The 55813-nt window shown below is 71.1% G+C and carries 50 protein-coding genes, 4 tRNA genes and 1 pseudogene (1 of these 55 cut by a window edge); 20 read left to right on the top strand and 35 right to left on the bottom strand.

Features of this window, described 5'->3' with window-relative positions; translation table 11 throughout:
• The 3 genes from murA to leuC form a co-directional block, all read right to left on the bottom strand.
• Positions 1-43 carry the start of a UDP-N-acetylglucosamine 1-carboxyvinyltransferase gene (murA, locus tag ACTIMO_RS15705; protein ID WP_055770578.1) on the bottom strand. Its footprint begins 1307 nt before the window's first position, so 43 of the gene's 1350 nt are visible here — the first part of the coding sequence; the start codon lies at positions 41-43; its stop codon lies off the left edge, out of view.
• A 256-nt stretch (positions 44-299) separates the two neighbouring features.
• Positions 300-899 carry a 3-isopropylmalate dehydratase small subunit gene (leuD, locus tag ACTIMO_RS15700; protein ID WP_055770574.1) on the bottom strand — a complete coding sequence of 200 codons (600 nt, stop codon included), beginning with the start codon at positions 897-899 and terminating at the stop codon, positions 300-302.
• 10 nt (positions 900-909) lie between these two features.
• Positions 910-2382 carry a 3-isopropylmalate dehydratase large subunit gene (gene leuC, locus ACTIMO_RS15695; RefSeq protein WP_422390021.1) on the bottom strand — a complete coding sequence of 491 codons (1473 nt, stop codon included), beginning with the start codon at positions 2380-2382 and terminating at the stop codon, positions 910-912.
• 158 nt (positions 2383-2540) lie between these two features.
• Here leuC and ACTIMO_RS15690 point away from each other — a divergent pair, with 158 nt between their 5' ends.
• From ACTIMO_RS15690 to ACTIMO_RS15680, 3 genes are all read left to right on the top strand, one after another.
• A complete protein-coding gene (locus ACTIMO_RS15690; RefSeq protein WP_448182987.1) occupies positions 2541-3260 on the top strand; it encodes an IclR family transcriptional regulator in 720 nt (239 codons plus the stop codon).
• Position 3261: 1 nt separating this feature from the next.
• Complete coding sequence (locus ACTIMO_RS15685) at positions 3262-3954, top strand: DUF1697 domain-containing protein (RefSeq protein ID WP_448182986.1); 693 nt, start codon at positions 3262-3264, stop codon at positions 3952-3954.
• Between the two features lie 142 nt (positions 3955-4096).
• On the top strand, positions 4097-4738 hold the full coding sequence (locus ACTIMO_RS15680) for an MBL fold metallo-hydrolase (protein ID WP_448182985.1): 642 nt from the start codon (positions 4097-4099) through the stop codon (positions 4736-4738).
• Between the two features lie 176 nt (positions 4739-4914).
• Here ACTIMO_RS15680 and ACTIMO_RS15675 read toward each other — a convergent pair whose 3' ends face one another.
• The 8 genes from ACTIMO_RS15675 to ACTIMO_RS15640 all read right to left on the bottom strand — a co-directional run bounded on the left by ACTIMO_RS15675 (position 4915) and on the right by ACTIMO_RS15640 (position 12571).
• Entirely contained in the window at positions 4915-6822 is a 1908-nt protein-coding gene (locus tag ACTIMO_RS15675) for a GTPase (protein WP_448182984.1), read from the bottom strand.
• Positions 6819-8615, bottom strand: a complete 1797-nt coding sequence (locus ACTIMO_RS15670) for a dynamin family protein (RefSeq protein ID WP_448182983.1) — start codon at positions 8613-8615, stop codon at positions 6819-6821. Before ACTIMO_RS15670 ends, ACTIMO_RS15675 begins: the two co-directional genes overlap by 4 nt.
• 162 nt (positions 8616-8777) lie before the next feature.
• Positions 8778-8850, bottom strand: a tRNA-Glu gene (locus tag ACTIMO_RS15665).
• Positions 8851-8917: 67 nt separating this feature from the next.
• Positions 8918-8989 (bottom strand) — tRNA-Gln (locus tag ACTIMO_RS15660).
• 69 nt (positions 8990-9058) lie between these two features.
• The gene (locus ACTIMO_RS15655; protein WP_422390027.1) at positions 9059-9832 is read right to left on the bottom strand and encodes an HAD family hydrolase; all 774 of its coding nucleotides are present in this window, start codon (positions 9830-9832) and stop codon (positions 9059-9061) included.
• Positions 9829-11343, bottom strand: a complete 1515-nt coding sequence (gene gltX, locus ACTIMO_RS15650; RefSeq protein ID WP_448182982.1) for a glutamate--tRNA ligase — start codon at positions 11341-11343, stop codon at positions 9829-9831. Before gltX ends, ACTIMO_RS15655 begins: the two co-directional genes overlap by 4 nt.
• 74 nt (positions 11344-11417) lie before the next feature.
• A complete protein-coding gene (locus tag ACTIMO_RS15645; RefSeq protein WP_055770550.1) occupies positions 11418-12191 on the bottom strand; it encodes a fumarylacetoacetate hydrolase family protein in 774 nt (257 codons plus the stop codon).
• A gap of 239 nt (positions 12192-12430) precedes the next feature.
• The gene (locus ACTIMO_RS15640; protein ID WP_157365851.1) at positions 12431-12571 is read right to left on the bottom strand and encodes a hypothetical protein; all 141 of its coding nucleotides are present in this window, start codon (positions 12569-12571) and stop codon (positions 12431-12433) included.
• A 239-nt stretch (positions 12572-12810) separates the two neighbouring features.
• Between ACTIMO_RS15640 and ACTIMO_RS15635 the strand changes: the two genes are divergently transcribed.
• Together ACTIMO_RS15635 and ACTIMO_RS15630 are read left to right on the top strand one after the other, a co-directional pair.
• Complete coding sequence (locus ACTIMO_RS15635) at positions 12811-13818, top strand: hypothetical protein (RefSeq protein WP_055770547.1); 1008 nt, start codon at positions 12811-12813, stop codon at positions 13816-13818.
• 524 nt (positions 13819-14342) lie between these two features.
• Positions 14343-15917: a putative bifunctional diguanylate cyclase/phosphodiesterase gene (locus ACTIMO_RS15630; protein ID WP_055770544.1), complete on the top strand. Its 1575-nt coding sequence runs from the start codon at positions 14343-14345 to the stop codon at positions 15915-15917.
• Between the two features lie 57 nt (positions 15918-15974).
• Here the strand turns inward: ACTIMO_RS15630 and ACTIMO_RS15625 are convergent, their stop codons facing one another.
• Positions 15975-17081, bottom strand: coding sequence for a branched-chain amino acid aminotransferase (locus ACTIMO_RS15625; RefSeq protein WP_448182981.1), 1107 nt, complete (start codon positions 17079-17081; stop codon positions 15975-15977).
• A gap of 95 nt (positions 17082-17176) precedes the next feature.
• The gene (locus tag ACTIMO_RS15620; RefSeq protein ID WP_055770538.1) at positions 17177-18229 is read right to left on the bottom strand and encodes a 3-isopropylmalate dehydrogenase; all 1053 of its coding nucleotides are present in this window, start codon (positions 18227-18229) and stop codon (positions 17177-17179) included.
• A 110-nt stretch (positions 18230-18339) separates the two neighbouring features.
• Here ACTIMO_RS15620 and ACTIMO_RS15615 point away from each other — a divergent pair, with 110 nt between their 5' ends.
• The 4 genes from ACTIMO_RS15615 to ACTIMO_RS15600 all read left to right on the top strand — a co-directional run bounded on the left by ACTIMO_RS15615 (position 18340) and on the right by ACTIMO_RS15600 (position 22958).
• Positions 18340-19545, top strand: coding sequence for a sensor histidine kinase (locus ACTIMO_RS15615; RefSeq protein ID WP_448182980.1), 1206 nt, complete (start codon positions 18340-18342; stop codon positions 19543-19545).
• Positions 19546-19580: 35 nt separating this feature from the next.
• Positions 19581-20318: a response regulator gene (locus ACTIMO_RS15610; RefSeq protein ID WP_448182979.1), complete on the top strand. Its 738-nt coding sequence runs from the start codon at positions 19581-19583 to the stop codon at positions 20316-20318.
• Positions 20319-20494: 176 nt separating this feature from the next.
• A complete protein-coding gene (locus ACTIMO_RS15605; RefSeq protein ID WP_448182978.1) occupies positions 20495-22390 on the top strand; it encodes an ATP-binding protein in 1896 nt (631 codons plus the stop codon).
• Between the two features lie 31 nt (positions 22391-22421).
• On the top strand, positions 22422-22958 hold the full coding sequence (locus ACTIMO_RS15600) for a hypothetical protein (RefSeq protein ID WP_448182977.1): 537 nt from the start codon (positions 22422-22424) through the stop codon (positions 22956-22958).
• Positions 22959-22978: 20 nt separating this feature from the next.
• On the opposite strand, the gene metG is transcribed toward ACTIMO_RS15600, so the two are convergent.
• From metG to ilvD, 7 genes are all read right to left on the bottom strand, one after another.
• Complete coding sequence (metG, locus tag ACTIMO_RS15595; RefSeq protein WP_055770528.1) at positions 22979-24553, bottom strand: methionine--tRNA ligase; 1575 nt, start codon at positions 24551-24553, stop codon at positions 22979-22981.
• 46 nt (positions 24554-24599) lie between these two features.
• A complete protein-coding gene (locus ACTIMO_RS15590; protein ID WP_448182976.1) occupies positions 24600-25529 on the bottom strand; it encodes an acetamidase/formamidase family protein in 930 nt (309 codons plus the stop codon).
• Positions 25530-25588: 59 nt separating this feature from the next.
• The gene (gene serA / locus ACTIMO_RS15585; protein ID WP_414826623.1) at positions 25589-27181 is read right to left on the bottom strand and encodes a phosphoglycerate dehydrogenase; all 1593 of its coding nucleotides are present in this window, start codon (positions 27179-27181) and stop codon (positions 25589-25591) included.
• A gap of 108 nt (positions 27182-27289) precedes the next feature.
• Positions 27290-28315, bottom strand: coding sequence for a ketol-acid reductoisomerase (gene ilvC, locus ACTIMO_RS15580; protein ID WP_055770519.1), 1026 nt, complete (start codon positions 28313-28315; stop codon positions 27290-27292).
• A gap of 69 nt (positions 28316-28384) precedes the next feature.
• Positions 28385-28897, bottom strand: a complete 513-nt coding sequence (gene ilvN, locus ACTIMO_RS15575) for an acetolactate synthase small subunit (RefSeq protein WP_055770516.1) — start codon at positions 28895-28897, stop codon at positions 28385-28387.
• Positions 28898-28899: 2 nt separating this feature from the next.
• Positions 28900-30780, bottom strand: coding sequence for an acetolactate synthase large subunit (locus ACTIMO_RS15570; RefSeq protein WP_448182975.1), 1881 nt, complete (start codon positions 30778-30780; stop codon positions 28900-28902).
• 346 nt (positions 30781-31126) lie between these two features.
• Positions 31127-32854 carry a dihydroxy-acid dehydratase gene (gene ilvD / locus ACTIMO_RS15565; RefSeq protein WP_055770510.1) on the bottom strand — a complete coding sequence of 576 codons (1728 nt, stop codon included), beginning with the start codon at positions 32852-32854 and terminating at the stop codon, positions 31127-31129.
• Between the two features lie 236 nt (positions 32855-33090).
• On the opposite strand from ilvD, the gene ACTIMO_RS15560 reads away from it, so the two are divergent.
• Positions 33091-33585 (top strand): hypothetical protein, encoded by a 495-nt coding sequence (locus ACTIMO_RS15560; RefSeq protein WP_448182974.1) that lies wholly within the window; start codon positions 33091-33093, stop codon positions 33583-33585.
• Between the two features lie 37 nt (positions 33586-33622).
• Here the strand turns inward: ACTIMO_RS15560 and ACTIMO_RS15555 are convergent, their stop codons facing one another.
• On the bottom strand, positions 33623-34612 hold the full coding sequence (locus ACTIMO_RS15555) for a 2-hydroxyacid dehydrogenase (protein WP_448182973.1): 990 nt from the start codon (positions 34610-34612) through the stop codon (positions 33623-33625).
• A 95-nt stretch (positions 34613-34707) separates the two neighbouring features.
• On the opposite strand from ACTIMO_RS15555, the gene ACTIMO_RS15550 reads away from it, so the two are divergent.
• The 5 genes from ACTIMO_RS15550 (at position 34708) to ACTIMO_RS15530 (ending at position 37787) form a co-directional block, all read left to right on the top strand.
• Positions 34708-35820, top strand: a complete 1113-nt coding sequence (locus tag ACTIMO_RS15550) for a PQQ-dependent sugar dehydrogenase (RefSeq protein WP_448182972.1) — start codon at positions 34708-34710, stop codon at positions 35818-35820.
• Positions 35821-35913: 93 nt separating this feature from the next.
• A tRNA-Lys gene (locus ACTIMO_RS15545) sits at positions 35914-35986 on the top strand.
• 200 nt (positions 35987-36186) lie between these two features.
• Complete coding sequence (locus tag ACTIMO_RS15540) at positions 36187-36429, top strand: hypothetical protein (RefSeq protein WP_448182971.1); 243 nt, start codon at positions 36187-36189, stop codon at positions 36427-36429.
• Positions 36430-36515: 86 nt separating this feature from the next.
• Positions 36516-37238 carry a hypothetical protein gene (locus ACTIMO_RS15535; RefSeq protein ID WP_082471442.1) on the top strand — a complete coding sequence of 241 codons (723 nt, stop codon included), beginning with the start codon at positions 36516-36518 and terminating at the stop codon, positions 37236-37238.
• A gap of 90 nt (positions 37239-37328) precedes the next feature.
• Positions 37329-37787 carry a VOC family protein gene (locus ACTIMO_RS15530; protein WP_448182970.1) on the top strand — a complete coding sequence of 153 codons (459 nt, stop codon included), beginning with the start codon at positions 37329-37331 and terminating at the stop codon, positions 37785-37787.
• 89 nt (positions 37788-37876) lie between these two features.
• On the opposite strand, the gene ACTIMO_RS15525 is transcribed toward ACTIMO_RS15530, so the two are convergent.
• The 5 genes from ACTIMO_RS15525 to ACTIMO_RS15505 all read right to left on the bottom strand — a co-directional run bounded on the left by ACTIMO_RS15525 (position 37877) and on the right by ACTIMO_RS15505 (position 43012).
• Positions 37877-38890, bottom strand: coding sequence for a cation diffusion facilitator family transporter (locus ACTIMO_RS15525; RefSeq protein WP_448182969.1), 1014 nt, complete (start codon positions 38888-38890; stop codon positions 37877-37879).
• Positions 38891-38957: 67 nt separating this feature from the next.
• The gene (locus ACTIMO_RS15520; protein ID WP_422390037.1) at positions 38958-39146 is read right to left on the bottom strand and encodes a DUF2795 domain-containing protein; all 189 of its coding nucleotides are present in this window, start codon (positions 39144-39146) and stop codon (positions 38958-38960) included.
• A gap of 58 nt (positions 39147-39204) precedes the next feature.
• Positions 39205-40068, bottom strand: coding sequence for a glycosyltransferase family 2 protein (locus ACTIMO_RS15515; RefSeq protein WP_448182968.1), 864 nt, complete (start codon positions 40066-40068; stop codon positions 39205-39207).
• On the bottom strand, positions 40065-41600 hold the full coding sequence (locus tag ACTIMO_RS15510; protein WP_448182967.1) for a PfkB family carbohydrate kinase: 1536 nt from the start codon (positions 41598-41600) through the stop codon (positions 40065-40067). Before ACTIMO_RS15510 ends, ACTIMO_RS15515 begins: the two co-directional genes overlap by 4 nt.
• Positions 41600-43012, bottom strand: coding sequence for an aldehyde dehydrogenase family protein (locus ACTIMO_RS15505; RefSeq protein WP_448182966.1), 1413 nt, complete (start codon positions 43010-43012; stop codon positions 41600-41602). The genes ACTIMO_RS15510 and ACTIMO_RS15505 overlap by 1 nt, the downstream gene beginning before the upstream one ends.
• Positions 43013-43412: 400 nt before the next feature.
• Between ACTIMO_RS15505 and ACTIMO_RS15500 the strand changes: the two genes are divergently transcribed.
• Entirely contained in the window at positions 43413-44630 is a 1218-nt protein-coding gene (locus ACTIMO_RS15500; RefSeq protein WP_448182965.1) for a glycosyltransferase family 9 protein, read from the top strand.
• On the opposite strand, the gene ACTIMO_RS15495 is transcribed toward ACTIMO_RS15500, so the two are convergent.
• From ACTIMO_RS15495 to ACTIMO_RS15465, 7 genes are all read right to left on the bottom strand, one after another.
• The gene (locus tag ACTIMO_RS15495; RefSeq protein WP_448183010.1) at positions 44596-45321 is read right to left on the bottom strand and encodes an SDR family oxidoreductase; all 726 of its coding nucleotides are present in this window, start codon (positions 45319-45321) and stop codon (positions 44596-44598) included. The two genes, ACTIMO_RS15500 and ACTIMO_RS15495, sit on opposite strands and share 35 nt — an antisense overlap.
• A gap of 75 nt (positions 45322-45396) precedes the next feature.
• Positions 45397-46764, bottom strand: coding sequence for a PfkB family carbohydrate kinase (locus ACTIMO_RS15490; RefSeq protein WP_448182964.1), 1368 nt, complete (start codon positions 46762-46764; stop codon positions 45397-45399).
• Positions 46761-47330: a D-sedoheptulose-7-phosphate isomerase gene (locus ACTIMO_RS15485; protein WP_055770859.1), complete on the bottom strand. Its 570-nt coding sequence runs from the start codon at positions 47328-47330 to the stop codon at positions 46761-46763. Before ACTIMO_RS15485 ends, ACTIMO_RS15490 begins: the two co-directional genes overlap by 4 nt.
• 140 nt (positions 47331-47470) lie before the next feature.
• Positions 47471-48763, bottom strand: coding sequence for a glycosyltransferase (locus ACTIMO_RS15480; RefSeq protein ID WP_055770476.1), 1293 nt, complete (start codon positions 48761-48763; stop codon positions 47471-47473).
• A complete protein-coding gene (locus ACTIMO_RS15475; RefSeq protein WP_055770473.1) occupies positions 48760-49761 on the bottom strand; it encodes a glycosyltransferase in 1002 nt (333 codons plus the stop codon). The genes ACTIMO_RS15480 and ACTIMO_RS15475 overlap by 4 nt, the downstream gene beginning before the upstream one ends.
• The gene (locus ACTIMO_RS15470) at positions 49758-50858 is read right to left on the bottom strand and encodes a glycosyltransferase family 9 protein (protein ID WP_055770471.1); all 1101 of its coding nucleotides are present in this window, start codon (positions 50856-50858) and stop codon (positions 49758-49760) included. The genes ACTIMO_RS15475 and ACTIMO_RS15470 overlap by 4 nt, the downstream gene beginning before the upstream one ends.
• Positions 50855-51403 (bottom strand): D-glycero-alpha-D-manno-heptose-1,7-bisphosphate 7-phosphatase, encoded by a 549-nt coding sequence (locus tag ACTIMO_RS15465; protein ID WP_055770469.1) that lies wholly within the window; start codon positions 51401-51403, stop codon positions 50855-50857. Before ACTIMO_RS15465 ends, ACTIMO_RS15470 begins: the two co-directional genes overlap by 4 nt.
• 184 nt (positions 51404-51587) lie before the next feature.
• Between ACTIMO_RS15465 and ACTIMO_RS15460 the strand changes: the two genes are divergently transcribed.
• Positions 51588-52604 carry a glycosyltransferase family 9 protein gene (locus ACTIMO_RS15460; protein WP_448182963.1) on the top strand — a complete coding sequence of 339 codons (1017 nt, stop codon included), beginning with the start codon at positions 51588-51590 and terminating at the stop codon, positions 52602-52604.
• Positions 52605-52672: 68 nt separating this feature from the next.
• Here the strand turns inward: ACTIMO_RS15460 and ACTIMO_RS15455 are convergent, their stop codons facing one another.
• Entirely contained in the window at positions 52673-53503 is an 831-nt protein-coding gene (locus tag ACTIMO_RS15455) for a sigma-70 family RNA polymerase sigma factor (protein ID WP_448182962.1), read from the bottom strand.
• Positions 53504-53737: 234 nt separating this feature from the next.
• On the bottom strand, positions 53738-54241 hold the full coding sequence (locus ACTIMO_RS15450; protein WP_082471440.1) for a MarR family winged helix-turn-helix transcriptional regulator: 504 nt from the start codon (positions 54239-54241) through the stop codon (positions 53738-53740).
• A 164-nt stretch (positions 54242-54405) separates the two neighbouring features.
• On the opposite strand from ACTIMO_RS15450, the gene bcp reads away from it, so the two are divergent.
• The 3 genes and pseudogenes from bcp to ACTIMO_RS15435 form a co-directional block, all read left to right on the top strand.
• Positions 54406-54879 carry a thioredoxin-dependent thiol peroxidase gene (gene bcp / locus ACTIMO_RS15445; RefSeq protein ID WP_448182961.1) on the top strand — a complete coding sequence of 158 codons (474 nt, stop codon included), beginning with the start codon at positions 54406-54408 and terminating at the stop codon, positions 54877-54879.
• A gap of 83 nt (positions 54880-54962) precedes the next feature.
• A tRNA-Leu gene (locus tag ACTIMO_RS15440) sits at positions 54963-55044 on the top strand.
• 426 nt (positions 55045-55470) lie between these two features.
• Positions 55471-55813: pseudogene (locus ACTIMO_RS15435) on the top strand (fasciclin domain-containing protein); the annotation flags it as partial.

Raw genomic sequence — 55813 nt, 5'->3', positions numbered from 1 at the left:
CCCTCAACGGAATGCCGCCGCGAATGGTGAGAACGCTACCCATGGATACCTAGTTTCTTCATACGTTGAACCCCCGCGGACTCGAAAATGCCCGTTACAAGCATAGGAGCACCACGGAGCAGACAGAAATACAAGGGTACTTGGTGCACTCCCTGTTCGGTGAGAGCAACCGGTGAGGGTGCGTCGTCATTCCTGTCCGCCGGTCGGCGGCCCGTGATGCGCCCGGCACCCCGAGCCGACAGTCCGAGCCGGCGCAGCGACCCACGCCGCAGCCGCTGCCGCCGGGCGGGACGCGCCGCTCAGGAGCGCGCGGGCAGCGTCAGGGGCTTGTGGGCGGGGCGCCGGGCCTCGAAGGACGTGATGTGTTCCTCCTGCCGCAGGGTGAGCCCGATGTCGTCGAGGCCCTCGAGGAGCCGCCAGCGCGTGTAGTCGTCGAGCTGGAAGGGTGCGCTGACCGCGCCGCACTGGACGGTGCGGGCCTGGAGGTCCACGGTCACCGTGGTGCCCGGCTCGTTCTCCAGCACCTTCCAGATGAGTTCGATGTCGTCCTGGGCGACCTGCGCCGCGACGAGCCCCTGCTTGCCCGAGTTGCCCCGGAAGATGTCCGCGAACCGGGAGGAGAGCACGGCACGGAAGCCGTAGTCCTTCAGCGCCCAGACGGCGTGCTCGCGGGAGGACCCGGTGCCGAAGTCCGGGCCGGCGACGAGCACCGAGCCGCGCGTGTACGGCTCGCGGTTCAGGATGAACTCCCTGTCCTTGCGCCACTCGGCGAAGAGCGCATCCTCGAATCCGGTGCGGGTGATCCGCTTGAGGTACACCGCGGGGATGATCTGGTCGGTGTCGATGTTGCTCTGGCGCAGCGGCACGCCGATCCCGGTGTGCGTGGTGATCTTCTCCATGGAACGGCTCCTAGGCAGCAGGGACGGAGGACGGGGTCGTGACGTGGACACCGGTGCCGCCGGGTAGCGGGCCGAGGTCCGACGGCGAACTCAGGGTGCCTCGGACGGCCGTCGCAGCGGCGACGACGGGCGAGACGAGGTGCGTGCGCCCACCCTTGCCCTGGCGTCCTTCGAAGTTGCGGTTCGAGGTCGAGGCGCAGCGCTCCCCCGGGGCGAGCTGGTCGGGGTTCATCCCCAGGCACATCGAGCACCCGGCGAAGCGCCATTCTGCGCCGAAGTCCTTGAAGACGCGGTCCAGCCCCTCGGCCTCCGCCTGCAGGCGGACGCGGGCCGAACCCGGCACCACCATCATCCGGATCGCAGGATCCTTCTCGCGTCCCCGGATGATGTCAGCGGCGATCCGGAGATCCTCGATCCGGCTGTTGGTGCAGGAGCCGAGGAAGACGGTGTCCACGCGGATGTCCTTCATGGCCGTTCCGGGCTCCAGGGCCATGTACTCCAGGGCCCTGCTGCAGGCGGCCCTGTCGTTCTCGTCGGCGAAGTCCTCCGGTGCCGGGACGGACTGCGAGAGCGAGACGCCCTGGCCCGGGTTGGTGCCCCACGTGACGAAGGGCTCGAGATCGTTCGCGTCGAGGAACACCTCGGCGTCGAAGACGGCGTCGTCGTCCGTGCGCAGTTCTCGCCAGTCGGCGACGGCGGCGTCCCAGTCCGCGCCCTGCGGTGCGTGCGGCCGCCCCTTCAGGTAGTCGAAGGTGGTTTCGTCCGGCGCCACCATCCCGGCACGGGCTCCCGCCTCGATGGACATGTTGCAGATGGTCATGCGCGCTTCCATGGACAGCGACCGGATGGCGGAGCCGCGGTACTCGAGCACGTAGCCCTGGCCGCCGCCCGTGCCGATCTTCGCGATGACCGCGAGAATGATGTCCTTCGAGGTGACACCCGGCTTCAGCGTCCCCTCGACCGTGATGCCCATCGTCCGGAACGGCTTCAGGGACAGCGTCTGGGTGGCCATGACGTGCTCCACCTCCGAGGTGCCGATGCCCATGGCGAGGGCACCGAAGGCCCCGTGCGTGGAGGTGTGCGAATCACCGCAGACGACGGTGAGGCCCGGCTGGGTCAGGCCGAGCTGCGGACCCACCACATGGACGATGCCCTGCTCGGCGTCGCCCAGCGAGTGCAGGCGGACGCCGAACTCGCGGCAGTTGGCCCGCAGGGTGTCGATCTGGGTGCGGCTCGTGAGATCGGCGATCGGCTTGTCGATGTCGATCGTCGGCGTGTTGTGGTCCTCGGTGGCGATCGTCAGGTCTGGACGTCGCAGCGGTCGCCCGGCGAGGCGGAGGCCCTCGAAGGCCTGCGGGGAGGTCACCTCGTGCACGAGGTGCAGGTCGATGTAGAGGAGGTCGGGCTGGGCCTCGGCGCCGACCACGTCACCCTTGCGGACCACGTGCGCGTCCCAGACCTTCTCTGCCAGTGTCTTGCCCATGACGGTCGTCCTCACTCTGTTCCTCGATGTCTCCCCGGGCTGTTCCCCGAACGTGTTGGTCGCAAGGGGGCCCCGGTGCCACCCACTCAACCAGCGCCGGCGGGTCAGGGCCAGCCGGACGGCTTGCGTCTCAGATAATGAGACGGCAATATCATCCTATGGACAATTCTAGCGGCGTCGGCGTCATCGACAAGGCCGCGCTCGTACTCGACGCCCTCGAAGCCGGACCCACGACGCTCGCCCAGCTGGTGTCCTCGACGGGCCTCGCACGGCCGACGGTCCACCGTCTCGCGCTGGCCCTCACCCACCACCGGCTCGTGGGCCGTGACATGCAGGGCCGCTTCGTCCTCGGCAGCAGGCTCGTCGAGCTGGCGTCGGCAGCCGGTGAGGACCGCCTGATCGCCGCCGCGGGGCCGGTGCTGCTGGGTCTCCGCGACGCGACCGGGGAGAGCGCGCAGCTCTTCCGGCGGCAGGGCGACTGGCGCGTCTGCGTCGCCTCCGCCGAGCGGCCGGTGGGCCTGCGGGACACCATCCCCGTCGGCACACAGCTGTCCATGCGCGCCGGGTCGGCGGCCCAGTGCCTGTTGGCCTGGGAGGACCACGACCGCCTCCTCAAGGGCCTGCAGAACGCCCGCTTCACGCCGACGGTCCTGGCCGGGGTCCGACGCCGGGGCTGGGCACAGAGCCTCGGCGAGCGGGAGGCCGGCGTCGCCTCGGTGTCCGCGCCGGTCAGGGGACCCTCCGGCCGGGTCATCGCCGCCGTCTCGATCTCGGGACCCATGGAACGGCTGACGCGGCAGCCCGGCCGGATCCATGCGGAAGTCGTCTCCGATGCCGCCCGGCAACTCACCCTGGCCGTGGGCAAGGCCGCCGACTGACATGGCCGCCGAGACACCAGCGGACTCCCCGCGGCAGGACACGGCCCCTCCTCTGCCGGCCCCCGGCCTCGGGAGCGACGGCACGGCGCCGGCTTCCGGGACGGACCTCCCGGGTGGGACGGCGCCGTCCCACCGTTACGCCGTCTTCCTGCGGGGCGTCAATGTCGGCGGGATCACCCTGCGGATGGCGGATCTGCGGGAACTCCTCGCCGGGTTGCCGCTCCGGGACGTGGCGACGGTCCTCGCGAGCGGCAATGCCACCTGTACCTCGGATCTCGACCCGCAGGCGTTGAGGACGGCCGTCCAGGACGCCCTGCGCCGCCGCTTCGCGTACGAGGCGTGGGTCGTCGTCGTCGAGCACGGCGACCTGGTGACCCTGGCGGCATCCGCGCCGGTGGGGGCCGCCGACCCCGGAGGCGATCGGACGGCTCGTGCCGCGACTCCCGATCAGCACACGTACGTGACCTTCTTCACCGACCCTGCCGAGCGCGACGCACTCCTCGCGGAGGCGCGCGATCTCGCCGACCGCCCCGTCCTCCTCGAGGGCGCTCCCGCGGTTGCCTGGTGCTCGCCGAAGGGCAGCTCCACCGACGTCCCCCTCGCCAGGATCCTGGCGCTGTCCCGCTACGCCGCCGTCTCGACCACCCGCAACATCAACACCGTGCACAGGGTCCTCCGGCTGCTCGACGCGTGACGGGACGCCCGGACGCACCGGGTCGACGAGGAGCGGCACAATGGGACCTGTCGCCGGAGGGCCGGGCGGCGTCCGGATGTACGAGCCGGCGCGCGGATCCCTCCGCCCGCGCCGACCCCGGAGAACCAGCAGAAGGACAGACATGCGCCTCATCGCCCAGGATTGCTACCGCCTCGAACACCAGAAGGGGTCGCACGGTTTCGTCGTCGCAGGCGCGGGACGCGCTGCCGTCATCGACCCGGGGATGACGTCAGGGTTCGACGGCGTCCTCGCGGAGCTGCGCGCCAACGAGGAGATGACGGGCCGCATCACCGATATCGTCCTGACCCACTACGACGTCGACCACGCACAGGTGGCCGCCAAGCTCCAGGCGGCCCTCGGAGCGACCGTGTGGATCGGTGCGGCGGACGCCGACGTGCTCCGCGGACGGCTGGCGCCGAAGACCCTGTTCCGGAAGCTCCTGCAGAGGATCGCCCGCGTGACACTCCCGGAGGGTGCCCGGGAGCTCGACGGCTGCGGCGAGATCTTCTCGGGCCTGGAGTACCTGCCGGCGCCGGGTCACACACCCGGCCACTACGCCTACCAGTGGCGTGGGGTCCTGTTCACCGGCGATGCGGCACTGGTCGGAGCGGACGGCACGCTCCGCGACTTCTACGCCCCGCTGATCAACGACCGGGCGGTCGCCGCCCGCACCGTGCAGCTCCTCGCCGAACGGATCCGCACGAGGTCGGTCGAGTGGGTCTGCTCCGGCCACAGCCCGATCGCCCGCACCGCGTCCTCCTGATACCGGGGGCGCGCTGGTCTTCGGCGCGCGTCCCGACCGGCCGGTTCCACTGGTCGTCCTCACCGGCCGACCCCACCGGCCGACCCCACCCCCTCTCCCCACCCGCTGTCCCCAGCGCCGGTTCTCAGCGCCGGTTCTCAGCGCCGGTTCTCAGCGCCGGTTCTCAGCGCCGGTTCTCAGCGGCCGGACAAGGCGGCCCGCACTGCGGAACCGAAGGCGTTGCACCGCTGCACCTCCCCGGCGACGGGGAGCAGCACCACGTCGTCGGCCACGCGTGAACAGGCTGCGAGGAGTCGCCGGCGCACGCGGGAGGCGCGCCGGGCTGCACCCCAGCGCGCCAGGAGTGCGGCCAGGACCGCGAGCAGGAGTCCCGCGGCGAGTCCCCCGAGGATGAGCAGGGTGGGGACGGGGAAGCCCTCGACGCGCGGGACGTCGATGGCGGGCAGCTGGAGGAACCCCAGGACGGCGAGCACCCCGAGCCAGGCCAGGCCGGCGACGAGGGCCGCGAAGGCCACCCACTGGAGGACCCCGAAGACGCTCCACCAGGCTCGCCGGCCGCTCTCCAGGTCCGTGCCGGTGACGGCAGAATCGAGGTCGTCGGTGACGTGGTCCGCGGTGCCGCGGGCCGCATCGCGGATGGACGTACGCCACGGCTCGACGGCGTCCCCCGCCGCTGCATCCCCGAAGACCCGCAGTGCGTGGTCGACGCGCGCGCGCTGTGCCGGCTGCGCGAACGGCAGCGAGGACGTCCGCAGCTCGGGTGCGAGGTCGCGGGACCGGAGGTTCAGGCGGCGCAGCGGATCGGGGCGTAGCCCGGCGATCCAGCGGGTCACGGGCCAGCCGGCAGTGGCGTGGGCGTCACGGCGATAGGAGCTGCGCACGGCGTCCACCACGACCTGCACGCCGGCTGCCGTTCCGAGTTCGTCGCCCAGTGCCTCCCGCGCTGCCTCCGACGGCGGCCGGATCGGCTGATCGGGGGCGAAGGGCACGAGCTCGGCGGCGGATCGGGCGGCATCGGCGGCCATCCTGCGTGTCGCTGCGGCGCGGGTCTCCGCGAGCGCACGGATCTGGTCCGCCAGGACATCGATGCCGAGCCCTGTCCTGGCCGAGACCGGCACCACCACGACATTCCGCAGCCCCTCGCCGGCGAGGATGGCCGAGAGGGACGCGGTGACGGCCCCGACGTCCTCCGGGTCGAGGCGGTCCACCTGGTTGAGCGCCACCAGGGTCACCGCCTCATGGGTGGCGAGGTCGCGGAGGAAGTCGTGGTGCAAGGCGGCGTCCGCGTACTTCTGCGGATCCACGACCCACAGCAGGACGTCCACCTGCCCGGTCAGGCGGGCCACGACTCCTCGGTGCGCGAGGGCGGTGGAGTCGAAGTCCGGCAGATCGAGCAGGATCAGCCCCGGAATGCTGTCCGACGGCTCGGCAGGTGGCGCCGGTGGCGCCGTGCGGACGGTCGACCGCGCAGCCGGACGGCGCCGCAGCCGGCGCAGGAAGCCCCTGCGGGGGGCACCATCCGCGCCGCCGGAATCCCGTCGTGCCGCCTTCGTCCCGATCGCGCGCGCGCCACTGTCCGCGCCACCGGTCGCACGGGTACCTGCATCGGAGGAGGGCTGATCGCGGTCGCCGTGGTTGCGGACAGCAGCGCCGGCCCCGACGTCGTCGTGCCCGTCGTCGATCGCGGCCCCCGGGACCAGCGGCGTCCCCTCGGGTAGTTCCACCCGCTGCCGCACATCGAGCCAGTCGAGCAGTTCGTCGCTGCCGTGCCGCCCCCAGACGAGGGCCAGGGGTTCCGACGTCGTCGGGCGACGGGCGGCCACGCGGGCCGCAGCCGTGCCGCTCAGCGCGTTCACCAGGGAGGACTTCCCGCTGCCGGTCGGACCGAACACCCCGACGACGGTGTGGTCGGCGGACAGCGAGCGGCGCACGCCGGCCCGGTCCAGGGCGACGGAGAGCCGCTGGAGGTGGTCCTCCGGCAATCGGTCCAGACCGAGCTCGTACGCGTCCTGCAGGTGGTCCAGGACGACGGTGAGCGTCGTGGCGAGCGGCGCCTCCACCGCGGTATTTCCGTGCCGGCTCACGCCTCACCCTCCGCCGACGGGTACTGCCCTGCGGGCAACGCCGTGCGCAGCCTGCGCGTGAGCACCCGGAGGGATTCCGCCGGGGTCTGGTGCGTCAGGGGCGCCAGCGACGCCTCGAAGGGAGCGCGCTCCTCGCGGAACAGTCCCTCGACACGGGCGGCGAGGTTCGTGCGCGCCGTCGCCGTGAGGCGCCGGACGGCGTCGTCGCCGAAGACGGCCTCGAGCAGCTTCTGTCCGGCGATGGCCGAGGCGCCCGCGATCCCGAGCTCACCGCCGGTCAATCCACCGGTCGAGGCGAAGACCACCACCATGAGGGCGACGGCGATCCCGTTGACGCCGAAGGAGAGCATCCTCGCCGTGAAGCGCTTGTCCGCGCCCTCCGCCTGGACCAGGCGGAGGAGGTCCTGCTGCCAGGCGCGGATCTCGCGCGCCACCTGCACGCCGACGTCGTCCGCACGCCACGGAGGGACATCCCGCAGCAGTGTGGCACCGGCCTGGTCCGAGCGCCACCGCCGTCGCGTGGCCTCGTCCGCCCGGGCCGCCTGCTCCGTGATGACGGTCTGCAGACCGCTGCCGATCGCCTCGGCGACCGTCGAGGCGGGCGCGGGCCTGCCGGTGAAGAAGGCCGTCACACGGTCCCGTGCGCGGCCGATCCTCGTCTCCAGGCCACGCATGAACTCACCGGTCCCGACGAAGTCCTGCCAGCGGGCCAGGACCTCCCCGCGGAGCAGCCTGCCGTCCTCGGTCGCAGCGAGGACGTCGGCGAGCGCATCGCGGTACGCGGCATCCAGCGACGCCCGGAGGGAGTCCCCCACCGCCTGTTCCTGCAGGACCGCGTCCGCGATGGCATCCATCCGTCCGGCGAGGGCGCGCATGGCTCCCCCGACGGTCCTTCGGGCGATGTCGCGGCGGCCCTCCGCGTCGGCGGCCAGGGCCTGCAGCCAGCGGGAGATCGGCTCCACCGTCTCCGGCGGGAGCATCCGTGTCGCGTCGAGCCGCACCTCGGGCACGACGAAGATGGGGGCATGACCGAGGTTCTCTGCCGCGAGCAGGGTGAGGAGGTCACCACGGATCTCCTCCTCCACACCGCTCGGTACGCGGTCGAGCACGACGGCCACGAGCACGTCCCTCCGTCCCGCCTCCGCCAGCAGCTTCCACGGCACGGCATCCGCATAGCGGTTCGCCGTCGTGACGAAGATCCACAGGTCCGCTGCGGCGAGGAGCTGCCCCGCGAGCCGGCGGTTCTCATCGGCGATGGAATCGACGTCGGGGGCGTCGAGCAGCGCGAGTCCTGCGGGGAGGCCGGGCATGGGCCGCAGGAGCAGGGTGTCCGCCCCCGTGGCCCGGTGGAGCTGTGCGCGGCCCGGATCGATGGCCGGGCTTCCTTCCTGCAGGCCGTCGTCGGCGGCCAGGCGTACCCGGCTCAGGGTCGGCAGGATCCGTGCGTCGTCGAACCACGCGCCATCGTCGGGATGGTGGAGGAGCAGTGGCTGCCGCGTGGTCGGCCGGACGGCGCCCGTGACGGAGACCGGTCGGCCCACGAGCGCGTTCACCAGCGTGGACTTCCCCGCACCGGTCGATCCCCCCACCACGGCGACCAGGGGTGCATCGAGGCTGGCGAGCCGAGGCAGGATGTAGTCGTTCAGCTGGGCACGAGCGGCGGCGGCGGAGGATCGCGCCCCGACCGAGGTCGGCAGGTCCAGGGGGAAGGTGAGCTCCTCCAGTGCTCCACGGACCTCCCGGAGGAGGGCTGGGAGCCCGCGGGCGTCGCCGGAGGGAGAGGGTGCGCTCATGGACCCATCATGCCAGCCGCCCCCAGGGCCGGCTGGAGCAGGGCGCCCGGCCATCGGACATCCGCCCGCTGTCTCCCCCGGCGCGCGGTTGTGGTTAAAGCAGAACGTCCCGGGCATCGTGATGATGTCCGGGACGTTCCGTGATGTCCGTGAGGACTGCTGTGACCCCAGCGGGATTCGAACCCGCGTTACCGCCGTGAGAGGGCAGCGTACTAGGCCGCTATACGATGGGGCCAGTACTTTTCCATCTTACTCGAACTTCTGACTGCTTGTGCCATCCTGCCCGCGAGGGCCGGAGTGCGCTGGGGTACCAGGACTCGAACCTAGAATGTTGGTACCAGAAACCAGTGTGTTGCCAATTACACCATACCCCAATGGCACTTCTCGAAGCCCTGAACCTGCCGGGTTTCGCTCGCGTAACCGCTCCGCGCCGAGATATAACTTTACCGGACGGAGGGCAGGAACTGCAAAACGGACGCCAGCCCGCTGATCCACGGCACGGGGAGTTCGGGTCCGTCGGGCGCATCGGGGACTCCCGTACCGGTCCCCGATCGGTCCAGCCAGATCCCGCGCAGCCCGGCGTGCTGAGCGCCGACGGCGTCGATGAGCCGGTTGTCGCCCACGTACAGCGTCCGTGCGGGATCCGTGCCCAGCAGGCGCGCGCCTTCGAGGTAGATCGCCGGATCCGGCTTCGCGACGCCGACCGTGTCGATGCCGACGAGGACCCGGATCCGTTCGAGCCCCGCGCGGTCCAGCTTCGCCCGCTGGTAGCCGTGCACGTTGTTGCTCACGGCACCGTAGGGGATGACCCTGGCGTCCAGGGCGTCGAGGAGGGGCGCCACGTCGTCGTACGGCCTGAAGTGCAGCGGGAGCGTCTGCTCGTACGCCCGCACCCACGCGTCGGCCATCCGCCCGAGGAAGGGCTCGGGCGTGAACCCGGCCCGGGCATGGCGCACGCGGTGCACGCGCTGCTCCTCGAACGTCAGCTCGCCGGCCAGGAAGCGGTCGTAGTGGCGCTGCGGGTCCGTGGTGTACAGGGCCTTGTAGCGGACCCAGTCGTCGTCGCCGAGGTGGTCGAGCGCCGGATCGGGGATGGCCTGCAGGGTCTGCCCCATGGCCCGCTCGAGATCGACCAGCGTGTCGTCGATGTCGAAGAGGACGCCGTGCACCGGCGCAGGCCCAGGGCCCTGCCCGCCGCGGGGAGCGGACGTCGTCACGCCTGCTGGACCGTCGCCTGCAGGGCGCGCACGCGGGCTATCGAGGACTCGCGTCCGAGGATCACCATCGATTCGAACAGCGGCGGCGAGATCCTGCGCCCCGAGATCGCGGTGCGCACCGGACCGAACGCGACCCTCGGCTTCAGCCCGAGGGAGTCGACGAGGGCGGTCCGCAACGCTGCCTGCAGTGGCTCCGCCTGCCACTCGGCGCACCCCTCGAGGGCCTCCAGCGTCGCGCCGAGCACCTCGCCCAGGTTCTCCGGCAGCCCCTTCCGCGCATCATCGGCGATGTCGATCGCGTCGTCGGCCTTGAAGAGGAAGGCGAGCATCTCGGGTGCCTCACCGAGCAGCGTGATGCGTTCCTGGATCAGTGGCGCGGCGGCCGCGATGATCCTCAGCTCCTGATCCGTCGGTTCGGCACCGATGACGCCGGCCGCTGCCAGATACGGCAGGAGGCGGCTCCGGAACTCGGCGGGATCGAGCAGGCGGACGTGCGTTCCGTTGATGGCCTCGGCCTTCTTCAGGTCGAAGCGGGCCGGGTTGGCGAGGACGTCGCGTACGTCGAACTTCTCGACGAGCTGCTCCACGGAGAAGATGTCCTCGTCGGCGGACAGGCTCCAGCCGAGCAGCGAGAGGTAGTTGAGCAGCCCTTCGCGGATGAAGCCGCGCTCTCGGTGCAGGAACAGGTTCGACTCGGGATCGCGCTTGGAGAGCTTCTTGTTGCCCTGGCCCATGACATAGGGAAGATGTCCGAACAGCGGCATGTACTGCGCCACCCCGACGTCGATCAGGGCACGGTACAGGGCGACCTGGCGTGGGGTCGAGGAGAGCAGGTCCTCGCCGCGCAGGACATGGGTGATGCCCATGAGGGCGTCATCCACGGGATTGACCAGCGTGTAGAGGGGCGCGCCGTTGGCGCGGACGACGGCGAAGTCCGGGACGCTGCCGGCACGGAAGGTGATCTCCCCGCGCACGAGGTCGGTGAAGGTGATGTCCTCGTCCGGCATGCGGAGTCTGAGGACAGCAGGACGGCCGGCCGCACGGAATCCGTCCTTCTGCTCCTCGGTGAGGTCGCGGTCGTGGTTGTCGTACCCGAGCTTCACGTCTCGGCCGGCGGCGCGGTGGCGCGCCTCGACCTCCTCCGGGGTGGAGAAGGATTCGTAGAGATGCCCTGCTGCGGTCAGCCGCTCGATGACGTCGCGGTAGAGCTCGCCGCGCTGCGACTGGCGGTAGGGTCCGTTCGGACCGCCGACCTCGACGCCCTCGTCCCAGTCGATGCCGAGCCAGGTCATCGCCTCCAGCAGCTGCTGGTAGCTCTCCTCGCTGTCGCGCGCAGCGTCGGTGTCCTCGATGCGGAAGACGAGCGTGCCGCCCGTGTGCCGCGCGTAAGCCCAGTTGAAGAGGGCCGTCCGGATGAGACCCACGTGGGGCGTCCCCGTCGGCGACGGGCAGAATCGGACCCTGACGGGCGTGGCATCGGTGACGGTGGGGAGGTCTGCGGCAGTAGTCATGATGGTCCCAGTCTAGGCGGGACCTCCCGTCGCGGATGCGTCGTCGGGCCGGTTGGGCGCGACGACGCGGCCCGTCAGCGGCGCGCCGGGTTGGACAGCCGGCCGATGCCCTCGATGTCGACGTCGAACCTCTGGCCGTCCGTGATCATGCCGACGCCGGCGGGGGTTCCGGTGAGGATGATGTCACCGGGCAGGAGGGTGAAGGCCTGGGAGACGTAGGCCACGAGCTCGCGTGCCCCCCAGATCATGTCGCTCGTGGAACCGTCCTGGCGGAGGTCGCCGTCGAGGGTGCCGCGCACGGTGAGGTTCTCGGGATCGAGCTCCGTCTCGATCCAGGGACCGATGGGGCACGAGGTGTCGAAGCCCTTGGCCCGGGCCCACTGGTCGTCCGTCTTCTGCACGTCGCGCGCCGTCAGGTCGTTCGCGCAGGTGTAGCCGAAGACGACGTCGTCGACGCGTTCGAGCGGGACGTCCTTGCAGATCCGGCCGATGACGACCGCGAGCTCGGCCTCGTAGGAGATCTGGTCCGAGAACGACGGCAGCATGATGGGATCGCCGGGGCCGATCACGGAGGTGTTCGGCTTGAGGAACATCAGCGGCGCGGCCGGTGTCTCGCTCCCCATCTCCTGGATGTGGTCGGCGTAGTTCCGTCCGATGCCCACGACCTTGCTCCGCGGGATCACCGGTGCCAGCAGCCGGACGTCCTCGAGCGCATGGCGGGCACCCGTGAGCTGGACGCCGCTGTAGAAGGGGTCGCCCTGGATGACGGCGACCTCCTCGTTGCCGGCGGAACCGTCCACCACACCGAACATGGGATCGTCGTCGACGACAAAACGTGCAATTCGCATGCCGCCAGCCTAGCCTGAGCCATCGCCACGGGCCGTGCGGCGGGTACCGCCGAGCGTGCTCCACGGTTCATCCACGATGTTAACGCCCGGTCGACGACACCCTGCGCGCGTCGTCGACCGGGCGTTAAAAGGCGATACCGCGGGCACTCCCTCCCCACAAGAGGGTGCCCGCGGTATCAGGTCTACTCTGCAGACTCGCTCCGCTGTCCGATGAGGATCAGGGGAAAGAGCGAGTGTGCTCAGTAGGGCCAGTAGTTGACGCGGTCGGTCGACGAAACGGGGGCAACGGCACCCGACTTGGCGGGGGCGGCCGTGGCGACCGCCGCGGTGCCGGAGACGAGGAACACGGAGAGCATGAGGGCGGAAACGAGGCGCTTCATAGTGGACATCCTTCGGGGGATAACAGTGGTTGAAGCAGGTGCCTGCGGTACCACAGCCTGCTATGAAAACATCGTAAGCCACTCCAGTCACTTTGGTAACAGTTCTTGCGTCAAAACTGCCCTTTTCCTTGGTTTCGATGATTTGGCGACGAAAAGGAACCAATATGGTGGTCACAGGTGGAAGAAATCGACGGCGGGGGTCAATCGTGGCGTTGCAGGACGGCCGGAGTGAACAGCTCATGATCGAACTCCAGGCGCGGGAGGCCTGGAACCAGCGCGATTATGCAACCGCCCAAAGTCTCGCAGGCCATGCAGCGGCCCTTGCACGGACGATCGGCGACGAGACGAGTTGGTGGAATGCCACATTCCTCATCGCCGAGGCCTTGAGGAAACAGGGCCTGATGCAGGATTCCACCGAGATCGCCGAGGGCCTCGAGAGCCATCCCCTGACGGTCGGGTCCCAGGCCCTGAGCGCCAAGGTCGCCACCCTGAAATCCTTCGCCCTGCAGGGCAGCGGCAACCTCGGATCAGCGGTCGAGGCAGCAACCCGCGCGGTCGAGCTCGCGCGGGCGGCGCCCGACGGCCGCGCCATCGAGATCGAGGCCCAGAACGCGCTCATCGCCGCCCTCGCCGACAGTGACAAGCTGGAGGAGGCATGGCAGGAGTGCCAGCGCCTGGCCGACCTGCTGTCCGCAGAGCCGAGCAGTCAGACGACCGGGCTGGGGTACTGGGCGATCGGGAACGTCGCCTTCCTCCAGCGCCACATCAGCGAGGCCGTGTCCTACCACCAGCTCGCTGCCCGGGACCTCTCCCCCAGCAATGATCTGGCCCTGTGGGCCCGCTTCAACCTCGGGTCCGCACAGTTCAGGATGGATGCGGGCCTGACCGGACCCGAGACGCTCGAGTGCATCGAACGGGCCGAGATGGCGGGGTCGATCGTCGGCGGCACCGAACGTGACCGGCTCGAGTTGAGCCTGAGTCGTGCCCAGTGGCTCGTCCTGACCGGGCAATCAGACCTGGCGATCGACCGGCTGACGGCGATCGTCGATCACAAGGATCTTCTGGCCTTCCACATCGCCGCCCAGGCCCATCTCCTCATGGGGCAGGCCTTCCTGGCCACCGGCGCGAGAGCCGAAGCGATCGGGAACCTCGAAGTCAGCGAGGGGCTGTTCCTGCAGTCCGGTGCCGCAGACCGCGCGGCGACCGCCCGCGGTCTGCTCCAGGGCATGGACGCCGCCCTGGGCTGAGCGGACGCTCCCACCGTGCCCGCGGACGTCAAGGACCGATCACGGGCGTCCTCGGTGGCTCATCCTGCGGGCCGTGCCGTACAGTTCTTCTCAGGCCCTGGTCGGGCTGGGCGTTTTCCCCCATTACTCCCACCCCGGCCGGGGCTCCTGCGTGTGCGGACGTGGCTGTCGGACGGCGGACCGGAAGCACCGTCCCCCGGCAGGGACGCGCCCCCTCGCTGCCGATACCCGGGCCTACCGGAGATGTCCCTCCCCGGTGCTAGGGTTTCTCCGTCGGCCGTCCTCTCCGGGGCGCCGATGCCGGTCGCCGACCACCGCTCCGGGCGGTGCGGCGCCGCAGCGTGATTCCACGCGGATCCGTGATCCGTTCGACGGCGACAACTTCGGGGGTAGGGCGCCATGCCACAGGCTTCATCGCTCCGCACCCGAGCCCCACGGACCGCCGGGACGACCGCGAATCCGCCGTCAGGGCGCCGTCGTCCGGCCGAGCCGTTCCCGGCCCCCCGGAATGTACGCTGGTCCCGATGAACGCCGACCACAAGGACCCCCGGCTCGCCATGCTGGTCGAGAGCATCGTCCGGCTCTCGCGGGGCGAACTCAGCAGCCGTATCGAACCCTCGCACGCACGTGACGAGGTCGACGCCGTCATCACCGGGGTGAACCTCCTCGCCGAGGAGCTCGAGCAGGTGTACGAGCAGTTCGAGAAGCGCGTGGAGAGCCGCACCGCGATGCTGCGCCAGGCACATCTCGACATGATGAAGATGGCCATGTCGGACGCCCTGACGGGTCTGGCCAACCGGGTGGCCCTCATGGACGCCATCGAGGAAGCGCTCGGCCAGGCGGCGAACGGCGCGCCCCCTCCGGCCCTCCTCCTGCTGGACCTCGACAGCTTCAAGAACGTCAACGACCGCTTCGGCCACGACGCGGGCGACCGCGTGCTCCAGGAGGTCGCCACGCGGCTCAACGGCGTGGTGCGCGAGAGCGACCTGGTGGCCAGGCTCGGTGGCGACGAGTTCGCCGTCCTGCTGCCCGCGGCCACCATGGACATCGCCATGCAAGTGGCCCGCAGGGCGCTCGCAGTGCTCGGGGAGCAGATCCGGCTCGACTCCCTCTACGTCCACTCCCGCGCCAGCATCGGGGTGCGGCTCGGGACGGCCGGCCAGACCGCCGAGGAACTCCTCCTGGACGCCGATACCGCCATGTACGCCGCGAAGCGGGAGGGCAGGAGCATCATCAAGGTGTTCGAGCCCGTCATGCTCTACTCCCGGCAGCTGCGCAGCCAGATGGCGACGGAGCTGCGCGGGGCGATCAGCGCCGACGAGCTCGTGCTCCACTACCAGCCCGTCGTCGAACTCGCGACGAACCGCATCCTCGGCGTCGAGGTCCTCGTGCGCTGGCAGCATCCGCTGCGCGGGCTCATCCCGCCCGACACGTTCATCCCCCTCGCCGAGGAGATCGGGGTCATCCACGATCTCGACCGCTGGGTCATGTCGGCGTCCCTGCGGCAGCTCGCCCGGTGGCGCGAGGACTTCGACCTCGACCCGGACTTCCAGCTGCGGGTCAATTTGTCCGCCGTCGAACTCAAGCAGCTGGACCTCGTAGATCACATCCGCACCCTGCTCCGCGAACTGCACCTGCCGGCGCGCAACCTGGTCGTCGAGATCACCGAGACGGCGATCGTCACGCGCGGTGAGGTGGAGATGTACTCGCTGCTGAGCCTCCAGCAGCTCGGCGTCGGCATCGAGATCGACGATTTCGGCACGGGCTACTCGTCCATCAGCTACCTGCGTGAGTTACCGGTCAGCATGGTCAAGGTGGATCGCTCCCTGCTCGTCGAACTGAACACCAGGGCGGGTCAGCTGGATTTCGTCGCCGCGATCCTGCAGCTCATCCGTGCGGCCGGGCTCGAGGCCGTGTTCGAGGGCATCGAGACGCGGGAACAGGCGGACCAGCTGCGGGCCATGGGCTGTGCCAGCGGCCAGGGCTACTACTTCAGCCGGCCCCTCCCCGCGGACGAGGCCGGGACGCTGCTCGCCTCGACCCACTACCTCCGCCTCGGCGAAGGCGTCGAGGGCGCGGGGAGCACGCCCGCGCGCTGACGCAGCGGGCCCGCGTCCGCCCCTCCCTGACAGAGGGGCGGACGGGCGGAACGGGCCTCAGACCAGGCGGGTCAGCCAGCCGTGGGTGTCCTCGACGGCGCCGGTCTGGATGCCGAGGAGCTGGCTCCGGATGGCCATGGTCACCTCGCCCGCCTGTGCGTTCTCGGCCCCGATGAACTCGTCGCCGTCGCGCAGGCGACCGATCGGCGTGATGACCGCGGCCGTGCCGCACGCGAAGACCTCCGTGATGTCGCCGCTCTCCACACCCGTACGCCACTCGTCCAGCGTGATGGTCCGCTCGGTGACCTCGGCCCCGCGGTCGCGCCCGAGCTGGATCACCGAGGACCGGGTGACGCCCTCGAGGATGGTGCCGGAGAGTGCCGGGGTCACCATGGAGCCGTCCCGGTAGACGAAGAAGACATTCATCCCGCCCAGTTCCTCGACGGCGTTGTCGTTGAACTGGTCGAGGAAGAGCACCTGCTTGCAGCCGTGGGCCTCGGCCTCGAGCTGCGCCGCGAGCGAGGAGGCGTAGTTTCCACCTGCCTTCGCCGCACCCGTACCGCCGCGTCCTGCCCGCGCGTAGTTGCGGGAGACCCAGATGTCCACGGGCTTCACCTCGCCGCCGAAGTAGTTGCCGGCCGGGGACGCGATGACCCGGTAGGAGACCTCGCGGGCGGGCCGCACGCCGAGGAACGCCTCGGTGGCGATCATGAAGGGACGCAGGTAGAGGCTCTCGCCGTCGCCGGAGGGGATCCAGTCCTGGTCGGCACCGACGAGCTGGCGCAGCGACTCCAGGAAGAGCTCCTCGGGGAGCTGCGGCAGGGCCAGGCGGATGGCGGACCGGTTGAGCCGTGCGGCGTTGGCGTCCGCACGGAAGGTCCAGATGGAGCCGTCCGCGTGGCGGTAGGCCTTCATGCCCTCGAAGATCTCCTGGCCGTAGTGCAGCACGGCCGCGGCGGGATCCAGGGCGATCGGACCGTACGGCTCGAGCCGCGCGTCGTGCCAGCCGCCCGCACCGGACCCGTCGGTGCGGAAGTCGACGATCGCCGTGTGGTCGGTGAAGAAGTTCCCGAAGCCGGGATCGGCCAGGATCGCCGCCCGCTCCTCCGCGGGGACACGCTGCGTGGACAGGTGCTGGGCGAACTGGGTATCGGTGGCTGTCATGGTTCCTCCGCGCTCACGCGGGCTGCTCGCGGCAGGGCCGCTATCGCCCGTCGGTGGTCAGTGCTCCGGCACTGGGTTAATGATGTCTAACCACCTTAGGACACGGCAGCGGCAATGGCATCGCCGACGGCGGCCGTGCTGCGGGCGCCGGTGCGGGCGGCGATGTCCGCCTCGACGGCCGCCTCGACCGTTGCCGCAAGTGCATCCAGGCCGAGATGCCGGAGCAGCAGGGCGGCCGAGAGGATCGCCGCCGTGGGATCGGCGACCTGGCGCCCGGCGATGTCGGGCGCCGACCCGTGGACCGGCTCGAACATCGAGGGCGCGGTCCGGTCCATGTTCAGGTTCGCGGAGGCCGCCAGCCCGATACCCCCGGACACCGCGGCGGCGAGGTCCGTGACGATGTCGCCGAACAGGTTGTCCGTGACGATCACGTCGAAGCGCGCGGGATCGGTGACGAGGAAGATCATCGCCGCGTCCACGTGGAGGTAGTCGTGGGTCACCTCGGGGAACTCCGCGGCCACGGCCTCGACGGTGCGCTTCCAGAGGTGGCCCGCGTAGACGAGCACGTTGTGCTTGTGGACGAGGGTGAGCTTCCTGCGGCGGACGGACGCGCGGGCGAAGGCGTCCCGTACCACCCGCTCGACCCCGTGGGCGGTGTTGAGCGACACCTCGGTGGCGACCTCCTGCGGCGTCCCGCCCCGCAGTGTCCCCCCGTTGCCGGTGTAGGGACCCTCGGTACCCTCACGGACGACGACGAAATCGATGGTCCCGGGATCGGCCAGCGGACTCGGCACACCCGGGTACAGGCGGGAGGGCCGGAGATTGACGAAGTGGTCGAGCGAGAAGCGGAGCTTCAGCAGGAACTCGCGCTCGATGAGTCCCGAGGGGATACGGGTGTCACCGGGAGCCGCCCCGACCGCGCCGAAGAGGATGGCGTCGTGCGTCCGGAGCCGCTCGAGCGTGCTGTCGGGGAGGGTCTCCCCCGTCGCGAGCCAGTGCTCCGCGCCGAGCGAGTACTCGGTGAGTGCGAGATCGACGTCGTCACCCGTCACGGCGCGCAGCACCTTCACGGCCTCGGCGGTCACTTCGGGTCCGATCCCGTCGCCGGGGATCACGGCGAGGTCGATACGGCGCGGGGCATCAGTCATGGCTCCAGCGTAGGAAGGCACCGGGGAGCGTCACAATCCGTCCGCAGGATGAGACGGCTCCACCCGTGGTCGGATGTGCGGCAGGGGACGCCCACCTAGAGTTGGTCACCATGGACATCCACCTGAGGCTCGCGCGTTGGGTTCGCTTGCACCCGGGGAGGATCGATGCGGGCCTGGCCCTGGCCATCTTCGTGGGCCTGGTGCTCCCCTTCGCGGCCGGGGGCGTCGAGGGATACGGCGGGATCGTCGTCGTGTCCGCAGCCCTGGTGGTCCCGCTGGCCTGGCGCCGCGCGTTCGTGGTTCCCTCGGCGGCGGTCGTCGCCGGTGTCTCCGTGCTCCAGCTCCTCACGGGGACCGAGCCCGTGCCGGCACAGTTCGTCATCCTGATCACGCTCTACACGCTCGCGGCCCACGGCCCGCGGTGGTCGAGCCTCGCCGGGCTGGTCGTCGCGGTCGCCGGGTGCGCCGTCGGACTCGTACGGTTCGGGGATCTCCTCGGCGTGAGCGGCGGGAGTTCGGTGCTCACCACCGTCCCCCTGTTCCTCATCCTGCTGTTCTTCGTCGAGTCGCTCGTGCTCCTGGCGTGGACGAGCGGCGACCTCGCGCGGTCACGCCGCCTCACCTTCCAGGCGCTCGAGGACAGGACGCGGAGGCTGGAGGTGGAGCGCCAGCAGGAGCGCGATCTCGCCGCGGCGGACGAACGGACGCACATCGCCCGCGAGATGCACGACATCGTGGCGCATTCGCTGTCCGTGATCATCACGCAGGCCGACGGCGCCCGGTACGCGAGCGCGCACGCACCGGAACTCGCGGTGCAGACGCTGGGCACCATCGCCGACACGGGCCGTGGATCCCTCCGGGAGATGAGGCGCCTGCTCGGGGTGCTGCGTGGTGACGAGAGCGCCTCGACCCGGCCCCTGCCCACCCTGAACGACATCGATGCGCTCATCCAGTCGGTCCGCCGGGCGGGCGTCCGCGTCTCCTGCCGCCGGATCGGCACGCCGCGCCGGGAACTCCCCCTCGGTGCCGAACTGACGGCCTACCGCGTGGTGCAGGAGGCCCTGACGAACGTGCTGAAGCATGCCGGGGCGGACACCAGCACGGAGGTCGCGCTCGAGTACGGGCCGAAGGGCCTGACCGTCACGGTCGACGACGACGGTCGCGGTGCCGCACCGGACCCCGGCACGGCAGGAGCGGGTCAGGGCATCACGGGGATGACAGAGCGGGTGCGCCTCTACGACGGCACGGTCGTGGCCGCTCCGCGCACCGGGGGCGGCTACCGCGTCGAGGCCTTCATCCCCTACACACAGTCATAGGTCTTCCTTCACCCATGGACCCGAGGAGTACCGGCATGGACAGCAGGCACGCACCGGCGGACGCGGACGTTCCCGCGCCGATCCGCATCGTGATCGTCGACGACCAGCACCTGGTCCGCAGCGGCTTCGCGATGCTCATCAACTCGCAGCCGGACCTGACCGTGGTCAGCGAGGCCGCCAACGGCGAGGAGGCCGTGCGCGCGCTCGCGGCCACGAGGGCCGACGTCGTCATGATGGACGTCCGGATGCCCGGCATGGACGGGATCGAGGCAACGCGCCGCATCCTCATGGCACATGCCGGGATGACCCCGGACGGACACGGGCGGGATGCCGGGCCGCGCATCGTCGTGCTGACGACTTTCGACCTCGACGAGCACGCGCTGTCCGCGATCCACGCCGGAGCCAGCGGGTTCCTCCTGAAGGACGCGCCGCCCGAGGAGCTCCTCGAAGCCATCCGCACCGTGCACCGCGGCGACGCCGTGATCGCGCCCTCGACCACCCGGCGCCTCCTCGACCACGTGGCACCGTTGCTGCGCCGGCCCTCCCCCGAACAATCCGCCCACGCCGCCGCCGTGGCACGCCTCACCGCGCGCGAGCGCGAGGTCTTCGAGCTGATCGCCCAGGGACTCTCGAATCCGGAGATCGCGGCCCGGCTGTTCCTCTCCGAGGCGACCGTCAAGACCCATGTGGGGCACATCCTCGCGAAGCTCGAGGCACGCGACCGCGTGCAGGCCGTCGTCATGGCCTACGAGACGGGCATCGTCCGTCCCTGACGGCGCACCCTGGTGCCGCCGCACGCGCGTGACGGAGGCGCGTCCTGCTGCGGCGGCGGCGTGATCCACTCCTCGTGCTGCGCCGGTGCCCTTCAGCGGGTCGACCGGCCGATCTCCCGGCACCCCCGTGCGCCGCCTATATTGGGGGGATTGCAGCGGACGCCGGAAAGGACATCGTGGCGCAGGACGAAGCACAGGGGAATCGCGACGCCGCCCTGGCCGTCGTCGCGTCGTCGTCCGCGGAGGACTGCGACCGGTTGCGCGGGGTGCTCGACGCGGGCGGCCTCCGCGCCAGGACGGTGACCACGGCCGCATCCCTCCTCGACGACGTCCTCACGCACCGCCCGGACCTCCTGCTGGTCGATCTCGACATCGCGCTCGACTACGCGGACGCCCTGTCCGACGTCGTCGACCGGCATCCCCAGCTCGCCGGGCTCCCGGTGATCCTGCTGCTGCCCGACGGCGGCGTGGCCCAGCTCCCGGACGGCCTCGCCCCCTATGTCTCCGACGTCGTCTTCCGGCCCGTGGCCGCCGAGGAGGTCCTGCACCGGTCGCGGTCGGCCATGGCGCGCCGCCGCCGCCACCAAGCGCAGCGCGCCTCGTCCTCGCGTCTTCGGGAGGACATGCGCAGGATCTCGGCGCGCATCCGGTCGACCAATGACCCCGTCGCCATGGTGGACCAGTTCCTGCCCCACCTCGGCCAGTCGCTCGGCGCGGACCGCGTGACGCTCCAGATGTTCGACGACGACCGCGTGGCCGCACGGAGCAGCACGTGGAACCGGGGCCCCGGCACGGAAAGCACCGGGAGCACAGCAAGCACGCAGAGCACCGGGAGCACCGGGAGCACCGGGAGCACCGGGAGCACCGGGAGCACCGGGAGCACCGACGACACGGACGGTGCGCACGGTGCGCACGGTGCGCCCGCCACGCACGACGGGCACGCCGGGGCGGGCAGGGCGGCCGACGTCGCCGGCCCCCGGCGGTCCGACCAGGAGTCCGCCTTCGCCCTCGCCCTGGGTCTGTGGGAGGACACGGCGGCCGCGTCGTTCAGTGCCGGTCCTGCGGCGACACCCCGCCCCGGGGACATCCCGGCGCCCGACTGGCTGCTGCGGGGTTCGCGCGAGCACACCGCACCGGGACTTCCCGCCGCCCGGACGGCCGACCGGACGCTCCACGGTGTCGTCGCAGCCCTCGGCGAGGGTGACACCCCGTTCGGCCTGCTCTGGGTGGTCCGGGCGGAGACCCCGCTCGTGTGGACCGGCGTCGAGGCCGCCCTCACCCAGCACGTGCTCGGCAACCTGGCACACGGGCTCATCCAGGCGCAGCTCATCAGCCGCCAGCAGGAGGCCGTCCGGAAGCTCCGCGCCCTCAACCAGGCGAAGAGCGATTTCGTGGGCACCGTCAACCACGAGCTCCGGACGCCGCTCGCCTCGATCGCCGGCTACCTGGAGATGATCATCGACGGTGTCGGAGGGGAGTTGCCGACCGAGGCCCAGACGATGCTGCAGGCCGTCGAACGGAACACCACCCGCCTGAGCCATCTCATCGAGAACATCTCGGCGCTCAACGCGCGCGAGGCGGACGCGTCGGAGCACGGTCCGGTCGACATCGTGCACCTGGTCTCGGAACTGACGAGCCGTCTCGTGCTGGAGGCGGCGAACGGCGGCGTCACGCTGGAATGCGTCCTTCCCGAGACCTCGGTGACGGTACCCGGGAACCGCGACCAGCTGTCCGAAGCGCTCACGGTCGTGCTGTCCAACGCCCTGAAGTTCACACAGGAAGAGGGCAGCGTCATCGTGCGCCTGCTCGACGAGCGGGATCACGGGCGCGCCGTCGTGACCGTCCAGGACACGGGGATCGGCATCCCCGCCGACGATCTCCCGCGCCTCTTCGATTCGTTCCACCGGGCATCGAACGCCACCCAGGCCCTCCCGGGGGCGGGAGTGGGACTCAGCCTCGCGAAGAGGACGCTCGAGGACCACCACGGGAGTATCACGATCGAGTCCCAGCTCGGCGTCGGCACGTCGGTCGTCGTCACGCTACCCCTCCTGAGCCACGCTGCCGTAGGCTGATGAGCCGGAATACAGCCCGGAAGGAACGCTCATGACCGCCGCAGCGAACCGCTCACCGGTCCGCCAGCTGGACCTGGAGACCCTCCTGCCCTATCTCGACCTCCACCTGGTCGGCGCCACCAACGGGGTCAGACTCTTCGGCGCGGCGGAGACGGCCTGGGCCGGCTCCCCGCACGCCGAGGACTTCGCGCGGCTGCGGCGGGAGATCAGCGAGGAACGCGCGTTCCTGAAGCGGCTGATCAAGGCGCTCGGTCACCGTCCGGGCGCGGTCAAGATGACGCTCGCCCGGATGCTCTCGGCGATCGCCCGCATGGATCCCCTGAATCCCGCGCGTCGGAAGGACACCGCCGGCGCGCAGCTCGAACTCGAAGCCCTGCAGTCGCTCCTCAAGGGCAAGGAGGCCCTGTGGTCGACCCTCCTGGCGGTCTGCCCCGACTCCGAGGGCCGCCCGGGCGGAGCCGTCGTCGACCGGCCGGTCCTGCACCAGCTGCTGGACTCGTCCAGGCGTCAGCAGGAGACCGTGGCACGCATCATGACCGCCACGGCGCCGGACCGCTTCCTCCGCTGAACCGAGCGTGCGGGGCCGTCCTACTCCCCCGCGGGCTCCTCGTACTTCGGGAAGACGGGCGAGGGCGCCGGCAGGGCGGTGCCGGGCTGGATCCGCTGGTGGAGGGCCGCGAAGAGACGGAGGTCGTCGTCCGCCGCGGTCCCCTGCCCGAGCGCCGTGAGGATCTCCCCCGCGCTCGTGGGCATGACGGGCTGCGCGAGGATCGCGACGACCCGCAGCACCTCCAGGGTCACGTGCAGCACCGTGTTCATGCGCTCCGGGTCGGTCTTCCGGAGCACCCAGGGCTGCTGGTCCGCGAAGTAGGCGTTCGTGTCGCCGAGGACGGTCCAGATCCCCTCGAGGGCCCTGGAGAACTCCTGTCGGTCGTAGGCGGCGCGGCTCGCGTCGAGCAGGGCGTGCGCCTGGTCGAGGATCGCCGTGTCGGCCGCGGCGTACTCCCCCGGTTCCGGCACGGCTCCGCCGCAGTTCTTGGCCACCATGGAGAGCGAGCGCTGGGCCAGGTTGCCGAAGTTGTTCGCCAGGTCGGAGTTCATGCGGCCGACCACGGCCTCGTGGCTGTACGAGCCGTCCGCCCCGAACGGCACCTCGCGCAGCAGGAAGAAGCGCACCTGGTCCAGGCCGTACTGCTCCACCCAGTCCGCGGGAGCCACGGTGTTGCCGAGCGACTTCGACATCTTCACGCCGCGGTTGTGCAGGAAGCCGTGGATCATCACACGCCTGGGCAGCTCGAGGCCCGCGGACATGAGGAAGGCCGGCCAGTAGATCGCGTGGAAACGCGAGATGTCCTTCCCGATCACGTGCACGTCGGCGGGCCAGAATCGCGTGAAGGCCTCCGACCCGGTGTCGGGAAAACCAACACCGGTCAGGTAGTTGGTGAGGGCATCGACCCAGACGTACATGACATGGCGGTCATTCCCCGGGACGGGCACACCCCAGTCGAAGGTGGTGCGGCTGATGGACAGGTCCTCGAGCCCCCGGCGCACGAACGAGATGACCTCGTTGAAGCGGGATTGGGGAGCGCCGAAGTCCGGCTGTGACGCGTAGTGGTCCAGGAGCTTCTGCTGGTAGGCGGAGAGGCGGAAGAAGTAGCTCTCCTCCTCGGTCCAGGTGACCTCGGTGTCGGTCTGGGTCGCGTACCTGACGCCGTCGTCACGCACCTCGGTCTCGTCCTCGCCCCAGTACGCCTCGTCGCGCACCGAGTACCAGCCCGCGTAGGTGTCGAGGTAGATGTCCCCGTTGGCCTCCATGCGCTTCCAGATCTCGGTCGCGGCGGCGTAGTGGTCCTCGTCGGTGGTACGGATGAAGCGGTCGTAGGACGTCCCGACGACGTCGTTCATCGCCTGGAAGGCCAGCGCGTTGCGGGTGGCCAGGTCACGCACGGGGATGCCCTCGCGGTCGGCCGCCTGCTGCATCTTCAGGCCGTGCTCGTCCGTACCCGTCAGGTACATGACGTCGTACCCGTCGAGCCGCTTGAAGCGCGCCATCGCGTCGACGGCGATCGTCTCGTAGGCGTGTCCGATGTGCGGGACGCCGTTCGGATAGGAGATGGCGGTGGTGATGTAGAACGGGGGCTTTGCGCCGGCTGCGGGAGTCACCCTACGAAATTACCCCGCCCGGTGCGCATTTACCCAAGCGCGGGCATCACGGCGTACGGACGGCGTCCATCCCCAGCACCGCGTGCACGCCCCACGTCCGGTTCGCGATCTGCGTGACACGGAGGTCGACGACGGAACTCGCCAGGGCGAGGGCGGTCTTCCGTTCCAGTCCGTACAATCGCTGCAGCCACGTCAGCATGGCACCGAGGGCTTCCGCCGTCGCCCGGTTCAGATCGGCGTCGAAGCCGAAGGTGATGCGGGAGGTCGGGGTGATCGCGTGGATGCCCGCCACCGGAGCGTCACGGAGGACGTCCACCGTGAGCGTCGTCGTCATGCCGCACTCGATCGCGGTGCCGCCCACCTCGCCGTCGCCCTGCGCAGCGTGGCCGTCGCCCACGTGCAGGAGCGCCCCGGGAACCGTCACGGGCAGGAAGAGCGTCGCTCCTGCCGTGAGTTCGCGGCAGTCGATGTTCCCGCCCCCGGCGGCACGCGGCGGCGTGGTGGAGTGCTCGCCGTGCTCCGCGGGCGGCAGGCCCACGACGCCGAGGAAGGGCGCCAGCTGCACCGACTGGCCGTACTGGTTGGTCCCCGTCCTGGCGTCGCGGTCCAGGTCCCACAGGAGCCAGGCGGGGTCGGTACCCGCCAGGCCGAGGCTCTGGGCGAAGGCATCGTCCCGCCGGCCTGCCGCCGTCCAGCCCCAGTCGGCCGTCTCCAACCGCTCGAACCGGAGCGCCAGCACGTCGCCGGGCTCCGTACCTGCGACCTCGATGGGCCCGGTGAGCGCATGCCCCCGGCGATCCGGGAAGCGGTAGGGCGTCACCGCCCCCGGCGTCTCCTGCCGTTCGAGGTGTCCCCAGGCGTCGAGGGAACTGACGACCACCCGGTCCCCCGGAGCCATCCGCAGCACGGGCGGGGTGTCCCGGGAGAGGACCTGGGTCGCGGTCGATTCCTCGGCGGGCAGGTGGTGCGTGGTCATCGGCGTCCTTCGCTCGGGTGTCGCGCCCGTCCGGGCTGGTGATGGCGGCTCCTCGCGGGTCAGTCCTGCAGGTCGACCTCCCGCGCGACCGTGGCGCCGATCTCCGCGCGGATCGCGTCGAGGACGTCCTGCGGGACCGAGCTGTCCACCGTGAGGAGGGACAGGGCCTGGCCGCCCTCCTTGTTGCGTGCCACCTGCATGCCGGCGATGTTGATGCCACGCTCGCCGAGGAGGCGTCCGAGCGTGCCGATCACGCCCGGCCGGTCGGTGTAGAGCAGGACCAGGAGGTGGTCGCTGATGGGGATCTCGAGTTCGTAGCCGTTGACGCCCACCAGCTTCTCGACCTGCTTGGGTCCGGTGAGGGTTCCCGCGACGGAGATCTGCGAGCCGTCCGAGAGCGCCCCGCGCAGGCGGAGCACGTTCCGGTACTCCTCGGACTCCGGAGTGGTGATGAGCCGCGAGGTGATGCCGCGCTGCTCCGCGAGGACAGGGGCGTTCACGTAGGAGACCTGTTCCGAGACGACGTCGGTGAACACGCCCTTCAGCGCGGCCAGCTCGAGCGCCTTCACGTCCAGCGACGCGATCTCGCCGGCCACCTCGATGTCGATCTGCGTGAGGGAGTCGTGCGTGAGCGCGGTGAAGATGCGCCCCAGCTTCTCCATCAGCGGGATTCCGGGGCGGACCGCGGGGTCGATGACGCCGCCGGCCACGTTGACGGCATCGGGGACGAGCTCGCCGGCGAGGGCCAGCCGGACGGACTTGGCGACCGAGATGCCGGCCTTCTCCTGGGCCTCGTCGGTCGAGGCGCCGAGGTGCGGGGTCACCACGACGCTGTCGTGGGCGAAGAAGGGCAGGTCGGTGCTGGGTTCCTGGACGAAGACGTCGACCCCGGCGCCGGCGATCTGGCCCTGCTCGAGGGCCGTGTGCAGCGCGGCCTCGTCGACGAGCCCGCCGCGCGCGACGTTCACCACGTAGGCGGTGTCCTTCATGAGGGCGAACGCCTCGGCGCCGAGCATGCCCACCGTCTCCGGGGTCTTCGGCATGTGGATGGTGACGAAGTCCGCTTCGCGGAGCAGCTCGTCGAGGGTCACGAGCCGGACGTTGAGCTGCGCCGCGCGCGCCGAGGTCACGTAGGGGTCGTAGGCGAGGATCTGCGTGCCGAAGCCCTGGAGGCGTGCCGCGACCAGGGCGCCGATACGGCCGAGGCCGATGATGCCGATGTTCTTCTCGTAGAGCTCCGAGCCGGAGTACTTCGAGCGCTTCCACTCCCCGGCCTTCAGGGCTGCGCTCGCCTGGGGGATGTTCCTGGCGAGGCTGAGGATGTGCCCGACCGTCAGTTCCGCGGCGGAGATGATGTTGGAGGTCGGAGCGTTGACGACCATCACGCCGGCCTGCGTCGCGGCCTTGATGTCGACGTTGTCCAGGCCCACTCCCGCACGCGCGATCACCTTGAGCCTCGGTGCCGCGGCGATGGCCTCCGCGTCCAGCTGCGTCGCCGAACGCACCAGCACGGCGTCGACGTCCGCCAGTGCGGCCAGGAGCAGGCCGCGGTCGGCGCCGTCCGTGGTGCGGATCTCGAAGTCGGGACCGAGCGCCTCGACGGTGGCGGGTGAGAGTTCCTCGGCGAGGAGGACGACTGGCTTGCTGGTCACGGTGTTCCTTCGGGTGGCAGGTGGATCGGGCGGGCCGGACATGGGTCCGGCAGGGCACCTGCTCGTCACTGAGCGTCGAGCACGTGCCCTGCCGGGGAGGGGGGTGCGCTAGCGCGCGACGGAACCCTCGGTGTAGTCGTCGTTCGTCTTGATCCACGAGAAGAGCTTGCGGAGCTCACGGCCCGTGCTCTCGATCGGGTGGTCCTCGCCCTTCTTCCGGAGTTCCGTGAATTCCGGCGCTCCGGCGTCCTGGTCGTCTATGAAGCGCTGCGCGAAGGCCCCGTTCTGGATGTCGGCGAGGACGGCCTTCATGTTCTCCTTGACCTCCGGCGTGATGACGCGCGGGCCGGAGACGTAGTCCCCGTACTCGGCGGTGTCGGACACGCTCCAGCGCTGCTTCGCGATCCCGCCCTCGACCATGAGGTCGACGATCAGCTTGAGCTCGTGGAGCACCTCGAAGTAGGCGACCTCGGGCTTGTAGCCGGCCTCGGTGAGGGTTTCGAAGCCGTACTGGATCAGCTGGGAGGCGCCACCGCAGAGCACGGCCTGCTCGCCGAACAGGTCGGTCTCGGTCTCCTCGGTGAAGGTGGTCTCGATGACGCCCGCCCGGGTGCCGCCGATCGCCTTCGCGTAGGACAGGGCGAGGTCGCGGGCCTTGCCCGAGGCGTCCTGCTCGACGGCGATCAGGTCCGGCACGCCGCGGCCGGCCTCGAACTCGCGGCGCACGATGTGCCCCGGGCCCTTGGGCGCCACGAGGGCGACGTCGACGTCGGCCGGCGGCTGGATGTAGCCGTAGCGGATGTTGAAGCCGTGCCCGAAGAACAGGGCGTCACCGGCCTGCAGGTTCGGCGCGATGTCGTCCTTGTACACGTGCCGCTGCACCTGGTCCGGGGTCAGGACCATGATGAGGTCCGCCTCCGCGGTGGCGTCTGCGACGGAGAGGACGCGCAGTCCCTCGGCCTCTGCCTTGGCGCGCGACGCCGAGCCCTCCTTCAGTCCGACGCGCACGTCGACGCCGGAGTCACGGAGGCTGAGGGCGTGGGCGTGGCCCTGGCTGCCGTAGCCGATGACGGCCACGGTGCGGCCCTGGATGATCGAAAGGTCTGCATCGTCGTCATAGAACAGCTCGGTCACGGGTGGTTCTCCTTGATAGGGGTGGAGTGGTACAGGAAGGGGGGCGCCTCCGGCGGGCCGGAGGCGCGGTCAGGCGCTGCGCAGGGCGCGGTCGCTCATCGACTTGGCGCCGCGGCCGATCGCGAGCGTGCCGGACTGCACGATCTCGCGGATGCCGAACGGCTCGAGCACGGACAGGAGCGCCGAGAGCTTCTCCGGGGTGCCGGTCGCCTCGATGATGAGCGAGTCCGTCGCCACGTCGACGACGGATGCACGGAAGAGATCCGCGGCCTGCGTCACCTGCAGGCGGGTCGCGGCGTCGGCCCTGACCTTGATCAGGATGTGGTCGCGCTGGACCGACAGCTCGGTGGTCAGTTCCACGATCTTGATCACGTTGATGAGCTTGTTGAGCTGCTTCGTGACCTGCTCGAGGAGGTCTCCCTCGGCTTCGACGACGACCGTGATGCGGGACATCCCCGCGACCTCGGTCGGTCCCACCGCGAGAGAGTTGATGTTGAAGGCGCGCCGGGCGAAGAGGCTGGCGACGCGGGTCAGGACGCCGGGGACGTCCTCGACGAGGACGGAGAGTGTGTGCCGTGCCATGGTCAGTCCTCCTGCTCCCAGGTCGGGGTCATGTTGCGGGCGATCTGGATGAGGTCGTTGCTGACGCCGGACGGGACCATGGGCCAGACCATCGAGTCTCGGCTGACCACGAAGTCGATCACGACGGGGCGGTCGTTGATCGCCAGGGCCTGCTCGATCGTGGCGTCGATGTCCTCGTCGCGCTCGCAGCGCAGGCCCACGCAGCCGTAGGCGTCGGCGAGCTTCACGAAGTCGGGCACGCGCACGGTGTCGTGGCCCGTGTTGAGATCGGTGTTGGAGTAGCGGCCCTCGTAGAAGAGGGTCTGCCACTGCCGCACCATCCCGAGCGAGGAGTTGTTGATGACGGCGACCTTGATGGGGATGTTGTTGATGACGCAGGTCGCGAGTTCCTGGTTGGTCATCTGGAAGCAGCCGTCGCCGTCGATCGCCCAGACCACCCGGTCCGGGTTGCCGACCTTCGCGCCCATCGCCGCGGGCACGGAGTAGCCCATGGTGCCGAGCCCACCCGAGTTCAGCCAGGCGTGCGGGCGCTCGTACTGGATGAACTGCGCCGCCCACATCTGGTGCTGGCCGACACCCGAGACGAAGACGCCCTCGGGACCGGTCAGCTCGCCGATGCGCTTGATGACCTGCTGGGGTGCCGAGAGGCCGTCCTCCGGCTGGCTGAAGCCCACGGGGTAGGTGTCGCGCAGGTGGTTGATCGTCTTCCACCAGGCGGAGATGTCCGGGCGTTCCTGCGTCGCGAAGCTCTCCCGCACGGCGGCGGTGAGTTCGGGGATGATCTCCTTCACGGACCCGACGATCGGCACGTCCGCTGCACGGTTCTTCGAGATCTCCGCGGGATCGATGTCTGCGTGGATGACCCGCGCGTTCGGGGCGAAGCTCGAGAGCACGCCCGTCACGCGATCGTCGAAGCGGGCGCCGAGCGTGATGAGCAGGTCCGCCTGCTGCAGGGCGGTCACCGCGGAGACGGAGCCGTGCATCCCCGGCATGCCCACGTGCTGCTCGTGGGAGTCGGGGAAGACGCCGCGGGCCATGAGGGTGGTGACGACGGGGGCGCCCACGAGCTCGGCGAGTTCCTTCAGTTCCACCGAGGCGTGGCCCTTGACCACGCCACCGCCCACGTAGAAGACGGGGCGCTGGGATCCGCTGATGAGGCGGGCCGCCTCGCGGACCTGCTTGGCGTGTCCGCGCAGCACGGGCCGGTATCCGGGGATGTCCACCCGGGGCGGCCAGGAGAAGGTCATGGTGGCCTGCTGGGCGTCCTTGGCGATGTCCACCAGCACGGGCCCGGGGCGGCCCGTCGTCGCGATGTGGAAGGCCTCGGCCAGGACGCGCGGGATGTCCTGCGCATCGGTGACGAGGTAGGAGTGCTTGGTGATCGGCATGGTGATGCCGACGATGTCCGCCTCCTGGAAGGCGTCCGAGCCGATGAATGCGCTCGAGACCTGCCCGGTGATGGCCACCATGGGCACGGAGTCCATGTGGGCATCGGCGATGGCGGTCACGAGGTTCGTGGCGCCCGGGCCGGACGTCACGATGCAGACGCCGGGACGACCGGTGACCATGGCGTAGCCCTGCGCGGCATGGCCGGCACCCTGCTCGTGGCGCACCAGGACGTGGCGGAGCTTGGTCGACGCCATGAGGGGATCGTAGGTCGGGAGGATGGCTCCGCCGGGAAGGCCGAAGACGTCGTCGACGCCGAGTTCCTCGAGGGACCGCACGATCGCGGCCGACCCGAGCATGCGGGTGGGCGCGACGACGGCATTGGGTCCGCGGACGGCGCTCGCCTGGACGACGGGCACGGTCTCGCGCGCAGGTGCTGCGGGAGGTGCTGGCCTTGCTGCCAACAGCGCGGGGCTGATGGGCGATCCCTTGGACATCTCAGACTTCCTTCGGAACGTTCGCTGCACTGCTGCAGCTGTGACTGCGGATGGACATCCGCGGGCTTCTTCGTCGACAGGTCGTGTCAACAAAAAAACCCCTCAGCCTGGTCGGGCTCTGCGAGGGGTTGCGCGTGACTGCAGTCGTCGGGTGGACGGGCTTCAGGCCACGCGCTGTGTAAGGACGACGACTACGGGTTCGAGCTGCATACCTGTAGTTTCCACGCCCCCTCGAAAGGGTGTCAACCGCACCCCCTGCTGTCTCACATGATGGACACCATGTCCAGTTAGTGGACATTAACCAGGGGTGCCGGCCACGCGGTCCCCCGCGTGGCCGGCCGGTTACTCAGCCGCAGTAGGCGCCCGTCGACGCCGAGTGCACGAGCTTCGCGTACTTGCCCAGCACGCCCTTGGTGTAGCGGGCGGGCAGCGGCGCCCAGCCCACCTTCCGCTCCTCGAGCTCGGCCTCGTCGACCAGCAGGTCGAAGCTCTTCGCGGCGATGTCGACGCGGATGCGGTCACCGTCCTGCACGAAGGCGATGGGACCGCCGTCGACCGCTTCCGGGGCGACGTGCCCGATGCACAGGCCCGTGGTGCCCCCCGAGAAGCGGCCATCCGTCAGCAGGAGCACGTCCTTGCCGAGTCCGGCCCCCTTGATGGCGCCGGTGATCGCGAGCATCTCACGCATGCCCGGCCCGCCCTTCGGCCCCTCGTAGCGGATCACCACGACGTCGCCCGCGTGGATGGCTCCTGCGTCCAGGGCGTCCAGGGCCCCCTGCTCACGCTCGAAGACGCGGGCAGTGCCCTCGAAGACGTCGGCGTCGAACCCGGCGCTCTTGACCACGGCACCCTCGGGCGCCAGGGACCCGTGGAGGATGGTGATCCCGCCGGTCCTGTGCATCGGGTTGTCGAGAGCGCGCAGGATCTTGCCGTCGAGGTCCGGCGGGTTGATGTCCGCGAGGTTCTCCGCGAGCGTCTTGCCGGTGACGGTGAGGCAGTCGCCGTGCAGCAGGCCGGCGTCGAGCAGAGCCTTCATGATGACCGGCACGCCGCCCACCTTGTCGACGTCGAACATCACGTAGCGGCCGAAGGGCTTGAGATCGCCCAGGTGCGGGATCGTGTCACCGATGCGGCTGAAGTCGTCGAGCGTGAGGTCCACCTCTGCTTCACGGGCGATGGCCAGCAGGTGCAGGACGGCGTTCGTCGAACCGCCGAAGGCCATGGTGACCGCGATGGCGTTCTCGAAGGCCTTCTTGGTCATGATGTCGCGCGCCGTGATGCCGAGGCGCAGGAGGTTCACGACGGCCTCGCCGGACTTCTGGGCGAACGCGTCGCGCCGCCGGTCGACGGAGGGAGGAGCGGCGGATCCGGGCAGGGACATCCCGAGGGCCTCGCCGATGCAGGCCATGGTGTTGGCGGTGTACATCCCGCCACAGGCACCCTCGCCGGGACAGACGGCGCGCTCGATGCTGTCGAGGTCCTTGAGGCTCATGGTGCCGGCCGCACAGGCGCCGACGGCCTCGAAGGCGTCGATCAGGGTGACCTCCTTCTCGGTCCCGTCCTCGAGCTTCGCGAAGCCCGGCATGATGGTGCCCGCGTACAGGAAGACGGAGGCGAGATCGAGGCGGGCCGCCGCCATGAGCATGCCCGGCAGGGACTTGTCGCAACCGGCCAGGAGGACGGACCCGTCGATGCGCTCTGCCTGCATGACGGTCTCGACCGAGTCGGCGATCACCTCGCGCGAGACGAGGGAGAAGTGCATGCCCTCGTGGCCCATCGAGATGCCGTCGGAGACCGAGATGGTGCCGAACTGCATCGGGAACCCGCCCGCGTCCCGGACACCCTCCTTCGCGCCCTCCGCCAGGCGGTTGAGGGACAGGTTGCAGGGGGTGATCTCGTTCCACGAACTCGCGACGCCGACCTGGGGCTTGGCGAAGTCGTCGTCGCCCATACCCACCGCACGGAGCATTCCGCGGGAGGGGGCCGCATGGATGCCGTCCGTGACGACGCGGCTCCGGGGTTTGATGTCTGGCGTTGTCTGCGGTGTTGTCTCCGGCGTTGTGTCCACGGTCATGGTGGAAGTCTAGGCCGGTGTTGCAGGCACGTTTCGCCATGTGACCCTCCTGTTACAGCCCGTCGTGGCCTGCGCGGAAGGCATCTCCCGGCCCCGGCGGGCCCCTCGTGCGGGCCCTCGACGCTCCGGTAGAGTGTGGTCTTCGCGGGCGAACCGACCCGCCTGCGGGCCGGGTGCTCCGCTCAGGGTCCCGCCGTCGGGACCGGTCCGACAGCCTCCTACCGCAACGGCGTGATATGACTCCCGAAGAGCCCCACGAGACCGCCCTCCCGTTCGACGGGGGCCAGGGCCTTAAGAACGCCCTGCGCCGTGTCTTCGACGGCCAGATCCCGAACTACGGCGACTACAACCTCGTGTTCGCGGCCCGCCGCACCGCTGCGGGGAGCCGGCGGTCGACGAGGGCACCGGCCACGCAGCCCCCCGCGCCGTCCGCCTTCGTGGTCGGCTACCGCTGGAAGCCGATGGAACTCATGATCGCCCCCGTGGATCTGGCGGCCATCACCGGTGCGGGCGTCCCCGTCGAGGTGAACATGACGAACCTCGCGCACGCCCTGCAGTGGGACGACGACGACAGCTTCGAGGTGGGCACCAGCACGGGCCGGATCTTCCGGTTCGACGTCGCTGCGGAACCCGTGCTCGACATCGGGCCGGGCACGCCCCTGCTCCTCGACCAGGAGGACGACTGCCTCGACTTCACGGCGTTCATGGACGCCTTCATCGCCATGGCCTGACTCCCGGGAATCGGGGCCGGACCGGCTCCGGCGGCCGTCAGGCCCAGGGGCCCCGGGCCACCAGGTTCTCCGGAGCCCGGCCCTCGCCGAGGAGCGCGACCTGGCGCTCGAGCAGGGCGAGGATCCGGGGCGGGAAAGCCTCGGTGTTGCCACCGACGTGCGGCGTGATGATGACGCCCGGCGCACGCCACAGCGGGTGGTCCGCCGGCAGCGGTTCGGGGTCGACGACGTCGAGGGCGGCCCTCAGGCGGCCCGTCAGGACCTCGGCCGTGAGGGCGTCGGTGTCCACGACGGCGCCGCGCGCCACGTTGACCACCAGCGCGCCGTCGGGCAGTGCGGCGAGGACCTCGCGCCCGATCAGTCCGCGCGTCGCGTCGCTCAGGGGCGTGATGACGACCACGACGTCGTGGTCCGGAGCGAGCGAGGCCAGCTCGTCGCTGCCGTGCACATGGCCGATCCCGTCCTCGCGAGCCGTGCTGCCGACCCTCGTCACGGTGGCCTCGAAGGTCACGAGGCGGCGCCGGATCTCCTCGCCGATCCCGCCGACGCCGACGAGCAGCACCCGCCGGTCGGCGAGGCCCGGGTGGCGCGCGGGCGACCACCGGCCGTCGGCCTGCTGCCGCACGGCGTCGTCGATCCCCCGGAGCGACGCGAGGGCCAGCCCGACGGCGAGTTCGGCGGTGGCCGCGGCATGCACGCCCGACGCCGTGGCGATCGCCACCCCGCCTCCCACGAGGTCGGCCACGCCGTCGTACCCTGTGGACTGCGTCTGGACGAGGACGAGGTTCGGCGCGGCATCGAGCGCGCCGTCGAGATGAGCGCGGCCCGTGTACGGGAGGACCGCGGCCTGGATCCCGGCGGGATCGGCGCCGACGGGCGCGCCGATGAAGTCCCAGAGCACCACCTCGACGTTCGGCGAGATGTCCGCGAGGGCATCGCGCAGATCGGCGGTCGGTACGCTCAGCGTGCTGACGACGGGGATGCGTGCGGAGGGCGACGACGAGGCGGATGCGGCCGAGGGGGTCATGGCGCCAGCCTAGCGCCGGCCGGCCCGGGCGCCCGGTCGTGGACGGCGACACCGTCGGTGTGGACACCTCACCGGCACGGACCTAGGGTCGGACCATGCCAGCCACCGCACGCCGGCGGGACGCCCGCATCTGCGCCCGGGCCTTCCTTGCGGCCTGTGCGCTGCTGGTCCTGGCCGGCTGCTCGGCGGACTCCGGAGGGCCCCGGCCGCTCTTCACCGGGCGCCCGGCCTCCCCCGCCTCACCCGCCGGCCTTCCCTCGCTCTCCTACGAGGGCGACGCTGCGACGGGTCTCGGCGTGCCGTGGTCCGTCGTCGCCCTCGACGACGGCTCGCTGCTCGTCTCCGACCGGGAGACCGGGGAGATCCGACGGATCAGCGGTACCACGGACGAGGTGATCGGCAGCATCCCGGAAGCCGCCGCGGCCGGCGGCGAGGGTGGGCTGCTCGGGCTCGCGGTCGACCCGGTGGGTGCTCCTGACGCCGTCTTCGCCTACTACACGGCCGAGGCCGACAACCGGGTGGTCAGGCTGCCGTACAGCGGCGGTGCTCTCGGTGAGCCCGCACCGATCCTGACCGGGATCCCGAAGGGGGACATCCACAACGGCGGGAGGATCGCCGTCGGCCCGGACGGCGCCCTCTGGGTCGGCACCGGCGACGCCGGTCGACGTCAGGACGCCCAGGACCCCGGAAGCCTCGCCGGGAAGATCCTCCGCATCGGGCGCGACGGTGCGGTCCCGCCCGACAACCCGACGCCCGGCTCCCCCGTCTACAGTCTCGGCCACCGCAACGTGCAGGGTCTGGCCTGGGACACCGACGGTGCCCTGTGGGCCACCGAGTTCGGCCCGGAGGTCGACGACGAACTCAACCTGATCCGGGCGCGCGGAAACTACGGCTGGCCCGAGGTGACCGGTGCGCCGGGGGACGCCCGCTTCGTCGACGCCCAGGTGGTGTGGCCGTCGACGGCGTCGTCGTCGCCCAGCGGCATGGCGATCGTCGACGACGTCGCGTACATCGGCGGGCTGCGTGGACAGCGCCTGTGGCAGGTGCCCCTGCGGGGAGGAACCGCGGGTGAGCCGGTCAGCCACCTGGACGGTGATCACGGGCGGCTCCGGGACGTGGCGGCGGCAGCGGACGGGTCACTGCTCGTCGCGACCAACGAGACGGGCGGAGCGCGCCTGCTGCGGGTGGCCGTCGAGCAGGCGGACTGAGCGCCCCGGTTTCATGTTTGGGCAGAAGTGCTGGTAGAGTTTCATGCTGTTGCGGTTGACCCGATCGAGTGAAATCGGACGGTGAAGCGCCTCGCACCTCTAGCTCAATTGGCAGAGCAATTGACTCTTAATCAATGGGTTTCGGGTTCAAGTCCCGAGGGGTGCACCTCGTTACCCCGTCGTCCAGGTCTCGCCGCCTGGACGGCGGGGTTTCGTTATGTCCGGGCCCTTCCGTCCCCCGCCCGCATGCCGCTGCAGCGGTCAAGCGCCGTCGCGCGGCCCGCCCGCCGTTGCCTGCGCGACCCCCGCCGCAGCACCATGGCAGGAGCGCCCCAGGCGCAGGTCCCGTACGCCGGAAGGACGACCATGGCCCGTGAAACCGCGGATGACGCGCCCACCTTCGACTACCACCCCTGGCCTCGTCCCATCCCGCCGGAGTTCCTCCCGTTCACGCGGACGGCCGTCCTCCTCGTCCTGGTCACACTCCTGCTCCTGACGGTCCTCCCGTCGCTCTCGATCCTCCACCTCCTCGTGAGCACCCTGATCCTCGTGTCGGTCTTCCGCCGCACGCGCAGGTCCCGGCGGCCGCGCGAGGACACGACCGGCTGAGCTGCGGACACCACGGCCGGTACCAGCCCTGACCGCGACCGCGCCGGAGACGGCGGCGGCGAGGAGTCCGGGCCTACCATGGAGCCGTGAACGAAATCCTGTCCTTCGCCGGGAACTACTGGTGGCTGGTCTTCCCCCTCTCGGGTGTCTTCGCCGTCTGGGGCAGGTCCTGGTCCGAGGCCGGCGAACGGCGCCACCAGCGCAGGATGGAGCTGTACCGGCTGAAGAACCCGGCCATGCCACCCGCCCCGGCGGCACCACCGGAGCTCGCCGGTACGCCATCGGCTCAGGCACTCTCGGGCCGGGCACGGGACGTCCTGCACATCGGGCGCATGCACGACGACGTGGACCGGCGCTGGCTCTCCTACGAGCTGGACGCGGCGAAGCTGATCGACTACCCGACCATGACGGACGTCAGGGAGCCCCTCACGGTCGCCTTCCTCCGTGCCAAGCGTGAGGCGGACGCACTGCGGCCCCAGGACCCGTCCGACGTCCTGCCCGACGAGCTCACCGCGTACCGCTCGGCCGTCACGTCCTACGACGTCGCATTCCAGGTCGCCGAGACCGAGGCGCGCCGCGTGCGGGCCAGTGGATTCACCGCGGACGAGCGCGCGCGCCTCGAGACGGCCAGGAAGCTCGTCACCGTCGCGGTGGACGACGCCGCGACGGCCGCCGAACGCCAGACGGCCTACCGGCGGGCGCGCCGGGAGCTCGACGGGCTGATCGTGCTGCCGGACGCCACCATCACCTCGCTCGAGAAGAGTGTGGCCGGCGCGATCGGTCCACGTCCGGAGCCGTCGCCCTCCTGAGCGTGTCCGCACCCCTTCCCTGGCGCGGTGTGCTCGGCCATAATCGCTCCCACAGGCAGCGTCGGAGGGCGCGGACGACGGGAGAGCACCATGGCAGCAACGATCAACACCTATCTCAGCTTCAAGGACACCGCCGCCGAGGCGATGGACTTCTACCGGTCGGTGTTCGGCTGTGACCTGCAGCGCAGCACGTTCGCCGAGTACCAGGTGAGCGAGGACCCGGCCGAGCAGGACAAGATCATGCACTCGATGCTCACCACCCCGTCGGGTCAGGTGCTCATGGCTGCGGACACGCCGAACAGCATGGAGTACCGCGCCCCGGCCGGCCACTCGCTGTCCCTGAGCGGGGATGACGAGGCGGAGCTCCGGGGCTACTGGGCGGCCCTGGCGGGCAGCGGTACGGAGGTGATGCCGCTCGCCGCCTCGCCGTGGGGCGACAGCTTCGGCATGTGCGTCGACCGCTTCGGGGTCTCCTGGATGGTGAACATCGCGGGTCCGGGCGGCGGTGAGTCCGCCCCGACCGTGGAGGACGCCGAGGTGGGCGGCTAGCCGGTCCGGCAGGGGCAGCCGGGGCAGCCGGGAGCAGCCGGGGAGGAGCCGGGAAGAGGGACCGGGCAGCCGGACGGCGCGGACGCGGCTCAGGGGCCGTGCGCCGCGAACGTCAGGGCCGGCTCGTCCGGCGTCGAGAGGGTCAGCACGGCCTCCTTGATGCGCTCGTGGTCCTCGATGTCGCGTTCGACGGCGCGCAGGGCCACTGCCACCTCGTGTTCCGCCCGATCGCCGACCAGGTCCACCGCTGCCACCAGGTAGAGCCGGTCGGGCCCCACATACTCGAGGTGCAGGTACGTGACGCGCTCGATGCTCCGATGCGCACCCAGGCGCCCGGCGACCGATGCGCGCAGCTCCGGCGACACGGCCTGGCCGACGAGGAAGCGGCGGTTCCGGTCGATGAGGATGACGGCGATCACCCCGAGCAGCACACCGACGAGGATGGATCCGACGGCGTCCGGGACCGGGGACCCGGTGAGCTGGTGCAGGAGGATGCCCGCGAACGCGATGACGAGCCCGATCAGCGCGGCGGAGTCCTCCGCGAAGACGGCCCGGAGCGTGGGGTTGGAGGTGGTCGAGACGCTCCTCAGCGTGGACGTGCCGGCGCTCCGCCCGGCCGTGCGTGCCTGGCGGAACGCCTGGGCGAACGAGATCCCCTCCAGCACGAACGCCACGGCGAGGACGGCGTAGGCGATCCCGTAGTCGCCGGCGGGCTCGGGCTCCAGGAGCTGCTGGATGCCGTGCGTGATGGACACGACGGCGCCTGCGGTGAAGAGCCCGAAGGCGGCGAACATCGACCACACGTAGGCTTCGCGGCCGTAGCCGAGGGGATGCGCGGCGTCCCTGCGACGTCTCGACTTCCGCTCGGCGACCAGCAGGAACACCTGGTTGCCCGTATCGGCCCACGAATGGGCGGACTCCGCGGTCATCGACGCGGAACCGGTGATCATCGCTGCGACGGTCTTCGCGACCGCGACGAGCAGGTTCGCGATGAACGCGATGATGACCGTCACGGGTCGCTCCCCGCCGGACGCGCCCCCGTCCTTCTCCTCCGCGGTCGGCCTACCCGTCGACCTGGCCGTCGTTTCACTGTCCTGCTTCATGTCGTCCCCTCCGGACGCCGGGCGCCGGCGGCGGCACCCTGGTCGGGCACCGCCGCCGGTGCTGTCCTCAGGCCGACGCTTCCTTGTTCACATCCGTCGGCGAGTCGAACTCGCGGTCCGGCAGGTTCTTCAGTGTGTCGAGGACCGACGCGTCCGCGCCCTTGTCCTCGGCGTGCTTCACGAGGTCGTCCCTGGAGGCGGGGTAGTCCACGCCGCCCAGTGCCTTCTGGATGTCGATCGGGCTCGGATCTGCCATGTGGTGCTCCTTCGTGTCGGTTCGATGCTCTGCAGGTGCATCCCGGGTGGGGGCACCGTCACTGGCCCAGGATCACGTGGGCAGCGTCTGTGTCACGGTCTGTCACCGTGGTGGGTGCCTCGAGGTGCACCGCGCCGGACGGGATGATGCCCGCGCCGCCGTAGCGCTCCATCACGCGCCACTGCGCGGCGACGTCCTCGCCGGCATGTCCGGAAGGGAGCCGGTCCCAGAAGTCGAACCCGCCGCATTCCACGAGGGCGTCGCGATCGAACAGGACGCACCCGCCCACCCAGGCCACGCGGTAGAGGCGCCATTCACCGGGCAGGATCGCGAGCTCGACGGCGGCGTGCGCCAGGTTGGCCGCGTTGTGCAGCGGCCACCGGGCGAAGCCCTCCGTGCCGCGGCGGATGCGCTCGGGCAGGACCTCGTTGTCCGGCCACAGCCGGAGCTCGCTGCGCTCGTGCGGCCGCCGGTCGCCGAGGTAGGACAGGCCCTGCACGGCGGATCCCACGAACCCGCACCCGGCGCCGCGGAGCGCCCTGCTCATCCGGTCCAGGGAGCCCGGCTCGAGCCAGACGTCGTTGTCGAGGAAGAGCACGAACGGCGCCGTCGCGAGGCCGAGGAGGTAGTTCCTGTGCTCGGCCAGGCCCCGGCGCGGCAGGTGCCGCTCCAGCCGGACCGGGTGCCCCTGCGCCTCGAGCACCCGCAGCATGGCCCGGACCGCCGGCTGCACGAAGGACGCGGCGTCACCCTCCGTCTGGTCGCTCACGGTCACGCGGAAGGGCACACCCTCCTGGGCAGCGAGCCCCGAGAGGGTGACCGCCAGTTCCGCCGGACGCCCGAAGGAGGGGATCAGCACGTCGACGGCGGGCTCCTCGCCGGGGACCTCGAGCGCCCACTCCCCCGACCAGCGCGGCGTCACGGCGCGTCACCCGCGAGGGGCGCCGAGCGGATCCGCCGGACGACGGCCGCGGTGGAGCGCTCCGGCACGTAGTCGAGGATGCTGACCCGCCCGCCGCACGCCTCGACTGCCGGGGTCTCCTCCAGCATCTGGGCCGTGTAGTCGCCGCCCTTCGCGTAGACGTCGGGTCGCACGAGCTCGATCAGCGGCACCAGGGTGTCCGTGTCGAAGACGGTGACGTAGTCCACGCAGCTCAGCGAGGCGATGATCCCTGCGCGGTCGGCGATGGGATTGATCGGACGGTCGGGGCCCTTCAGCCGCCGCACGCCGGCGTCGTCGTTGAGGGCCACCACGAGGACGTCACCGAGCTGCTTGGCCTGGTTGAGGTAGCGCGTGTGGCCGCGGTGCAGCACGTCGAAGCACCCGTTCGTGAGCACGATCCGCCGGCCGGCCGCGCGGTCCTCCTCGAGCCGCCGCAGCAGGTCGACGGTGGGGAGTGCCGTGTCCGCGAACTGCTGCAGGTGGCTCGTGAGGTCCGACGTCGTGCAGACGGAGGTGCCGGGCCGGTGGACCACGACATCCGCGGCGGCCTGTGCGAGGTCGAGGCTCGTGGTCAGCGGCAGTCCCGCTGCGCGGGCCACGGTGAGGCCGGCCACGAAGGTGTCCCCGGCGCCTGAGGCCTGCTTCTCGGTCACGGGCTGGGCCCACGTGCGGTGTGCCTCCCCGTCCGCGGTCAGCAGGACGGTCCCGTCCCGGTCGAGCGTCACGACGACGGCTGCGGCGGCGGTCGCGGCCAGCAGCTCGCTCCGCCGCGCCGCCACCACCGAGGCGCGGTCGGAGCGCGGATCGAGTCGCATACCGAGGACCTGTGCCGCCTCGCCCGCGTTCGGTGTCACGATGTGCGGCTGCACCCCGGCCCAGGCGGCCGTGTCATGGGCGTCCACGACGACGAGGGTGTCCGGGTGCAGGCCTGCCCCGGGCCGGAGCGCCGCGCGGACCTCGTCTCCGAGGGCTCCCGATCCGTAGTCGCACACGATCACGGCGTCGGCGCCGGCCACGGCGTCCGGGACGCGGGCAGCGAGGGCCGTGATCGCGGCGGCGGGCAGGCCGTCATGGGTGTCGTCGAGGCGGAGCATGACCTGGTCGCCGCCGAGGATGCGGTACTTCGTCGTGGTGCCCACCCGGGCGTCCTGGACGAGGTCGGTGATGTCCACGCCCGCCCCGTCCAGGATCCCGCGGAGCCGGCGGCCGGCGTCGTCGTCGCCGATCAGGCCGCACATCCGCACCCGAGCGCCGAGGGCCGCGAGATTCATCGCCGTGTTCGCCGCTCCGCCCGCGGCGTAGTCGCGGCGCGTGATGTCGACGACGGGTGCGGGCGCCTCGCGGCAGAACCGCTCGATGGTGCCGCTCCACCAGCCGTCGAGCATCGCGTCCCCCACCACCGTGATCCGCGGTGCCCGGTCGGCGATGGCGGCCGGGAGCCAGGCCGCGAGGCCCCGCACGTCCGACAGTTCGCCGTCCGGGACCCCGACGGGCCCGCCCGTGCCGGCCATCAGGCGTCCCCCTGCGGTGGTGAGCTGATGTGGACCACCTTGACGAGGGCGAACTCGTCGAGCAGCTCCGGGCCGTAGCCGAATCCGGCGCCGCTGATGCCGCGCGGCTGGGCGGCCCCGCCGGGCGCACCACCGAACACGGCGTTGACCTTGACGGTTCCGACGGCGAGCGCCGCGATGGCCTGCTGGGCGTGGGCGATGCTCCCGGTCAGCACCGAGGCGGCGAGCCCGTACGGTCCGGACGCGGCGAGGCGGAGGCCGTCGTGGAAGCTGTCCACCACGGTGACGGGAGCCACGGGCCCGAAGGTCTCCTCCGTCATCACGGTCATCGATCCCGTGCAGTCCGCCAGGACCGTCGCCGGGTAGTGGGCACCGGGTCCGTCCGGCACCGAGCCCCCGGCCAGGCAGCGCGCCCCGAGCTGGACGGCCTCACCGACCTGCGCCTCCACGGCGTCGCGCATGCGTTCGTCGACCAGTGGCGGGAAGCCGCTGCTGCCGGTCCAGGCCTGCGCCTCCTCGGTCAGCGCGGCGAGGAAGGGCTCGGCGATGTCGCGGTGGACGTAGATCCGCTCCACCGAGGTGCAGATCTGGCCGGCGTTGGCGAAGGCGCCGAGCGCCGCCTGGCCTGCGGCCCACACCGGATCGACGTCGGCGTCGACGAGGAGGGGATCGTTGCCGCCGTTCTCGCGGATCACGTGCGCACCGGTGAGGGAGGCCGCGCGGGCGATCCGCCCGCCCGTGGCGCTCGAGCCCACATGCGCGACGACGTCGATGTCGGTCTCGATGGTGAGCAGCCGGCCCACGTCGCCGTCCCCGGTCAGGGTGGTGAGCACGCCGTCGGGGAAGGCCGGCTGCAGGAGCCGCCCGAGCATCTCGCCCACGTGCGGGCAGCGCTCGCTCGGCTTGTGGATGACCGTGTTGCCGGTGACGAGGGCTGCGCCGATGAGGCCCGCTGCGACCGCCACGGGATCGTTCCAGGGGGTGAGGAGCACGGCGATCCCTCGGGGCTCGGCGACGGTGTAGTCGCTGGCGGTGGCCGCGCCGCGGAGACTCAGTCCCCGGTGCACGGGACCGAGTTCCGCGTACTGCTCGAGGGTGGAGATGCCGGCCTCGATCCCGCCGAGCGCGTCGGCAGGGGGCTTGCCCGTCTCCCGCGTATTGAGGGCCGCGAGTTCCTCGGCACCGGCGCGCAGTGCTGCTGCTGCCCGACGCAGGGCGGCTCCGCGATCGGCCGGGCTCGTGGCGGCCCATTCGGGCTGGACGGCGCGGGCAAGGGACACGGCGAGGCCGATCTGCTCGCGGGTGGTGCAGGGCAGGGAACCCACCTCCGACCCGTCCAGGGGGCTCGTGATCGTGATGGACGCGTCGTCCTGCGCATCAAGCAGGGTGGGTGCCTGGGACTGGATGGACATTGCGCTCCTTGGCGTTCGGCGTGCTGCTGGTCTGCTGCGGCTGTTCCGCCCTGATCGCCGATGGGATCTGGGCACGACGGCCGCCGCTGCTGGTTCCATACCCCGCTCCCGCTGCTTCACACAGCACAGGGGCCGATTTCTACGCCGCTCCCGCGTGACCATCAGCACGCTTAGCATATGGTTACGGCAGCAGGTGCGATCGATGGATCGGGTCCGTGAAAGGCATGGACAGCACCCCTGCTGCTGTGTACAGCTGGAGGCAGGCACATCCGTCGCCCGACCGGGTCAGGACCACGACGCACGACCACGGTGCACGGTGCACGGTGCACGGTGCACGGTGCACGGTGCACGGTGCACGGTGCACGGTGCCGATGACACGACACGAACGGGGAACACGCGCATGGGGCAGGGACAGACGACGGCGGACTTCGGCGGCAGGCAGGACACGGCACGGGCCGTGGGCCCGGTGCTCCCGCCCTTCGAGGACGTCCGGCGCATCGCCGTCCTGCGCGGCGGCGGGCTGGGCGACCTCATGTTCGCACTGCCGGCCATCGCCGCCCTGAAGTCCCGCTACCCCGACGCGGAGATCACCCTGCTGGGCATGCCCGGCCATGCCGCCCTGCTCGGGGGCAGGCCGGGACCGGTGTCGCGGATCGTCGAGCTGCCCTTCTCCCCCGGCGTCCGGCCCGGCGGCGCGGTGGACGGCGGGGTGGACGGCGCGGTGGACGGCGGGGTGGACGACGGGGTGGACGGCATGGCGGGTACGGCCGCCGTCGACGGTTTCTTCGACGGGCTGTCCGGCTCCTTCGACCTCGCGGTGCAGCTGCACGGCGGCGGACGCAACTCCAATCCGTTCGTGCTGCGTCTCGGCGCCCGCCACACCATCGGTACGCGCACGCCCGACGCCGCCGCACTCGAACGCACCATCCCCTACGTCTACTACCAGCACGAGGTCTTCCGGGCTCTCGAGGTCGTGGGACTGGCCGGTGCCGTGCCGGTGGATCTCGAGCCGCGTGTGCAGGTCACGGCGGCCGAGGCGGACCGCGCCCGGCGGCTCACGGGCGACGGCGCCGTGATCGCCCTGCATCCGGGTGCGACGGATCCGCGGAGGCGGTGGCCGTCGTCGTCCTTCGCGGAGGTGGCCGTGCGCGCGGCCGCGGACGGCTGCGAGGTGGTGGTGGTCGGTGACGCGGGCGACGCCGGTACGGCGGAGGAGATCGTGGGGCTCGCCCGCGCGGCGGCGCCCGCCGCGAACGTGCGGTCCCTTGCGGGGCAGCTCACGCTGGGCGAGCTCACTGGTGTCCTCGACCGGAGCGCGGTGATGGTGGGCAACGACAGCGGCCCGCGGCACCTCGCACAGGCGGTGGGCACCCCGACCGTCGGCGTCTACTGGATCGGCAACGTGATCAACGCGGGCGCGATCGGCCGCACGCTCCACCGCGTCCACTTCTCCTGGGTGTCGCAGTGCCCCGTGTGCGGGGTGGACGTCACGCAGGTGGGCTGGACGGCGGAGCGCTGCGAGCACGATGACTCGTTCGTCGCGACCGTCCAGCCCGATGCCGTCTACGCGGACGTGGCCGAACTCAGGGCCACGAGCCTTCTTCTGCGTGGGCGATGACCATCTCGCGGATCTCGCAGCTCCTGGGCTGCGAGAGCGCGAACAGGATGGCCTCAGCCACGCGCTCGGGGTCGTTGAGCCGTGAGTCGTCCTGCGGCTTGTACTGCTCGTCGCGGTCGTCGAAGAAGCGGGTCTTCATGCCGCCCGGGATGATCGTCGTGACGCCGATCTGCCCTGCTGTCTCCGCGGCGAGCGCCTGCGAGAAGCCCATGACCCCGAACTTCGAGGCGCAGTAGGCCGTCGCATCCCCCACGGCCTTGATGCCGAGGGTCGAGGCGATGGTGACCACGCGCCCGTGCGTCTGCTTGAGGTACGGCAGGGCGGCTCGGGCCGTCGACGCCGTCCCCATCAGATTGACGCCGATCACCTTCTCCCACTCCTCGGCGGGCACCGTGTCGAGCGCGCCGCAGCGGTCGATCCCGGCTGCGGTCACGACGGCGTCGAGCCCGTCCATCGTCTCCGCCGCCTCGCGCACGGCCTTCTCGACCGCCTCGCGGTCGGCGACGTCCACCTCGAAGGCCTTCACGCCGGTGACGCGGCTGATGTCGCGGTCCAGCACCACCGCGGTGCCTCCCGCGGCCAGGACGCCCTGCACGATGGCCGCGCCCAGACCGGAGCCTCCCCCGGTGACCAGGACGCGCCCGGGGTTGACGCCGGTGCCGCTCGTGGTCCGGCTGCTGGTCCCGCTCATGTTCTCGCTCACGCTGTTCCTTTCGTCGCGTGCACGCGGCCCATCGGATCGGATCGCGTGCGGATGTGCAGCTCGTCAGCCCACGCGTGCGAGCGCGGCTGCAAGTTTCGTGGTGGAGCGGGCCGGGATGTAGGGGACGGTGACCGTCCGTCCACCCCAGCTGCTCACGAGGGCGGCCTCCGGGAGGTCCTCGGCCGCGTAGTCGCCGCCCTTGACCCAGATGTCGGGCTGCAGGCGGGAGATGGCGTTCTCCGGCGTCGATTCGCCGAACACGAGCACGGCATCGACGCATTCGAGGGCGGACAGCAGTTCGGCGCGGTCCTCCTGTTTGATGATGGGCCGGTGCTCGCCTTTCAGTCCGCGGACCGACTCGTCGGAGTTCAGGCACACGATCAGGCAGTCGCCGAGCCGGCGGGCAGCCGCGAGCGTCCGGGCGTGGCCGGCGTGGAGGAGGTCGAAGCATCCGCCGGTCGCGACCACCGTGCCCCCCGCATCCCGCGTGCGCTGTGCGACGGTCAGGGCGTCCAGACCGTCCACGGGCAGCTGCCGGGGCGCGTCCTCCCGTGGCCCTCCCATCGCACCGACACCGCCGGCGGCGAGGAAGTGCGCGGCAGCTTCTGCCGCCTGCTGGGCAGCGGAGTCGGTCGTCATCCCCGCGGCGAGGCCGAGGGCGAGCGCCGACGCGAAACGGTCGCCGGCACCGCACGGATCGGTGGCGGTGACGCGCGGCGCGGGGACAACCTGGGGCAGGAGCCCCGACGCCGCGACGAGGGCACCGTGCTCGCCCATCGTCACGATGACGGCGCGGCTCCCCCAGTCCGCGAGCAGGGCTTCGGCGGCCGATGCCGCCCCCGTGGTGCCGGTACCCGCCACGCCGGCGAAGCGCAGTGCCTCCCCGAGGTTCGGCGTGACCGCGGCGACGCCCGGGACCGGACGGGCACCTGCGGGATGCGGATCCCACACCACCGGCGTGGAGACCGTCAGGGCCTCCAGGCGGCCGCGGAGCTCCTCGTCGGCGAGCAGCCCGCGGCCGTAGTCGGCCGCGATGATGGCATCCGCGTCCGCCAGGGCCGCGAGCATGTCGGCGGTGCACCCGGGGACGGGCGGCGTGGCGCAGCCCTCGTCGAAGCGCACCACCGGCTGGCCCGAGGCCCGCACGCGGGTCTTCACCGGCGTGGGCGCCCCCGAGGGACCGGCGATCACGGTGATGCCCTCAAGCTCCGCGCGCAGCAGGCCGGCGGCGGCATCATCCCCGAGGACCGTCACCAGGACGGCCTCGTGGCCGTCGTCCTGCAGCATGCGCGCCACGAGCCCGGCACCACCGGCGCGGCGCCGGACCGCGTCGACGTCGACGACCGGCACCGGAGCGTCGGGTGACAGGCGGCCCGCTCCGCCGGACAGGTCCGTGTCGAGCAGCACGTCGCCGACCACCACGATCCTCATCGCTGCTCCTCCTGGCGACGGCGGCGGACCTCCGCGTCGAAGGCGCGGCAGATGGCGTGCAGCGCGATCAGATGGCCCTCCTGCGCGTTGGCGGACTGCGCCTCGACGGCGATGAAGTCGTCCACGCACTCGGTCAGCGGGTTGGGCCCCGCTCCCGTGAGCGCCCACGTGGTGATGCCCGCCTCGCGGGCTGCGGTGACGGCGCCGAGGAGGTTCGGGCTCTTGCCGCTGGTGCTGAGCAGCACCAGGATGTCGCCGCGACGGCCGTGGGCGCGCACCTGGCGTGCGAACAGCTGGTCGAAGCCGTAGTCGTTGGCGATCGCGGTGACCGCGGAGCTCTCGGCGTGCAGGGAGATGGCCGAGAAGGGCTCACGTTCCCCGTCGAACCGGCCCACCAGCTCCGCGGTGAGGTGCTGGGCCTCGGCGGCGGAGCCGCCGTTGCCGGCGGCGAGGAGCCGCTGGCCCGCGATGAGCCGGGTCGCCATCTCGATGCCCCACCCGGCGAGGGTCCCCGCATTCTGCGCGAGGGACTCGACCGCCGGGCTGACGGCGCGGAGGTGCTCCATGACGATCCGGCGCGCGTCCTGCTGGACGGCGTCCTGCGGACGACGCTCCTGGTCCCGGTGCGCCGGGGCGAGGGCTACCCCCTCCCGGGCCGGGGCGGCCGGTGCCGCACGAACGGTGGAGATGTCGGAAAGGTGCGTGGTCACAGTGCCCTGCCTCCTGTGCTCTCGAGTCGACGCGCGGCGCTCCGCCGCGCTGTTGCCGGTGCTGCGGGGACTGCCGCCCCGAGCGCCAGCTGGTAGGCCTTCTCCGTGTCGGCCGCGATGCGGCTCCAGGAGTAGCGTGCCCGGACGCGCCGGTGGCCGTTGTCCCCGAGTTCCCGCGCCCAGGTGGGATCGGCCAGCACCTCGGCGACGGCGACAGCGATCGCCGCAGGATCCTGGGGCGGGACATGCAGGCCGGTCTTGCCATCCACCACGGTGTCCACGAGCCCGCCGACGGCGGCCGCGACGACAGGGACCCCGCACGCCATGGCCTCGAGGGGGACGATCCCGAACGGCTCGTACCACGGGGCGCAGACGACGGCGTCGGCGCTGCGGAGGAGGGCGGGCATCTCGGCGCGGGAGACCTGGCCGCGGAGCACCACGCGGTCGGCGACGCCGAGCTCCGTGGCGAGCGCGACGAGCCGCTGCGCCTCCGGATCGTCCTCGAGGACGGATGTGTTGCCGCCCCCGCCGACGATCAGGAGTTCGACGTCGTCGCGTCCGGTGTCGGCGAGTTCACGGAGCGCCCGGATCACGAGGTCCATGCCCTTCCGCGGCACGAGGCGGCCCACGCTGACGATCCGGTGCGGCCGCTCCCGCTCCTCCACCGGTCCGTGGGGACCGAAGAGGTCGAGATCCACGCCGCAGGGCGCAATCGAGACGCGGTTAGCGGGCACGCCCATGGCCTTGAGCTCGAACACCTCGTCCGAGCAGGTGGCCACCACGCGGTCGGCGCTGCGCCCCACCATGGCCTCGAGCATGAGCCGCTCGGACGGGCTGGTGTCCTCGACGCCCTGGTGCCGCCGCTTGACGGTGCCGAGGGCGTGGAAGGTCTGGAGGACCTGGACGTCCCGGCCCACGCTGCGCGATTGGCGGGCGGCATCGAGCGCGGCGAGCCCGGACATCCAGAAGTGGCCGTGGACGATGTCCGCCGGCTCCTGTCCCCAGTCCCGGACGATCCCGTCGGCGAGTTCGCCCATGAAGGGCAGCAGCATGTCCTTGGGGACGTGGCGGGCGGGACCGGCGTCGATGTGGACGACCTCCAGCCGCGCGTCGGTCCGGACCCGGTCCGGGAGGGCGGGGTCGTCGCGGCGCGTGTACACGGTGACATCGTGACCGCGCCGGGCGAGTGCCAGGGACAGCTCGGCGACGTGGACGTTCTGTCCGCCGGCATCGACGCCCCCCAGTGCCGCGAGTGGACTTGCATGCTCAGACACCATCGATATCCTCACTGCGCTCTCCTTTCTGTAACCGCCAGGACGCGGTGCCGGGTGGGCTCCTGTCCCAGGACGTCGTCCCAATCGGCCAGGAACCGGGCGAGCCCGTAGCGTTCCAGGGCCGCGTCCCGTGCCACGAGTCCGCGTGCGCGGGCCTCGTCGGGGTCGTCGATGAGTTCGGCTGCCACGCGGACGAGGTCGTCGACGCGCGTGGAGACGGCCCCGGCCCCCGGCGGCACCGCGCGTGCCGCCTCCGTCGTCGCCAGGACCAGGACCGGGAGGCCCACGTGCATGGCCTCGAGGAGCGAGAGACCGAGCGAGGTCCAGCGCAGGGGGTGCACGTAGGCCCTGGAGCGCCCGAGCCGCGCGTGCAGCTCGGCCGTCGGCAGGTCGCCGCCGATCCGCAGTTCGCCGGGCCCGAGGTCGAGGGAGTCGCCGAGCCCGTCGGTGCCCATGCCGAACACCTCGAGCGGTGCGATGCCCGCGAAACGGGGCAGCAGGTCGGTACCGGTGATGCGTCCGCGCCGGACCGGCTCGTTGATCACCGCGGCGAGCTGCTGCAGCTCCCCCGTGTAGAGGTAGCCCGGGTCCACGATGCCGTGCTCGATCACCGTGGTGGGCGCTCCCCCGTTGTCCCAGAAGAGCTCGTTGAAGTGCGTCACGTGGATGATCGGGATCTCGTCCTGCCCGGCGAGGGGGTGGACGGAGCCCACGATGTCGCGGCGGGGCGTGTTGTGCTCGAGGAAGACGGCGGGAAGGTCGCGTCCCGGTGTCCTGCCGAGGAGGCGCTCGCACTCGGCGATCTCCTCGGGACGCTGCAGGACGACGACGTCGATGCCGGCGTCCGCGAGATCGGCGGGAGCCACCTCGATCACGGAGGACGGCCAGTCGCGGCCTGCCCGGCCGAGCCCCCAGGGACCGCCGTCGGGCGTCGTGGGCAGCACGTAGGTGTGCTCGCCCCGCACGAAGGCGTCGGTCCATCCGCCGTGGACGTGCCATACCAGGATCCTCATCGGTTTCCCCTCGTTTTGCGGCCGTCGGTGCGGCCGATGCTGCGGCGCGAGCCGAGTGACGATATTCCGGACCCGAGCCGCAGGACAGCGTCCACCACGTCCTCCGGCGAGACGTCGGACAGGCACGGGTGTCCCTGGACGGGGCAGATGCGCGCGCGGCTGAGCGCGCAGGCCGCGTCCTGGTCGCCCAGCAGTTCCACCGGCACCCGGTAGGGCGCCCACCGGACCGCCGGGACCACGGGTGAGAACAGGCAGACGACGGGCGTGCCCACTGCTGCTGCCAGGTGGGCCGGGCCGGTGTTCCCCGTGATCACCACGGTCGCTCCGGCGAGGACCGCACCGAGGGCCGGCAGGTCGGTCCGGCCGCCGAGGTCCAGGGCCTCCGGTCCTGCGACCGTCGAGGTGAGCTCTGTCTCGTCGGGGCCGCCGGTGACGACCACCCGGAAGCCGGCGGCCGTCAGGAGTTCGACGGCGGCCGCGTGGTGCAGCGGCGGCCAGGCCCGGGCGGGCACGGACGCGCCGGGATGGACGACCACGTACGGCCCCCGCCCGACGAGCTCGGCGGCGTCGGCGAGATGGGTGACCCGGAGGCGGCCGTCGTCGCCCGGGGGCAGTGCGTACCCCGCCGCCTCGGCGATGCCGAGCGCACGCTCGGCCTCCGGCTGGTCCTCCGGGAAGTCCTCGCCCGGCTTCAGCCGGACATCGAGCAGGGAGCCGGCGTAGTCGACGGACGCACCGGCGATCCTCCGAACCCCTGCGAGGCGGAGCAGCAGGGCGAGCGGCAGCGGCGACTGGTGGAACGAGGTGAGGATCACGGCCTCGTCCACGTCCGCGGCCACCACGGCGTCGTGCAGGTCCTGCACGAGCTCCGGTGTGGGCTCGGGTGCGGGATCGATGATCCACGGCGCACGCCAGACGACGACGTCGACGACACCCGGCAGCAGGCGTGCCGCCGCCGCCCCCTGCGGTCCGCAGAGCATGACGACGTCGTTGGGCGAGTCCCCGTGGTCACCGGCGGCGATGGCCCGGACGGCGGGGCCGGCGAGCAGCACGTCCCCGGCGCTGTCCAGGCGTGCCACCAGCACCGTGCGCCTCATGCGGTGCCCGCCCAGAGGAGGTCCACGGCTCCGGCGAGCGTCCCGGCCACCGCAGGGGCGTCACGGACCTCGTCCTGCAGCGTGATGTCCGTCGGCACCAAAACCCCGCGGGCTCCCGCGGCGGCTGCCGCACCCATGTCCGCCCCGATGTCACCGATCAGGGCCACCTCGCCGGGCTCGAGCCCGAGGCGCGCGGTCGCCGAGAGCACCATGCCGGGCTCGGGCTTGCGGCAGGCACAGCCGTCCCCGCTGCCGTGTGGACAGACCTCCCAGACGTCGAACGGTCCGAGCAGTTCCTCGACGCGGGCGTTGACGGCGTCGACCTGCCCGCGCGTGACGAGGCCGCGGGCTATGCCCGACTGGTTCGTGACGACGCCGACGGGGATGCCGCGCGAGCGCAGGCCGTCGAGGACCTCCTTGGCGCCGGCCATGGGCCGGACCAGGGACGGATCACCGTTGTAGGGGACGTCCACGACGATCGTCCCGTCGCGGTCGAACAGGACGGCGCTGGGGGCGGTCCGTGGTCGCTCGGCCGAAGTATGCATACAGGCTTAGTTCCCGGAAAGCAGCAGGACTAAACACTTCTCGCCGAACTTCTTCTCCTCCTCCTCCTGCTTCTCCTTCCGTCTGCCGCTGCTCCACCGGGTGGTACCTCCGCCGCTGCCCGTGGGGCTGCGGCGGCGACGGGTCCGGCCGGGCCTGCCCGCTTCCTCTGGCAGGATGATCCGCATGACTTCCGAGGACTCCAGCACCGCCGGCGCGCAGCAGCCGATCCCCCACGTACGTCCAGGGGCTGCGTCCCCTTCGACGCCGGCGCCGGACGGCCGGCCGGAGATCCTCGCGCTGCGTGCGCTGAAGCTGGGCGACCTCCTGGTCGCCGTGCCCGCCCTCAAGGGCCTCCGGCGGGCCTTCCCCGAGCACCGCATCCTCTACGCGGCCCAGGAGTGGCTCCGGCCCGTCGTCGGACTGACGGGTGCGATCGACGACCTCCTGCCCACCCACGGGCTGGACGATCCGCTGCCCATCGAGTACGGGCGGATCGACCTCGCGGTCAACCTGCACGGCAACGGCGAGGAGAGCCGCGGGCGCCTGGAGGAGATCGGTGCGCAGCGCCGCATGGGTCACCGCTCACCCGGCTGGGAGGGTCCGGAGTGGGAGGACGGCGTGCTGGAGCGGGAGCGGTGGGCGCGCCTCGTCAGCTGGCACGGCGTACCCGCCGACCCCCTGGACTGCAGGCTGCGCGTGCCCGACGGCGACAGCCCCACGCCCGACGCCGTGGTCGTCCACGTGGGTGCGGCGTACGGAAGCCGCCTGTGGCCCGTCGAACGGTTCGCGGCGGTGGCCCGCGTCCTGGCGGCGTCGGGCCACCGGGTGGTCTTCACCGGCAGCGGGAAGGAGCGGCCCCGGGCACTCGCCGTGGCCGACGCCGCGGGACTGCCCGAGGACACGGTCGCGGCCGGGAACCTCCCCCTCGACAGGTTCGCCCGCCTCGTCGCGGGCGCATCCCTCGTCATCTCGGCGGACACCGGTGCCGCGCATCTCGCCTCGGCGTACGCGAGGCCTTCCGTGGTGCTCTTCGGGCCGGCGCCGGCCTCGGAGTGGGGACCACCCCCCGGTCCGCACACGGTCCTGACCGACGAGTCGCTGCGCGTCGGGGAGACGTTCTCGCCCACACCCGACCCCGCTCTGATGGCGGTGACCGCCGACCAGGTCCTGGCGGCGGCAGCGGCGCACGGCATCTCCTAGCCGGACGGCCCGGGATCCGGGCGGCCGCCCGGGGAGTCGGTTGCAGACCGGCGGACGATGCTGCGGACTCAGGCGATATTCGTCCGCACACCGCGCGCGTGCTCGGGGGCAGGTGCACCCAGCAGGCGCTTCTGCAGCTTCACGAGGATACGGGCGAGCATCCGGGAGACCTGCATCTGCGACATCCCCAGTTCGTCGCCGATGACCTGCTGCGTCTGCTCCATGAAATAGCGCCGGTAGAGCATCTCCTTCTCGCTGCCGTCGAGCTCGTTGACGGCTCCACGCAGGGAGATCATGTCATCGCTGCGGTCCATGCCGTTGGAGTCGGTGGCGAGCGTGTCAGCCCAGCTCCGGCCCTCGAACGGAGCGTCGAGGGAATCGGGGCGGAGGCTGGAATGGGAGGCCTGCGCCTCGAGGACCTTGTGCTCCGGCCAGCCGAGCTCGACCCCGAGTTCGCGTGCCGTCGCCTCGCGGCCCAGCCGCTGCGCCATGGCGGGCGCCGTCCGCGCGATCTCCGTGCGGAGGTCCTGGACCTCCCGCGGAGGCCGGATGACCCAGCAGGAATCACGGAGGTAGCGCTTGATCTCACCCGCGATCGTGGGGATGGCGAAGGAGGCGAACGGGACGCCGCGCCCCGGATTGAAGCGCTGCACGGCCTTGATCAGGCCGAGGTAGGCGACCTGCCGGATATCGGAGGCCTCGGGGCCCGTCATCGCGAAGGAGCGGGCCACGGATTCCGCGAGATCCATGTGCCGCAGCGCGATGTCGTCCTGCAGAGCCGCTTTGAGGGGTTGTTCCGTGGCGCTGCAGCCGCCCGGCCGGACGCCGACGTCGCGCGTCCCTGCGGGCGGGCGCAGGGAACCTCCATCGGTCGGCCTGGATGTGGCGGTACTCTGCATGCTGATCTCCGTCGGGCGGTGGACACGTACGTCCCCAACAAAACATCAGCCTGCTTAGTACGCAACCACCTTCTCCTCCTCGATCCTTTTCCTCGGAGGTCTTTCCTTGCCTGCTTCTGTCAGGTATACCGTCGGCGTCGCAACGCGGGCTCCTGGCGCACGAAAAACCCCCTGCCGGACCGGCAGGGGGTGGGTGAGCAGGGGGTGCGGAGCTCTCAGCCGCTCAGGCGCAGGTCAGCTGTGGACCGTAGCGGCCGGATCGGTGGCGTCCGGTGTCCCGATGGATGCGCCTGCGGGAGCGGCCGTGGCCGCCCAGTTCCACCGCGGAGCGCCCAGCTCCCGGATGACGACCTGCAGGTGGGCCCTCAGCTCGTCCGAGACCAGCCCGCCCCCCGCCACGAGGGTGCGTTCGATGTCGTCCGCGGCATCCAGGACCTGCCTGCCTGCGGGAGAGATGGAGACGAGGTGCGATCGGCGGTCGAGATCGTTCCGGACACGGGTGACGTGTCCCCGCGACTCGAGCCTGGACAGGGTCTTCCCCATGGTCTGCGCCTGCACCCGGACGATCTGCGCCAGGCTCGCCTGCGTCATGGCCCCCTGATCGGCCAGGACACCGAGCGCGATCACACCCGCGTGCGTCACCCCGATGTCCACGAGACGCTCGTTCCATGCGTGCTCGACGAGACGCGCCGCCGTCGTCAGCAGTCGACCGGTGGGCCATTGCTCCAGATCGGGCATAGAACAGTGCACTTCCTCTCGCTTGCGCAACCGGCAGCCGCCGTCGGCGTCGGATCTTCCACCTATGATAGCTAGGCTGGCTAGTGAACCATCGCCGGCCGGCCGAACAGGGCCTGCTCCCGCAGGGATCCGCCCGGCCACCCGACCGATCCTCAGGAGTATGCATGTCGCAACGACTCGCCACCGGTGATAGTGCCCCCGACTTCACGCTCAGCGACGCCGGGGGCACCAGCGTCACGCTGTCCTCCCTGCGGGGGCGGAAGGTCGTCGTCTACTTCTACCCCGCGGCGGCGACCCCGGGCTGTACCACCGAAGCGTGCGACTTCCGCGACAACCTCGCCTCCCTCGACGCAGCCGGCTACTCCGTCCTCGGCATCTCACCGGACCCCGTCGGCAAGCTCGCCTCCTTCGTCGAGAAGGAAGCCCTGACGTTCCCCCTCCTCTCCGACGAGGACCACGGCGTCGCCGAGGCCTACGGCGCCTGGGGCGAGAAGAAGAACTACGGCAAGACCTACGAGGGCCTCATCCGGTCCACCGTCGTCGTCGACGAGGCCGGCGACGTCGCGCTGGCCCAGTACAACGTGCGCGCCACGGGTCACGTCGCGAAGCTGCGTCGTGACCTCGGCATCGACCAGTAGCACCCGCCGCCGCCGCCGGTCCGCGTCCGGATCCGGCCCGGTAGAGTAGGGCGACGACGAAGCCCCCGCGCGGGGACGTCGGCGCGCGAGTGGCGGAATTGGCAGACGCGCTGGATTTAGGTTCCAGTGTCTTCGGACGTAGGGGTTCAAGTCCCCTCTTGCGCACGGTGAAGGCCCCTGACGGAGGACTCCGTCGGGGGCCTTCGTGGTCTACGCCGGCCTCTTTTCCGCACGGTCGTGACCGCGGGGTGAAGCGCGCTGGAGACCGCACGCCGGTGACACTCCGGCGGCCGCCGCCCCCAGTCCCATCCGTACCTCCTGCACCACCCCGTCATCCCGCCCAGGGCGGCCGCCGCGACCCTGTCCGGACCACGGTCGGGCGTGCGCCCCACGCGTGCTGCGACATCGCCGCAGGTCACGGGCAGGTAACAACCAGCGGGCGGATCAGGCCCGCCGAGATTTTCTTTGGTGATCCCACCCATCCACCCTCCGAGGGCGCCCGAAGTACCTCCGAGACATCGACACGATGTGTTTCACCCAATACCCCAGACCGCAGGCACCCGCCGGGTCATATCTATGGAGGAAATTCTCATGGGAATTACCAAGCGCAGGAACCTCTCGATCCTCGGGATCGCAGCAGTCTCGATGTTCGGTCTCGCAGCCTGTGGCGGCGGCGACGACGCAGCGTCGGAGTCCGCTCCGAGCAGCGAGGCCACCATGGCCAGCGAAGCCCCCATGGAGAGCGAGTCGCCGTCGGCAGAGGCCAGCATGGCCCCCTCCGCCTCGGCCGACGCCATGATGGACCCGGCCGCGAACCTCGTCGGCCCCGGCTGCGCCGGCTACGCCGAGCAGGTCCCCTCCGGCGACGGCTCCGTCGAAGGCATGTCCCTGCTCCCCGTCGCCAACGCCGCAGGCGCCAACCCCATCCTCACCC

The sequence above is a fragment of the Arthrobacter sp. CP30 genome, from assembly GCF_053470025.1.
Note: the sequence above shows the minus strand (reverse complement) of the source record. Positions and strands in the feature narration are given on the sequence as shown.

Excerpts from the sequence above, each read along its gene's own strand:
- leuD (WP_055770574.1), bottom strand. The coding sequence starts at position 899 with ATGGAGAAGATCACCACGCACACCGGGATCGGCGTGCCGCTGCGCCAG.
- leuC (WP_422390021.1), bottom strand. The coding sequence starts at position 2,382 with ATGGGCAAGACACTGGCAGAGAAGGTCTGGGACGCGCACGTGGTCCGC.
- ACTIMO_RS15690 (WP_448182987.1), top strand. The coding sequence starts at position 2,541 with ATGGACAATTCTAGCGGCGTCGGCGTCATCGACAAGGCCGCGCTCGTA.
- ACTIMO_RS15685 (WP_448182986.1), top strand. The coding sequence starts at position 3,262 with ATGGCCGCCGAGACACCAGCGGACTCCCCGCGGCAGGACACGGCCCCT.
- ACTIMO_RS15680 (WP_448182985.1), top strand. The coding sequence starts at position 4,097 with ATGCGCCTCATCGCCCAGGATTGCTACCGCCTCGAACACCAGAAGGGG.
- ACTIMO_RS15670 (WP_448182983.1), bottom strand. The coding sequence starts at position 8,615 with ATGAGCGCACCCTCTCCCTCCGGCGACGCCCGCGGGCTCCCAGCCCTC.
- gltX (WP_448182982.1), bottom strand. The coding sequence starts at position 11,343 with ATGACTACTGCCGCAGACCTCCCCACCGTCACCGATGCCACGCCCGTC.
- ACTIMO_RS15645 (WP_055770550.1), bottom strand. The coding sequence starts at position 12,191 with ATGCGAATTGCACGTTTTGTCGTCGACGACGATCCCATGTTCGGTGTG.
- ACTIMO_RS15640 (WP_157365851.1), bottom strand. The coding sequence starts at position 12,571 with ATGAAGCGCCTCGTTTCCGCCCTCATGCTCTCCGTGTTCCTCGTCTCC.
- ACTIMO_RS15635 (WP_055770547.1), top strand. The coding sequence starts at position 12,811 with ATGATCGAACTCCAGGCGCGGGAGGCCTGGAACCAGCGCGATTATGCA.
- ACTIMO_RS15630 (WP_055770544.1), top strand. The coding sequence starts at position 14,343 with ATGAACGCCGACCACAAGGACCCCCGGCTCGCCATGCTGGTCGAGAGC.
- ACTIMO_RS15625 (WP_448182981.1), bottom strand. The coding sequence starts at position 17,081 with ATGACAGCCACCGATACCCAGTTCGCCCAGCACCTGTCCACGCAGCGT.
- ACTIMO_RS15620 (WP_055770538.1), bottom strand. The coding sequence starts at position 18,229 with ATGACTGATGCCCCGCGCCGTATCGACCTCGCCGTGATCCCCGGCGAC.
- ACTIMO_RS15615 (WP_448182980.1), top strand. The coding sequence starts at position 18,340 with ATGGACATCCACCTGAGGCTCGCGCGTTGGGTTCGCTTGCACCCGGGG.
- ACTIMO_RS15610 (WP_448182979.1), top strand. The coding sequence starts at position 19,581 with ATGGACAGCAGGCACGCACCGGCGGACGCGGACGTTCCCGCGCCGATC.
- ACTIMO_RS15600 (WP_448182977.1), top strand. The coding sequence starts at position 22,422 with ATGACCGCCGCAGCGAACCGCTCACCGGTCCGCCAGCTGGACCTGGAG.
- ACTIMO_RS15590 (WP_448182976.1), bottom strand. The coding sequence starts at position 25,529 with ATGACCACGCACCACCTGCCCGCCGAGGAATCGACCGCGACCCAGGTC.
- ilvN (WP_055770516.1), bottom strand. The coding sequence starts at position 28,897 with ATGGCACGGCACACACTCTCCGTCCTCGTCGAGGACGTCCCCGGCGTC.
- ACTIMO_RS15570 (WP_448182975.1), bottom strand. The coding sequence starts at position 30,780 with ATGTCCAAGGGATCGCCCATCAGCCCCGCGCTGTTGGCAGCAAGGCCA.
- ilvD (WP_055770510.1), bottom strand. The coding sequence starts at position 32,854 with ATGACCGTGGACACAACGCCGGAGACAACACCGCAGACAACGCCAGAC.
- ACTIMO_RS15560 (WP_448182974.1), top strand. The coding sequence starts at position 33,091 with ATGACTCCCGAAGAGCCCCACGAGACCGCCCTCCCGTTCGACGGGGGC.
- ACTIMO_RS15555 (WP_448182973.1), bottom strand. The coding sequence starts at position 34,612 with ATGACCCCCTCGGCCGCATCCGCCTCGTCGTCGCCCTCCGCACGCATC.
- ACTIMO_RS15550 (WP_448182972.1), top strand. The coding sequence starts at position 34,708 with ATGCCAGCCACCGCACGCCGGCGGGACGCCCGCATCTGCGCCCGGGCC.
- ACTIMO_RS15540 (WP_448182971.1), top strand. The coding sequence starts at position 36,187 with ATGGCCCGTGAAACCGCGGATGACGCGCCCACCTTCGACTACCACCCC.
- ACTIMO_RS15530 (WP_448182970.1), top strand. The coding sequence starts at position 37,329 with ATGGCAGCAACGATCAACACCTATCTCAGCTTCAAGGACACCGCCGCC.
- ACTIMO_RS15525 (WP_448182969.1), bottom strand. The coding sequence starts at position 38,890 with ATGAAGCAGGACAGTGAAACGACGGCCAGGTCGACGGGTAGGCCGACC.
- ACTIMO_RS15520 (WP_422390037.1), bottom strand. The coding sequence starts at position 39,146 with ATGGCAGATCCGAGCCCGATCGACATCCAGAAGGCACTGGGCGGCGTG.
- ACTIMO_RS15510 (WP_448182967.1), bottom strand. The coding sequence starts at position 41,600 with ATGGCCGGCACGGGCGGGCCCGTCGGGGTCCCGGACGGCGAACTGTCG.
- ACTIMO_RS15505 (WP_448182966.1), bottom strand. The coding sequence starts at position 43,012 with ATGTCCATCCAGTCCCAGGCACCCACCCTGCTTGATGCGCAGGACGAC.
- ACTIMO_RS15500 (WP_448182965.1), top strand. The coding sequence starts at position 43,413 with ATGGGGCAGGGACAGACGACGGCGGACTTCGGCGGCAGGCAGGACACG.
- ACTIMO_RS15495 (WP_448183010.1), bottom strand. The coding sequence starts at position 45,321 with ATGAGCGGGACCAGCAGCCGGACCACGAGCGGCACCGGCGTCAACCCC.
- ACTIMO_RS15490 (WP_448182964.1), bottom strand. The coding sequence starts at position 46,764 with ATGAGGATCGTGGTGGTCGGCGACGTGCTGCTCGACACGGACCTGTCC.
- ACTIMO_RS15485 (WP_055770859.1), bottom strand. The coding sequence starts at position 47,330 with ATGGAGCACCTCCGCGCCGTCAGCCCGGCGGTCGAGTCCCTCGCGCAG.
- ACTIMO_RS15475 (WP_055770473.1), bottom strand. The coding sequence starts at position 49,761 with ATGAGGATCCTGGTATGGCACGTCCACGGCGGATGGACCGACGCCTTC.
- ACTIMO_RS15470 (WP_055770471.1), bottom strand. The coding sequence starts at position 50,858 with ATGAGGCGCACGGTGCTGGTGGCACGCCTGGACAGCGCCGGGGACGTG.
- ACTIMO_RS15465 (WP_055770469.1), bottom strand. The coding sequence starts at position 51,403 with ATGCATACTTCGGCCGAGCGACCACGGACCGCCCCCAGCGCCGTCCTG.
- ACTIMO_RS15460 (WP_448182963.1), top strand. The coding sequence starts at position 51,588 with ATGACTTCCGAGGACTCCAGCACCGCCGGCGCGCAGCAGCCGATCCCC.
- ACTIMO_RS15455 (WP_448182962.1), bottom strand. The coding sequence starts at position 53,503 with ATGCAGAGTACCGCCACATCCAGGCCGACCGATGGAGGTTCCCTGCGC.
- ACTIMO_RS15450 (WP_082471440.1), bottom strand. The coding sequence starts at position 54,241 with ATGCCCGATCTGGAGCAATGGCCCACCGGTCGACTGCTGACGACGGCG.
- bcp (WP_448182961.1), top strand. The coding sequence starts at position 54,406 with ATGTCGCAACGACTCGCCACCGGTGATAGTGCCCCCGACTTCACGCTC.